This is a genomic window from Polaromonas sp. 39-63-25 (assembly GCF_002278925.1).
Taxonomy (GTDB): Bacteria; Pseudomonadota; Gammaproteobacteria; order Burkholderiales; family Burkholderiaceae_C; genus Polaromonas.
Genome location: NZ_NCJH01000025.1, coordinates 1 through 46,032, shown reverse-complemented (window position 1 = coordinate 46,032; position 46,032 = coordinate 1). Strand labels below are relative to the sequence as shown.

The following is a 46,032-nucleotide window of genomic DNA, read 5'->3' as shown; positions in this document are numbered from 1 at the left end:
CACCGCGCCACCTGCACGCCCGACATTTCCCGCACTCGCCGTCCCGCCCGTGGCCGTGATCGCGCCTGACAGATTGACCGCACCCGTGCCCGTGATGCTGACCGCGCCGCCGTTGCCGTTGGCGGCACCTGTCGTGGTGATGCTGCCTGCCGCCGTGCTGGTCACACTGGTGCCCGACAGGCTGATGCCGCCGGCCTGGGACGTCAGTGCGGCGCCCAGTGCCAACGTGCCGGCGCCGCTGTTGTCGGCATCGGCCTTGAGGTTGATGGCGCCCGCGCCGGTGACACTGAGCGCCGCGTTGACGTTGATGTTGTTGTTGGCTTCAAGACTGACACTGCGGCTTCCCGTGACGGCCAATGCATTGCTGAGCGTGATGTCGTTGCTTGCCTGAAGCGTGATGTTCCCTGCAACCGCGTTGAGGGTTGCCACGGATACGGTTTGCGTCGTGCCGGACTGTGCCGCAAAAGTGCTGACATCGGCATAGGTCGCCGGTCCCGCGTTGCTGACAACAATGTTCAGCGGATCCAGCAGCAAGGTGCCCGCCTCACCGCGGGCAGCCCCGAAGTTGGCGGAACCGTCGAACGCCAGCGTCTGTTTGCCGGACACTTCGGCAAAGCCGCCATGGCCGGAGTCGAACCCACCGGTTGCCTTGATCGCGCCATAAAAACCAGTGGCAGCATCCGACCAGACGACCACCTTTCCGCCATCACCTGAGCCTGTGGCACTCGCATCGATCACCGCATCGCGCGCAACCAGGGTCAGGGAGGCGTTTTGCTCGGCACCCTTGCCCTGGTAGTTACCGCCAATCAACACAGTGCCGCCGCCGGCCTGCCCCGATGTATCGATTCGTGCGCCTGCGGCCAGAACCACCTTGTCGCCCAGCACCTGGACCATGCCACCGGTTTGCCCGCCGTCCGCACCTGAGGCATTGAGCTCACCGTTCACAGCCACGACGCCGGTTTTTCCGCCGCTCAGCACAATCAGGCCGTTGCGCTCGGTAGCGGAGGTGGCGCGTATCACGCCGGTCTGGTTGATGACGGTGGCCATCACATCGCCCAGGGCACTGGCCAGCACGGCGACCTGCCCGCCCTGCGCCGTGATCACGCCGCTGTTGGCGGCGACGGCGTTGGCTGCTGCGGCATCGACCGAAAAGCTCACCAGGCCCGCACCTGAGGTGTCCACCGAAACACGCGCGCCCGCCACCAACCCCACCGAGCCGGCGGCGGCGTTGATGGACCCGGTGTTGCTTACGTTGGGAGCAGCCAGCAGCACGTAGCCGCCGTGCGCGGCCCGGATGTTTCCGCCGTTGGTCACGGCACCTGCATTGCCACTGCCGCTGAAGGTGTAGCGGCCGGCCATGAAGTCCTCGTTGCTCAGGGCCAGGGTGGACGCGACCAGGCCGCCCACATGGACTTGCGCACCGGGCGCAAACATGACACCGGCGGGGTTGATCAGAAACACCTGGCCATTGGCGCTGAGCGAGCCATAAATGGAGGACGGAGCCGCTCCCACCACCCGGTTCAGCGCGACCGAGGCCGCACCAGGCTGCACAAACTGCATGGACTGCCCCGTGCCTATATTGAAGCTTTGCCAGTTCAGGATGGCCTTGTCGCTGCCCTGGGTCACCACCATGGCGTTGACGTTGGGTGTGCTGATGTTTGCCTGGCCGGCCACGAGGCTGGCGCCCTCAGGCAAGGCCGTCGCCAGCGTTGAAAAGCCCGCCAGCATGGCTGCCAGCAGGCGCGACAACACACGGCCACTGCGCAGGCGATACGTGGCGGTGAGCTTGCGTGACAGGCGAACCACCACCGTGCGAACCGCCCAGGGGCGGTAGGCGCCGTGTTTTGCGGATGGATGGGTCATGGCTGTTCGCTTGGGCCGCAGTCAGAACCACTTCTGGGCGGACACCCAGGCGCGCGGCGAACGGTCCGGGTCACCCGTGGATGGCGTGGGCCGCGTGGTGCGCCAGGCCAGGTAGGTAGTGATCAGGAAATTGTTGATTCGCCCGGCCAGCGCGCCTATGCCCACGGAGCCCAGGGCGATCCGGTTGGTGACGCCGGGTACTGCAGAATCATCCTGATTGAACCGGACTGTTCCGTAGTCATAAAAGGCCGCCAGGCTCACCGGCTCACCGGCCAGCGTGGCGGGCGCAGGCAACTGATAGCGGTATTCGAGATTGAGCAACAGCCCGGTATCCCCGATGCCCTCGCCCACCGGGTAGCCCCTCACCCCGTTGGGGCCGCCCAGCGCCATTTTTTCGGCGGAAGCCAAGTTTCGGGAGGCCAGCTGGGTCTGAAAGCCCAGCAGCACACTGGACACGCTGCCGAACAGCTGGGTACGCTGGAATTCGAGATTGAGCTTGCCGAAGCCGCCTGCCGTCCGCAGGCCGCCGGGGCCCTGGTCGAAACCGAGGCTGATCACATCCAGCCGGGTGCGCCCCAGCGTCCCGGTCAGGGCGTAACTGTTGAAACCGCCGGCCCCGACCAGGAGATCGGAGAAATTGCCCAGCAAGCCGATACGCGCTGATGCGATGCGGCGCTCACTGTCGTTGGCCGGAGTGGCGATCTGGTCGCTGAATTTTTTGTGTTCCAGGCTGAGCAGACCATACAGGTTGTTGTCACGCGAACGGATCAGCGGCCGGGTCAGGGAAACGCCCAGGATGTCCGCTTTGCCGGTGGCCCCCAGCGCTGCAAATTGTTCGCCCAGGGCGTAGTCGGTCCGGGCGGCACTGACCGCGAGCCGGGTTCCGGCGGCATCGACAGGAACCGCGTACGCCAGGCGGTACAAATTGCTGCGTGTGGCGTTGCTGGTCTGGACGCGCGCGCTGAATACATCGCCGCGCCCCAGCAGGTTGCTGACATTGAGGTTGGCCGACACATGCAGGGGCCCGGCCGCGCGTGCGCCGAAGTTGTCCACGGCCACCCAGCCATCCACCTGCGAACCCTGCGCCCGAATCGTCACGGTCACGTCGGCCTGCCCGGGCCGCTGGCCCGGCTCGACCGTGGCGCTGGCTTCCACGCCGGCCAGGTCACGCAGAAGCAGCACGGGCTTGTCCAGCAGGTATTCGCTGATCAACGCCCCGGGTTGCAGATTGGCGCCCACCACGCGCCGGGCGTAGGACGCCGACCCGTTGTCGCCCTCGAACTCCACATGGACCCTGCCGATGCGCGCCTCGATCACGGCAATGGTGACCGTCCCGCCGACCGCCTGGAAGGCCTGCTCGGGCAGATAGGCTTCCGTCAGAAGGTAACCCTGCGCCCGGTAATACCGGCTGACGAGGGCTGCGGCTTCGGTCAGTCCTGCCAGGTCGGTGGACCGGTTGACGCGATCCGCCAGCAGGGCCGCCAGGGTTTCCTGGTCAAAGAGGCTGTTGCCCTCGAAGTGGAACCCGGCCGGCGTGATGGACACCGCGGCCTGAACCGGCGGGACCGGTTTTCCGGCAGGCAGGCTGATCGGCGGCGCGCCCGGCTTGGGCAGCAGGGGAATCTGGCGTTGCGGCTCCTGCAGGGTACCGGCGTCCGGCCGGCGGACTGTCTGGGCGAAAACAGACGAGCCACCCGGCGCCAAAAGCACCAGGCAGGAAACCAGCAAAAATGAAGGCCGCAGGTAGTGACGCTTCAAGGAAAATTTGATTGTTAAAAATATTTACGTAAAGCAACAAATTGTATTAAGCACTTATTGAGCCTTTCGTCAACAGTCGCGGGGGGCTGTTGATGGAAACGACTTACAGATGTCGCAACCACCAAACAAAACTGGGAGGTTTTCACAAATCCAGGCGCGGAAAACAACGTAGCCGGAAAACGAAAGGCCAGGCTGGCGATAACTTCTATCCATGCGGTAGCCAACCTCAATTGGCCAGCTAAATAGTCAATCCACACAATAAACAGAGCCTCAATATGTTTCAACTATCGATCAATCCGAACTGAAAACTGACACTTCCTCCACCGGAGCCCAAGGAGTCTGAACATGGCCAAGCTTGTACGTGCCAATTTGCCCACGCTGAAAAAAACAGTCAGCTACTACGTGGTTCACGTCACGGTGGCAGCAGGCGTGGCGTATGCCGTGACCGGCAATCCGCTGCTGTCCCTCACGCTGAGCCTGCTCGAGCCCGCGATTCAGGCCATTGCCTTTTTCTTCCACGAAAAGGCCTGGCAACACTGGGGCGGCCGGGCCGCCGCAACACCGGCTGCGATGGGCACCGGCGCCTGAACCGGCGCCGCCTGCTCTATCGGCGCGGGTCTGGCCTGCATGGAACCGCGTGACCAGAGCCGCTGCGGGGACCATGGTGGTTATTACCGCAAAAGCAGCTTACTCCGGCGATTTTCCAACATACAGCGGATAACGGCCAGCAACTTCAGTGTAGGGGTCCAAGGTAATTGTCTCAAAGGTTCTATTTAAATCAAGGTTCTAGACAATAACTGCGAGCTCCATTTATCGGCGCACGCCACATTTCATGTCATTTCCCTACCCACGCACCAGATTTAATGGCCGTCTGTTGTGGCGACCGAGTATCGCTCTCTTCAATCGAGAGTTAGCGAGCCCAAATGGGGCCAGCTGGATTCGATTTTTTAGCTATTGCGCAGGCTGCGCTTGATACGCTTTAATCTGCAGCAAAGAGGACACTGTGAGCTTAAGGAAAAACAAACGTCGCGCCATGAAGCTTTTCCATGGTCGTTTTCATCCCAGTTTCATTTGGCAGTCCGCCGAGGATCGCGAATGGTTGGATGCGATCCCTATTGGCCAAGAGTTGGGAAGTAAGGACTATGCGCGACTGACCATACTGGACATGTACTCCTGGGGGAACATCACAGAGCGAGAAGCAATACGCCAACTTGATATTGACCGTGCCGCACTTGTGGCGATGATGAATCTGGAAGGATATCCCCTCACGCCAGAGCTTATTGCTGCTGCTGCCGAACTGGGGCCGATCAGCAATGCATCCAGCTTATTTGGCAGACCGCCGCTTGGCAAGACATGAAGCGCAGGAGCGTGCTAGGCGGGTGATGCAGCTCCGAAACGATGCTCCGGGACACCCGGCACGTCGACTTCTATGGCCAGCACTGAACCGGCGAGCGGCTCACGGCGCAGTTGGCTGCGGTCCAGAAACTTCAGGGCGGTGGTGATATACAGCGTCTTCAGATCCGGACCGCCCAGGCAGACACAGGTTGGATTCGTGACCGGTAATTCGATTACGCGGTCCACGTTGCCCGCGGGGGTATAGCGGACAACGCGGCCGGAACCGAAGATGGCGTTCCACATGAAGCCCTGCGCGTCGACACAGGCACCGTCGGGCCGAAACCGTGTCGCCGAATGGTCGACAAACACTTGCCGATCTGAAAGCGTACCCGTTGAAATATCCATTGCGAACTGCCAAGTCACGAATCGCCGAGTGTCTGAGAAATAGAGCACGTCTTGGGCGGGCGAAAACGCCACCGTGTTCGAAACAATCACATCGCCAAACAGGTGATGCACTGCCCCGGAGGGATCGACGCGGTAGAAGGCGCCGTTGGGGCGCGAAAGTTGGTTATCCATGGTGCCGACCCAGAACCTCCCCCGGGCGTCGCAACGGCCGTCGTTCAAGCGATTGTCCCGCTCGGGGGACTCCACCTGGCAGAGCAATTGCCGCTCGCCAGTGCCAAGGTCGAACACGAAGAGTCCGAGGTCCAGACCGATCAGAACACGGCCTGGCACGCTCGCAAGCGCGAGCGAGCCCGCATACCGGGCATCGAACGTAAATACATCGTGCCGCCCCGTCGCTGGGCGGAAGCGTTGAAGCCGTCCACCATCGATGTCGAGCCAAAGCAGCGACTGTGTCTCACTGCACCACAGCGGTGTCTCTCCGAGCACGTCCTGACCTGGAACGACGCAGCGAAATGCCGTCTCAAATGCGGGAAACGGCCGGCTCATCGCAAGCTCCTGACCCTGCTGCGGGCCGGCGCCTCGACTACATTGCCCCAGGTACCCACGTTGGCGGATCTCAGCAGAGGGGACGCGCTACCAGACAGCGCAAGCTCCTCGGCGGCATGGAGCAACATGGGACCGAATTGGACCATACGCTTGACGGTCAAACGGGACGACGGGCCAGCAATCACGATCACGCCCGTCGTCGATTCGTCGCCCTTGCGCACCGGAACCGCCATGGAGTTCATGCCCGGAGCATAGGTGTCCTGGATGATGCTAAAGCCGCGCTTGCGGTGATCGTTCAACATCTTCAGGAGTGCCTTGAAACTGGTGGGCGCGTTAGGACCGTAGTGCTTCGGATCTCCGATGCCCTGGTGAGTGACGTACTCGATGGCGAGATCTTCGGACAGAGTCATCAGCCAGGCCTGGCCAGCGGCGCTGCACGACAGGCGCAAGTCGAGGCCCATGTCGGGGTCGTACAGCAAGCCGGATTTCGCGCCCTGTGCCTTCGCCACCAGCGTCAGTCGTTCGCCGTCCACGATCGCCAGGCGAACGAGTTCTTCGGTCGCCTGTGCGAGGCGGTTGATGACGGGTTGCGCAATGTCCACCACACCGGACTTACTCAGGAAGCTCAGCCCCATGGAGGCCATCTTCGTGGTGAGCGCGTAGTCTCCTCGCTGCGGCAACTGTCGCACGTAGCCGTATTTGATCAACTCGTGCAGGGTCCGGTGGCAGCCGCTGCGCAGTTGGTTCAGCTCCGTCGAAATCTGCACGAGCGCCGCACCGTCCGGATAGTCGGTCAGGTATTCCAGGATGGCCAAGGATTTTTCTAACGCGCCGCTCATTTGTATCTCCAAATCATCAGGGTGAACGTTCAAAAGTTGAATGATATCGTTAAGTTGAATGTCGTTCAAGTTTTGTGTATTATTCGCAGCAATTATTCCAACGCATTGAACTGGCTGGAGGCCACAACGAAATGAAAACGAAGAAAAACGCAAGATTTGTCGCGATGGCTATTACGCACGGGTCAACCGGACTCTGAGGGAGATCAAATGTCTTTGCTCGGAAAAGCAGCGCTCGCGATGTGGTGGGACATGGCGCCCCAAGTGAACAGCGAGTTTCAGGACTGGCACTCGCACGAACATTTTCGTGAGCGCCTGGGTATCCCTGGTTTCAGACGTGCGACGCGCTGGAGCAGCGCCGACGGCGGCGAGGGTGTATTTCAGATGTATGAACTTGAGGCATTCGAGGCGCTCTCGTCCCCTCAGTATCTCGCACGCCTGAACTCGCCTACGCCGTGGTCTACCAAGATGATGCCGCACCACCGCAACATGGTGCGCAGCCAGTGCCGAGTACTCGAATCAGCCGGTGGCAACGTCGCCCGACATGCCCTGGCGATCAGGCTCTCTCCCGCGCCGGGGGCTGATGAAAAATTGCGGGCATCACTGAAAACCCTCATTGCTCGCTTCATGGATCAACCTGGATGCGTTGGCGGCCACCTGTTGCGACATGAGGCGCCACAGATTCCACAGACAACCGAGCAAAAGATTCGCGGTGGCGATCAGGTGGCTGACTGGGTGTTCCTGGTGATCGGTTACGACTTGCAGGTGCTTGGGACGCTCGCTGACGCCGAGCTCTGCGCGGGGTCGCTAGCGCAACTCGGCGCACAGCCCGATGCATTCAGTGGCCTCTACACCGTCTCCTTCTCGGCAACCCCCGAGGAGGTCGCGTGATCGGTGGCACCACTTCCGGCATGGATGGATTGGCCAGGCCGTTGGCCAAGTTTTCATTGCTCAAGCGGCGCGCTGGCACAACCCGGGCGGCGTTTGTCGGTCACTGGCGCACTGTGCATGTAGACGTGCTGGTCAATAAAGCGCGACACAAGGCATACAACAAGCGCTACGTGCAGAACGAATTCCTGGATCTCGCGGGACTTGATGACCAGCGCTTCGACGGCGCGGCGCAGATGATTCCCCAGTCTGCACAACTCGTTCGACAGGGATTCCAGAACGACCCGCTTTATGCGAAGTACGTGCGTCCTGACGAGCACTTGTTCCTTGATGTCGCCGGTTGCGTCGTCCTGTACTGCGAGACCTCAGGAGTCGGGAACGTCGGACAGTGCGAATCGCCATTGAAGGCGATGGCACTCGTCGGTCGCGCCCCTGGCACGGATCCCGTTGAATTCAATGTGGCGTGGAATCGCCGGACCAAGGCGCTCCTCGATGGTGCCAGTCAAAGTGGAATGCGAGCCTTTCGACAGCACTGGGTTATGCAAGGCGCGGCGACGCGCATGCTCGACGGTGAAGTGTTGCAAGATGCTCCCGCAGTCGTCGACGAGCTGTTCTTCGACGATGTCGATGCCATGTCGGCGCTGTGCGCCAGCGAGGCTTTCATCAAGGGCTTCGACCAATGCCATGCCCTGGCGCCAGGCCACGGTAGCCACCTGTTCGCCGCGCGCGAGCACCTTGTCTACGAGGGCGCATGAAAGTTCTCGTCACCAGATTAGTCGACACATATATGCCGCCGATGCGATTGGCTGCCGACAGCGCATCGACGCAGATGCATGGACTGTTCCCAGCCCTTGAAGCCAGATCGCTGCGCATGGCCATAGTCCAGGCGATCGTGCGAATCGGATAAGCCATGTCACATCGACTCTGCCTCGCTCATCTCACGCTCATCGAGTTAACACCGCCGGAACTGGTAGACGCCGCCGCGGACGCAGGCTTCACGATGGTCAGCATGCGGCTTGCACCTGCCTCCACCGGGGAAAAACAACATCCCATGATCGGCGGAACACCCATGATGCGGGAGACTCTGGCACGCATGCTTGATCGAGGCGTCGTCGTGCACGACGTGGAACTCGTGCGCCTCACGGCCATCACCCACGCAGCTACTTTCGAGCCGCTGATCGCAGCAGCAGCGGAGCTTGGCGCACGCCACATACTAGTTGCGGGCGACGATTCAAACGAGATGGCGATGGCTGAACGTTTCCGCGATCTGAGCGATCTGGGAAACCGATATGGCCTGCGCATGGCACTCGAGTTCATGCCCTGGCGCGGAATCAACACGCTGCAATCCGCCCAGCGCGTGGTCGAGATGGCGGGATCCGGCGGAGTCATTGTTGATGCGATCCATTTGGATCGCTCCGGCGGCAGCGCCGCCGACTTGGCCGCCATCCCGCCTGCCCATTGGGCGTACTTCCAGATATGCGATGCCCCCGCGCAGCGCCCCTCCACCGAGACAGAACTGTTGTTTCAGGCCCGCCAGGCAAGGCTTCCACCCGGACGGGGTGGGTTGGACCTGGTAGGGATGCTGCGTGCAATTCCCGCCGACTCGGTGGTCTCCATTGAGACGCCGCTCCACGGCCTACCGGGCTTGCTGCCCCCTGTGGCGCGTGCGCGCATGCTCCGGAAGGCCACGCTCGAAATTATGGAACAAGCTGATGTCAGATCATAAACAGCAATGGGACCGCGAGGTAGATTTCCTCGTGCTAGGGGCCGGCAGCGCGGGATGTGTGCTCGCCAACAGGCTGAGCGCAGATGGCAGACACCAGGTCCTGCTGGTCGAAGCCGGGCCGCCGGATCGCAACCCATTCATTCATGTGCCTGCCGGTTTTCTGCGACTGATCAACAACCCCGCTGTGAGCTGGCGTTATCGTTCAGAGGCGGATTCGTTCAATGGCGGACGCGTGATTGACTACCCGCAGGGAAAAATGCTGGGCGGCACCGGCAGCATGAACGGCATGCTCTATGTGCGCACGGCGCCAACCGAGCATGAGCACTGGGTCGCGCAGGGCTGCAGCGGCTGGTCCTTCGAGGAAGCGATTCGCTACTACGAGCAGATCGAGAACGTTGATGGCTCTGCGCCGAACCATCCCCTCCCGGTGTCCAGTTTTCTTGAGAAGCATCCGCTAAGCACAGCCTTCCTTGAAGCGTGTGCACAGGCTGGGCTCGCCGTGCACCCGCACCTCAATGGTCCGCAACGGGAAGGCGCTGCAGCTTTTCATCAGAACCGGATGGGAAGGTTCCGTAGCGGACCGGCGCAGACCTACCTGCGCAATGCACGCAGTCGCCGCAATCTTGATGTATTGACCACCTCGCTGGCCCAGCGGGTCATCTTCGAAGGAACTCGCGCCGTTGGTGCGGAGCTCCTCGGGCCGTCGGGCCGCGTGCGTGTCATGGCCCGCCGGGAAGTGATCGTTTCCTGCGGCGCCATCCGCTCACCGCACCTGCTGCAACTGTCGGGTATCGGGCCTGCGGCACTGTTGCAGTCGCTCAATATTCCGGTGGTGGCCGATCGTCCTGCCGTCGGCAAGAACCTACGCGACCATTATTCTGTGCGCCTAACGCAACGGGTTCGCGGCATCGGGACCCTGAACGAACGCACCCGCGGTCTGGCACTAGGGGCGGAACTGCTGTCTTACGCCTTCTCCGGCGCCGGTCTGCTCACGCTTGGCGCCAGCACTTGTGCTGCGTTCGCGCGAAGCAGCGACCAGCGCACTTTCCCGGACCTGCAACTTAGTTTCGCGCCGGCGAGCTTCGAACCAGGCACCTACCAGCTTGAGCGCGAGGGTGGCATGACCATCAATGTGTACCAGTCCTATCCCGAAAGTGTGGGCACGGTACAGGCACGTTCGTCCGACGCAGCGGAGGCGCCGGCCATCGCACCGAATTACTTGAGTACGCCGGCCGATCGCGAGGCATTGATCGCCGGGCTGAAGCTCGCTCGCCACATTTTTTCAATGCCAGCACTGAAAAAATGGGGTGTACAGGAGACCTTGCCAGGCGTTGAGGCGCAGAACGACGAACAGTGGCTGGCATATGCGCGAGCGAAAGGGGTGTCCGGCTATCACTTGGTAGGCACCTGCCGCATGGGAGGCACTGATGCCGTGGTCGACCCTCAATTGAGGGTGCGGGGAGTGCAGAGCCTTCGCGTGATCGATGCGTCTATCCTGCCGACGTGCACATCGGGCAACTCCAATGCACCGACGCTGATGGTGGCGGAAAAGGGCGCCGCGATGCTCCTGGCCGATGCGAAATAGGAGGGGCATTGAGTTGAAAACGGAAACCATATCTGGCACCGACACCGAATTCGACCTCATCGTCGTGGGTGCCGGTTGCGCCGGCATGTCCGCCGCGCTGTTCGCAGCGATCGAGGGGCTGAAAGTGCTGGTGGTTGAACGCACGCAGTGGGTTGGGGGAACCAGTGCCCTGGCTGCCGGGGCCATGTGGATACCCAACACGCACCTGGGCGCCGGCTCGGGCGATAGCCCAGCCAAGGCCGCGCGTTACCTCGAACTCGCTACCGAGGGCCGGACGCCCGCTGCCTTGCGTCAACGTTTCCTGGGTCTTGGGCCACAGGCCGTCAAGTGCCTTGAGGAGCACGGTGACTTGCCTATGCGCGCCTTTCCTCACCACCCAGACTACATGTCCGAACTCCCCGACTCCACCACCTGGGGTCGAGTGCTCGAATGCCTGCCCTTCGATGGACGGCAACTCGGAAGTGCGCTGGGATTGGTGCGACCTCCGATTCCAGAGTTCACGGTGCTGGGCGGGATGATGGTTGATCGAATCGATATCAATCATCTCCTGAACATGACGCGTTCGCGCGCCTCGTTCGCGCACTCGGTGAGGCTGCTGCTGCGCTACGCCGGCGACCGCATGCGCTATCCGCGCGGCGCACGCTTGGTGCTGGGTAACGCGTTGGTCGGCAGGCTGCTTCTGTCGCTGCGCACTCGCGGTGTGCCTATCTGGACACAAACCCAAACTGAAAACCTGGTTGTGCGCAACGGCCGAATTACCGGGCTAACGGTATCACGGGACGGCCAGTCCATTGCGCTCACCGCTCGAAAGGGCGTGGTGCTGGCTGGTGGTGGGTTCAATGACCATCCGGTCTACCGCGCGCAACTCATTCCGCCTGAAGTGACGCATTCCCCGCGGGCTGACAGTTCACCCGGTGATTTGCTGGGACAGGTGCTTGCCCTGGGCGCGCGGCTGAGCGAACCGAAGAACAGCGCAGCCTTCTGGGCTCCGGTATCTGTGCGTCGACGATCCGATCACAGTATCGCGGTTTTCCCCCATTTCGTGCTCGATCGAGCGAAGCCGGGCACGGTGGTCGTGAACGCAGGCGGCCATCGGTTTCTCAACGAAAGCATTTCCTACCATCAGTTCGGTGAGCGCATGCTCAAGTCAGGACCCTATGGCAGACGCAATGCGGTCGCCTACCTGATCGCAGACCGTCGGGCGCTCGTGAAGTACGGCCTGGGCATGGTACGCCCGGGCGGTCGCGGTCTTGCGCCATTTCTTCGGGACGGCTATCTGGTGGAAGCCCCGACCATAGAGGCTTTGGCGCAGCGACTTGGCATGGAGCCCTCTGTGCTGAAGGACACCGTTGCCCGCATGAACGGCTTTGCACGGGATGGGGTGGACAGCGAGTTCCAACGCGGCACCACTGTCTACCAGCGACACCTTGGTGATGCTGCTGTGCAGCCCAACCCGACGCTTGGCCCCATCGAACAGGCGCCTTTTTATGCCCTGCGACTGCAACCTGGCGACATCGCTGCGAGCGTCGGCCTGGTTACTGACGCAGATGCGCGGGTCTTGCGTGGCGACGAAGTTATCGAGGGGCTGTACGCCGCGGGCAACGACATGCAGTCGGTGATGGGAGACGCCTACCCCGGTCCGGGTATCAACCTTGGGCCGGCCATAGTTTTCGCGTATGCCGCGGTGCAGGCCGCAATTGGCAATTCTTTTTCCACAGAGGCAGAAACACCATGAAGGCAATCGCAAAGCTCAAACCTGAACGGGGTGCTATGGCGCTCATCGACGTGGCCCCCCCCGTGCGCCGGCCGGGCGAAGTATTGATCCGCATAACCGCCGGTGGCATCTGCGGCACGGACGTCGCTATCTGGAAGTGGCACGAAGCTGTCGTCGGACAGTACGCGCCGAGCTTTCCGCTGATCGTCGGGCACGAGTTCGCCGGTACCGTCGTCGAGTCGGACAGTCCGCGTGTCAAGCCGGGGACGGTGGTAGCCGTGAACCCGCAAATTGCTTGCGGCCATTGCCGCTACTGCGGTATGGGCCGGCCCACGCTCTGCGACGACCGACGCCTCATGGGCGGACGGATCAACGGTGGCTGGACTGAATATGTCAGCGTTCCAGAGTGGAACGTGCATCCATTGCCCGACGGAATTGACAGTGCGGTTGCACCACTTCTGGAACCGCTTTCGGTCGCCACTCACGCTGTACTGGAGCGCGTGCCGGTTCGATCCGGTGATGTGGTTGCCGTCATAGGCTCCGGGCCCATTGGAATCCTGTGCGCGACGCTCGCGCTCGCCGCAGGTGCGCGCGAGGTAATGGTCACAGGCGTTGCTGCTGATGTGAGCCGGTTGCGCATGGTTCACGAGATCGGCGCTGTTCCTGTAAACATCGACGCGCAGGATCCAATCGCTGTCTTGCGCACGCTCCAAGCTGATGGTGCAGACATCGTCTACGAGACCAGTGGTGTGGCAAGTACGCTGGAGCAAGCCGTCACGATGACCCGGCGCGGGGGCAGTGTCGGACTCATAGGCCTCTGTCACGGACCCAGCACCTTCAAGAGTACGCCAGTCGTGCTCAAAGAGCTCGCTCTGATCGGCTCGAGAGGCTACAACGAAACCACCTGGTCCTTGATGATGAACGTCTTGCCCATGGTGGCGAGCGACGTTCTCAAACTCGTCACCCATCAGATCGAGTTCCGTGACTTCGAGCGCGCATTAGAAATGGTCGAGCGCCGCGAGGGCAGCAAAATCATCCTGCGTCCCTGATCCACTCATTCACTTTGACCACCCCGTGAGAGACGTTTTTAACCACCTAGGAGACAAACCATGAAAATTCGCAACTTAGTTTTTTTGGCGGCTGTGGCCGTGACCTGCGGCGGCGCCTCGGCGCAGATCCAGGAGCGCACGATCCGCTTTGGCCATGTGGTGCAACCGGGACACCCGATCTCTCTCGGTATTCAGAAATTCGCCGAAATCGTGGCAGCCAAGAGTGGCGGGAAAATAAAAGTCCAGGAGCTCGGCGGCGGCACCGTCGGTGGCGAGGCCCAGCAGCTGAGCGCCGTGCAGGGCGGCGTGCAGGACATTACGCTGCCCTCGGCTACCGTGATGGGGGCAGTCATCAAGGAATTCACCCTGCTGGACATCCCTTTCTCCTTCACCAAGGCAGAACAGGTGGATGCGTTGGTGGCCGGCCCCTTCGGCCAGACGCTTATGTCCAAGCTGGGGGACAAGGGCATGGTTGGACTTGGCTTCTGGGAGACGGGCTTCCGAAATTTCACCAACAACCGCAAGCCAATCGTCAACGTGGAAGACCTGAAGGGGCTGAAGCTGCGCGTGATCCCGAATCCCCTGTTCCTCGAAAGCTTCACCGCTCTCGGGGCTAATCCGGTCCCGATGGCGTTCCCGGAGCTCTACGGTGCGTTGGAGTCGAAGGCCATGGATGCACAGGAGAATCCTTTCTCTGTGGTGTTGACCAGCAAGTTCAACGAGGTGCAAAAGTACCTCAGCGTGACCAACCACGTCTATACGGCCAACCCGGTGGTCATCAGCAAGAAGACCTGGGACAAACTGTCCTCGGCGGAGAAGAAGATCATCGAGGAAGCTGCGGCCGAGGCCGGCGCCTACCAGCGCAGTTTGAGTCGCGCGGCTTCGGCCACAGCTCGCAAGGAGTTGGAGGCGAAGGGTATGCAAATCAACGACGTCCCACCGGCCACGCTCGCCAAGATGCGTGAACTGACCCAGCCAGTCGCCAATAAGTTCGCCGCGTCATACGATCCTGCTGTTGTGAAGACATATCGTACAGAGATCGAGAAGGTCCGAGCCGCGATCCACTGATCGTCTTCTGTCCAACTATTTAGCGGACGTGGCGTCGCGACCAAGGCCGCGCCTGGACAGCCCACACTGCTGAAGCTGGACATCATGGTGTTAAAGATGATCGCAGGCGCCGCAATGGACATGACTCCGACCATCCTGACCCTGACCCCGTGCCGTGCTGAACACGGCGGCCGGTGTCGGCCGGTCAGCATGGATGTGGCCGCCAAAGACGCGTCGCCCTTCATGGTGTCACAGGTCGGCTGGCGTTCTTCCCGCCGCTGGCCACTGTGCCAGCGAGATGGCGGCACGGTTGACACAAGCACCGAAAGAAGGAAACAAGATGAATGAATACACTCTGAATGAACTGAAGGTTCCCGACCTGCGCGGCAAAGTTGCGCTTGTCACGGGTGCGAGCCTGGGCATTGGTGCCGCTGTCGCCCGCGCATTCGGCGCGCAGGGAATGAAGGTCGCTGTGCACTACAACCGGTCGGAAGGCCCCGCAGCCGAAGTGGGTGCGGCGATCCGTGCGTCCGGCGGCGAAGCCATGCTCGTCTCGGCAGATGTCCGCGACGGAGCTGCCATTCGCCGGAGCGTGGCGCAGGTCTTGCAGAAATTTGGCCGAATCGACGTGCTGGTCAACAACGCAGGTAGCCTCGTCAAGCGCGTACAGCTTGCCGAGCAGTCGGACGAGTTCTTCGATGAAGTAATGCACGTCAATGCGCGGTCCGTGGTGGCGTTCGCCCGCGAGGTGGTGACTTCGATGCGCCAGCATGGCGGCGGTACTATCATCAACGTCACATCTGCGGCGGCGCGTAATGGAGGCGGTCCAGGTTCGTTGCTATACGCGGGCTCCAAGGGTTTCATCAGCACAGTCACGCGCGCGCTCGCGCGCGAGCTCGTGGCGGACCACATCCGCGTCAATGCCGTCGCGCCCGGCGTGATCCTTACGCCGCTACAAGACCAGTTTTCCACGCCGGCGATGCTAGAAGCATTCAAAGCCTCCATTCCCATGGGTCGGCTGGGAACGCCGGAGGAATGTGTTGGTGCGTTCCTTTACCTTGCTTCCGATCTTATGTCTGGCTACGTCACGGGGCAGACTCTGGAGGTTAACGGTGGGCAACTAATGCCCTGATGTGTGCCATGCATGACCCATGGGGCTTCACGGGCATGGCTGGTTTTGGAAGATCGGGTTGCCTGCTCGATCTGGAATGGAAGGCTGAACGTTTGTCGGCCGCACGCTAAACAAGAGATCAATTTATGCATTTTGTAATTTACTGTCTTGATGTGCCCAATAGCGAAAGCATTCGGGCACAGCATTTCGAAGAGCACAAAGCGAATTTATCTTCTGCTCCCTTCAAGATTCTTGTATCCGGCCCACTGCTGGAAGACGACAACCAGACCATCAACGGGAGCTGCCTGTTGATCGATGCGATGAATAAAGAGCAGGTTTTGGCGTTCTTTAAGAACGATCCATTTACAAAAGCCGGTGTGTGGAGGCAAGTGGAAATTAGACACTTTTCGAAGCTACGAGACAATCGTTGAATGAAAACGGGGAGATAGACTGTCCACGAAACGATTGACAAATCTTGGCTCAAATTTGATGTTCGTTCAAATGCCTCAAAGAACTTCGCAGGCGTTGATCGTAGCAATCGTTCTAGTCACGCCGGCAAACAGTAGTGCCTGGTATCAGGAGAATCTATGGAAAAGTTGATTGACCGTTACTGCCAGTTCATCGGCTACCTTATCGCCGCCTTGCTGGCCGTGATGGTGGTGCTGGTGTTTGGCAACGTGTTCATGCGCTACGCCTTCAACTCGGGCTTCATGGTCTCGGAAGAGTTGTCACGCTGGCTGTTTGTCTGGCTGACCTTCCTGGGCGCGGTCGTGGCCTTGCGGGGAAACGGCCACCTCGGCACCGACATGCTGGTGGGCAGGCTGGGTCCCCAGGGCAAGAAAATCTGCATGGGGCTGTCGCTGGTGCTGATGTTGTTTGTCTGCTGGCTGTTATTCAAGGGTGCGTACGACCAGTCGGTCATCAACTGGGAAACGACCAGTGCCGTGATGGAGGTCTCCATGGCCTGGTTCTACACCTCGGGCATGGTGTTCTCCGTACTCGCCGCACCGATTCTTCTGGGTGACCTGTGGCGTCTATTGACCGGTCAGATTGACGACGCGCACTTGGTGTTGATTCAGGAATCTGAAGAAGCCTCTCACGCTGGCACCGCCGAAGCCCATAAATAGACGAGAACAGGCCCCCCATGACCATCCTTATTTTCCTAGGCTCCATGCTAGGCGCTATGGCGCTTGGCGTCCCCATCGCCTTCTCCCTGCTGCTCTGCGGTGCCGCGCTGATGTGGCACCTCGACATGTTCGATGCGCAGATCCTGGCGCAGAACGTGATCAACGGCGCCGACAGCTTTCCGTTGCTGGCCGTGCCTTTCTTCATGCTGGCCGGCGAGATCATGAACGCTGGCGGCCTCTCGCGCCGCATTGTGAACTTTGCGATGGCCGTGGTCGGCCACGTCAAGGGCGGACTTGGTTACGTGACCATCGTTGCCGCCGTCATCATGGCCGCGCTGTCGGGCTCGGCAGTAGCCGACGCTGCCGCCCTGACCGCCCTGTTGCTGCCCATGATGGTGGCGGCCGGCCATGACAAGGCCCGCTCGGCGGGCCTGATCGCCTCTGCCGGCATCATCGCCCCGATCATTCCGCCAAGCATCGGTTTCGTGATCTTCGGCGTAGCCGCCAACGTGTCGATCTCCAAGCTGTTCATGGCTGGAATTTTCCCGGGTATCTGGCTGGCCGTCTCGTTGGTCGTCACCTGGTGGTGGCTGGTGCGCAATGAAACCATCGCCCCGCCGCCTCGCAAGACCCTCGGAGAAGTGCTGGAGGCACTGCGTCTGGCGACTTGGGCGTTGGTGCTGCCATTCATCATCGTGTTCGGCCTGAAATTTGGCGTTTTCACGCCCACCGAAGCCGCCGTGGTGGCCGCCGTTTACTCGCTGTTTGTCTCGACCGTCATTTACCGCGAACTGAATCTGAAGAAGCTGGTGCCGCTGTTTGTGTCCGCCGCCAAGACCTGCTCCGTGGTGATGTTCCTCGTGGCCGCCGCCATGGTCTCGGCCTGGCTGATCACGGTGGCCAACCTGCCCGCCCAGGTCGTGGAACTGCTGCAGCCGCTGCTGGACAGCCCCAAGCTGCTGATGGTCGCCATCATGGTGCTGACCATGCTGGTCGGGACGGCGCTGGACATGACGCCAACCATCCTGCTGCTCACCCCTGTGCTGATGCCGGTGGTCAAGGCCGCCGGCATCGACCCGGTGTATTTCGGCGTGCTTTTCATTATCAATAATGCCATTGGCCTGATCACGCCGCCGGTGGGAACCGTGCTCAACGCCGTGGCTGGTGTCGGCAAGATCAGCATGGGCGAAGTGACCCGGGGCGTGATTCCGTTCATGGTTGCGCAGTTCGCCATCATGTTCCTGATGATCGCCTTCCCGCAGCTGGTCATGGTACCGGCGCGCTGGTTCTATTGAGGTTGGTGACCGATACGACGGCTACGATCAATAAGTGAGCGACATGGTGGCCGAATCCGGGGGGCCCTCCGCGAAACGCTGCGACAAATAGGGGGGTGACAAGGCTAGGCTTTACAGGTGAGTGGGTATTTGGCAGTAACTTCGGATTATTTGCGACATAGCAGCACCCTAGCCGACAGTAACTATGCATCCCTACACCCTACACCGGTTAACTGCTCTCTGATCTTTGTTAAAAAGTCAAAACCACTCCACTGGTTTGCGTAGATCCACGTACTAGGGTTTTCCCCTTGGACGACCTACAATCGCAGACCTTACAAAAAATTGACGGCCCGGCTAGGGCCGCCGCTCAGGAGACAACTTCATGCCCGCAGTGCCAGCCACCCCCGACAGCCAGGAAAAGCGCGACGAGCTGCGCCGCGCCGCGCTGGAGTACCACGAGTTTCCGACCCCGGGCAAGATCGCGATCGCGGCCACCAAGCAGCTGGTCAACCAGCGCGATCTGGCACTGGCCTACTCGCCCGGCGTCGCGGCCCCCTGCGAAGAAATCGTCAAAGACCCGAATGCGGCGTTCAAATACACCAGCCGCGGCAACCTGGTGGCGGTGGTGACCAATGGCACGGCCGTGCTGGGCCTGGGCGATATCGGCCCGCTGGCCTCCAAACCGGTCATGGAGGGCAAGGGCGTGCTGTTCAAGAAGTTTGCGGGCATTGACGTCTTCGACATCGAGATTGACGAAAAAGACCCGGCGAAGCTGGTCGACATCATTGCCTCGCTGGAGCCCACCTTCGGCGCCATCAACCTTGAGGACATCAAGGCGCCGGACTGTTTTTACATCGAGCGCGAGCTGCGCAAGCGCATGAAGATCCCGGTGTTTCATGATGACCAGCATGGCACAGCCATCACGGTCGGCGCCGCGATCCTGAACGCCCTGAAGGTGGTCGGCAAGCTCCCAACGCAGGTCAAGCTGGTGACCTCGGGCGCAGGTGCCGCGGCGCTGGCCTGCCTGGGACTGCTGCTCAAGCTGGGCATTCCGCGCAGCAACATTTTCGTGACGGATCTGGCCGGGGTGGTCTACGAAGGACGCACCGAGCTGATGGACGAAGACAAGATCCAGTTTGCGCAGAAGACCTCGGCGCGGACCCTGGGCGAGATCATTGAAGGCGCGGACATTTTCCTGGGCCTGTCGGCAGGCGGCGTGCTCAAGAAGGACATGGTCAGCAAGATGGCCGCCCGGCCCATCATTTTTGCGCTGGCCAACCCCAACCCCGAAATCACACCCGAAGACGTCAAGTCAGTGCGTGATGACGCCATCATGGCCACCGGCCGCACCGACTACCCGAACCAGGTCAACAATGTCCTGTGTTTCCCCTACATCTTCCGCGGCGCGCTGGACGCCGGCGCCTCCACCATCACGGTCGAGATGGAAATTGCCGCGGTGCATGCCATTGCCGAGCTGGCACAGGCCGAGCAGAGCGAGGTGGTGGCAGCGGCCTACACCGGCGAGCAGCTGGCGTTCGGACCGGAATACCTGATTCCCAAGCCGTTTGACCCGCGCCTGATGATGAAAATCGCGCCGGCCGTGGCGCAGGCGGCGGCCGATAGCGGTGTGGCGCTGCGCCCCATCACCGACATGGACGCCTATCGGGAGAAGCTCCAGAGTTTTGTCTACGCCTCGGGCACGACCATGAAGCCGATTTTTGCGGCTGCCAAAAAAGCCGTCAAAAAACGCGTGGCCTATGCCGAGGGCGAGGAAGAACGCGTGCTGCGGGCTTGCCAGATCGTCGTGGACGAAGGTTTGGCCCGGCCGACACTGATAGGCCGGCCCGCCATCATTGCCCAGCGCATCGAAAAATTCGGCCTGCGGCTGAGGGAGGAGCTCGATTACGACGTGGTCAACGTCGAGCAGGATCACCGCTACCGCGACTTCTGGCAAACCTACCATCGCATCATGGAGCGCCAGGGCGTGACCGTGCAGATGGCCAAGATCGAGATGCGCCGCCGCCTGACGCTGATTGCGGGCATGCTGCTGCACAAAGGCGATGTCGACGGCCTGATCTGCGGCACCTGGGGCACCACCGCCCACCACCTGAACTACCTGGACCAAGTGATCGGCAAGCGCCCGGGCGTCTGTACCTACGCCTGCATGAACGGCCTGATGCTGCCGGACCGCCAGGTGTTTCTGGTCGACACCCATGTGAACTACGACCCCACGGCCGAGCAGCTGGCCGAGATCACGACACTGGCTGCAGAGGAAATGATGCGCTTTGGCATCAAGCCCAAGGCCGCGCTGCTGTCGCACTCGAATTTTGGCTCGTCCAATCTACCCAGCGCACTGAAAATGCGCCACACGCTGCAATTGCTGCGAGACGAAGCCCCGTGGCTGGAAGTCGACGGCGAAATGCACGGTGATGTGGCACTGGACGCTGCGGCGCGGGCGGCGGTCATGCCCAACAGCACCCTGTCCGGTGAAGCCAATTTGCTGGTTCTGCCCAACATCGATGCAGCCAACATTGCGTACAACCTGCTCAAGACGGCAGCAGGCGGCAACATCGCCATCGGCCCGGTCCTGCTCGGTGCCGCCAAACCCATGCACATCCTGACCGCCAGCACCACGGTGCGCCGGATTGTCAACATGACAGCCTTGACCGTGGCAGACGCCAACGCATCCCGATAAGCTTTTTTTAGACAGCTAGCACTAACTTATAACCGCACCCAACGTGGCGATAGACTGCCTGAATTTTGGGCAGGCCCTTGCGTTTTTCTGCGGGATGCGTCAAACTCTACCTCTTGAAATTTAAGGGTTAACCCGGCAACTGCTAAACAATTGGCGGTTGGCTCTGGTTCAAGTAAAACGGATTTTTCCATGTTGCGAAAAAATGGAGCCGGGTGGCGGCTAGTCGCAGCAGTCGTTCTGGCTGCTTTGAGCACGGGGTTCAGCCCGTCCGGCGTAGAAGCCAAAGGGCCAGTCCCCCAGGCCGAAGTCAGCACGATTTCAGTCGCGGCCCTGCCGGAGCAGGGGCGCCACATGGTCCGCTTGATTTATCAGGGGGGCCCGTACAGGTACGACAAGGACGGTTCGGTGTTTGGCAATCGGGAAAGAATACTTCCCGCCAAAAATCGCGGTTACTACCGCGAATACACCGTCAGAACCCCAGGTGAGCGCAGTCGGGGCGCCCGGCGCATCGTTTGTGGTGGTTTAGTACCCACCGCGCCCGATGCTTGTTATTACACCGATGATCACTACGCGAGTTTTCGCAGAATCGCTCAATAAGGTTCAACAGTGATCGTCAACTTTGAATTATTGACTTAAGAAAGAGACGCGGAGATGGAAACACCACTTCGTACTGTTAGACCCAATATCGTGCAATCCATACGCGCCTTCCGCGTGCAGGACTTGCAGGATGCTGCCACCCAGCTTGGCCACCACTTCCTCTACGCCAACCTGGGCAACGCCCAGAGCAAGCAGGACGTGCTGGACATGATCGCGGCACAGTACACATTCCCGGCGCATTTTGGCAAAAACTTTGATGCGCTGTACGACTGCATGACGGACCTGGTTCACAAGTCTGGACCGCAGCCCGGCTTCATTGTCCTGCTGGAGCAGATCCCTGCCAATGCAAAATTTGACAAGGAAGCGCGCGAACAGCTGCTGGATATCTTCAGGGATGCGGCGGACTACTGGGCGGATCGAAAAATCCCGTTCAGATGTTTCTATTCTTTTCTGTAGCCCGCTCCCCAGACATTGGCCAAGGGGATCGGGCGAATGAGGCCCAGCAAGCAAACAGCGCAGACGGCGAAGAGCCGATGCCGACCGACAAACTGCTCGACGTGTCGCCGCTGGCGTTGCGCATGAGCAGCCCGTTCAACGCGGGTTACTGGTTGGCCGCAGCCTGATACTTCCAAACATGCTGCAAAAAAGCCCGTTGTTCAACGGGCTTTTTTCATGCCGAACCGCCGTCTGGTCGGTCGCCACCGGATTGACTGCAAAACGGCTGCGAGCGCTCAATGGATGAGTGCCATTAGCTATCAATTAAATAGCAAAATGACGGTCCGGCCAGGACTCAGGCAACCGCCCCGTTTTCCAGCGCCTGGGCCAGCGCCACATATTCAGCCACCGGCACTTCCTCGGCGCGGCGCTGCACATCGAACGGCGGGCTGTGGGGCCGCTGCTCCAGCCATTGGCCCAGGGAGTGGCGCAGCAGCTTGCGGCGCTGGCTGAAAGCCACACGCACGACCTCGCTCAGCAGCTTGACATCCACCTTCTCCGGCGCAGCCCGGGGGACCATGCGAACCACCGCGCTGTCCACGCGCGGCGGCGGATCAAAACTCTGCGGTGGCACAAACAGCACGTTCTCCATGGCATAACGCCACTGCAGCATCACGCTGAGCCGGCCATAGTCGCTGGTCGCGGGGCGGGCCACCATGCGGTCGATCACTTCTTTTTGCAGCATGAAATGCTGGTCTTCAATGACCTCCACCGCGTCGAGCAGGTGGAACAGGATGGGCGTGGAAATGTTGTAAGGCAAATTGCCGACCACACGGATTTTTCCGGAAGGCCCTGCGCTTTCGGAAGCGAGCTGGACAAAATCAACCTTGAGAACATCGGCCTGGACCACCCGGAGCTGCGGATGAGCCCGCAGTTGCTGCGCCAGGTCCCTGTCCAGTTCAATGACCGTCAGCTTGCCCAGGCGCTCTGCCAGAGGCTGGGTCAGGGCCGCCAAGCCGGGCCCAATTTCAACCATCGCCTGACCCCCCGCGGGTGCAATCGCGTCCACGATGGCGTCAATGATGCTGCGATCAGTCAGGAAATGCTGGCCGAAACGCTTGCGCGGGATATGTTTCACTGCGCCAGACCACGCACGCGATCTCCGCGTGAGACGGACCCCGAAATGCCAGTCCAAGCCGCGGAACCGGCTTTGCCGGGCCGCAGGCGGGGCGCCCCCCCGGGGGGCAGCGAGCTACACGCAGTGAGCGAGCGTGGGGGCGCCATTACTGAGGCGGATCCCGGTATTCGACATAGGCGCGGCCGCGCACTTCCTGCGCCCAGGCGCTGTAGGCCTCTTCAAACTTTTTCTCGCGCAGCGAAGCACGCACAATTTCACGCTGCTCGCGCGGGGATAGCTTGGTGTTGCGCCGCTCCAGCACCTGGATCAGGTGAACGCCGAAACGCGACACGACGGGGTCCCCGACCTGGCCGGGCGCCAGGCTGTTCATGCGCTCCTCGAACTCGGGCACAAACTGGCCGGGGCCGGCCCAGCCGAGATCACCGCCGCCCTTGGCAGAGGCGTCCTGGCTGTTCTCGCGGGCCAGCGCGGCAAAATCGGCCTGTCCGGCAGCAATGCGCTTCTGGAAATCGGCCAGCCGCGCGAGGGCGGCCGCCTCGCCAAGCTGGGCCGTGGGGCGCAGCAGGATATGACGAGCGCGGGTTTCCACCACCGTGGCACCCGGCATGCCGGCGCGTTTTCGCTCCAGCACCTTGAGCACGTGAAAACCGGCACCGCTGCGCACCGGACCGGCAATTCCGCCGATCGGTACATTTTTCGTGGTGTCGATAAAAAGCTCCGGGTAGCGGTCGGCAGGGCGCAAGCCCATCTGGCCGTCGGCGCTTCGCCCCGGCGCATTGGAAAACTCGCCCACCAGCGCGGTGAAGTCCGTCCCGCTGCGCGCGCGTTCTGCCGCCAGTTGTGCCCTGGCCTGGAGGCTGGCCACCTGGGCCGGAGTGGCGTTTTCGGGAACGACCACCAGGATCTGCGCGAGGTTGAGCTCCTGCGAGGCGGGGTCGCCCCCGGCTTCCTGCTCGCGGATGAACTGCTCCACCTCCTGGTCGCTGACCTTCGCCTGGGACTCGAGTTCACGCTCCCGGATCCGGGTCAGCAGGATTTCATTGCGAAGATCGGTGCGGAACTGGGAAAAGACCAACCCCTGGGCAGTCACGCGCTGGCGCAACTCGTCAACGGACAACTGGTTTTGCCGGGCGACATTGAGCACCGCCTCATCCACCATGGCCTCGCTGACCTGCACCCCCAGTTCCCTGGCCAGCTGCAGTTGTGCACGCTCCACGATGATGCGTTCGAGCAGCAGCCGTGCCAGCTCGTTTTTGGGCGGCAACGCCGTGCCTTGCTGCGCCATTTGCTGCTCGGTGCGCAGCATGCGCGCGCGCACCTCGTTGTTGGTAATCGGCTCGGAGTTGACCACGGCCACGATGTAGTCGGCCTGCCGTTGCACACCCGCCACCTTACCCAGGGTGCCCAGACTTGGCACCCGCAACTGGCCAGGCGGCCTCAAGACCTGGGCCTGCGCGGAAAGGGCGGGCAAGCCCAGCACCAGCGCCAGCGCGGCGACGCAGCGAAAGCCAGGACGGGGGGGGAAACTGGATTTAGTCATAGTTGGTAAAGCGGCTGGGTGTCGTGCTCTGCTCACGCAGGTACTGGTAACGCGGGATGTTGGCTTTGAGGGTTTTCAGGGGATTGGAACCAATGCGCGAGAAACCGACGAACTCCAATTGGAACAGGATGCGCGTGTTGTTGGATGAGCTTCCTGCCAGAACCTGCCCCAGTTGGGTACGCTCCAACACAACGCGGCCGATCCAGCAACAGCCGTCGTATTCAATGCCCAGCACCATGTCCACAAATTTCTTGTCGGGCACACTGTAGTTCAGGCGACCGACACTGTACCAGCGCCCGGCGCCCTGACCACGACCGGCGCCCAGATCCTTGCCCTTGTCACCCCACAAATCATTGATCGGCCATTGCCAACCCACATCAAACTGTTCGCTGACATTGCGCTGGCGACGGTAGGCAGCGCTGATGACGCGGTAGTTGCCCGGGTTGTAGCGGGCACCCACCGTCGAACGCTGGGAAATATTGGTTTTCGGGTTGTACTGGACCGTGCTGTCCAGTGACCAGGCCTTCGTCAAGTTCACCGAGCCACCGAACAGCAGGTCGCTGAAACGGTCCGTCACCGGTACCCCCCCAGGCAAGGTGACCTGCTGGTCCTTGAAGCGCAGGCGCTGGGCCACGCCCAAACGCAAGGCCTCGGCACCGGTGTCAGGATCCAGCAGGCGCGAGGTCAGACCCAGCGTCAGCAGGTTGGCGTCTGAAATGCGATCATTGCCGACAAATGCGTTCTCGGTGAACACAGTCGCGAAATTGAAATCGTTCGCTCCCGAGTCATAGTTGGGCAGAGAACTCTGATCACGGTAGGGCGTGTTCACATAAAACGCGCGCGGCTCCAGCGTTTGTGTATAGGCGCGTCCGAAATAACCGGCCTCGCGCTCGAAGGTCAGCCCGCTGTCCAGGCTGAAGGTTGGTACCGTGCGCGAAGCCGAGCGTGCTCCATTAACCAACGCACCGTCAAACTGGTAGGTGGTGGTATTGAGCATCAGCTTGGGCGTGATGTAACCTCCAGGCCGGATCCAGGGTCGGCTCACCTGCGCGAGTGCAAACGCACGGCTGGCGTTGGGCTGCCCGGTCAATCGCCGATCCGACTCAAACCGCGTGTAGTCCGTGCTGATTGAATAGTCGAGGCCGCCCAATCCTCCCACAGGCACATTGGCACGGGTGTAGGCCGCAGTGAGCTGCGGCCTGCGGTCATAAGGTGGCACGATGGGCGAATTTACGTCCTGCAGGGTCTGGTAGGTCAGGGTGCGCAGGGAAGTCGAAAAAAAGCCACGCCCCCAGGTCAGGCTGGCGTCGCTGGGCAGCAGTCGCTGGGTCAACAAGGTACTCGCGCCCGCACTGCCAAACCCCGAAAAATCGCGCCAGTAATTGTCGTCGCTGACCCGGTTCAAATTGAGGTTGATGCCTACACCGCCGATTGCCGGTATGCCCGTGTTGAACCCACCACTATGCAAGTAGTTGTAGGACCAGCGGTTGCTGTTGCGCAACTGGTCATTGGGCATCAGGCTCGCGCGCAATTCACCCTTGTAGCCGGGCTCCAGATAACGAAACTCGCCGGCCAGATCCACCCCGCGCTTGCTCATCAAGGTCGGCGAGAAGGTGGCATCTCGATTAGGCGCAATATCGAAATAATAGGGCACGGTCACGGCCGTGCCACTGAGACTGTCGATCGCAAGCGTCGGCGGCAACACGCCCGACTTGCGCTTGTCGCTGAGCGGAAAGCTGAAGGTAGGTGCCGCCAGAATCGGCACATTCATGAAGCGCAGGACACCGCCCGAAGCCTCGCCGACATCCGCTTCCCTGTCGAGCTTGAGTGTGGTGGCATTGACGATCCACGCCGGCATCCAGCTCGGACCCTCGCCGCGCTGGCAGGTGGTGAAGGTGGCGTTGTGCGCCACCAGACGCTTGTCGTCCAGAAAATCGATGCGGTCGGCTGCGCCATAACCGTCGTTCTGCAAGAACCGATAGTCCGGCGTCAGGAAAAAACCCTCGAAGGTGTCGAGCTTGATTTCCAGCTCCGGCCCGTTGTACAGGTTGCCCGAGCTGTTGACGCGCACATTGCCCCGGGCCTTGACAACATCGGTCGGCTGGTCGTACTCGATCCGGTCGGCGCGTATCGCCGAGCCGCCGCGGCGTAGCTCGGCCTCCCCGTCAACCACGGTTTCGAGATCCGGACGGCCCGACACGCGGTTGCCAAAAACAAAGGTCGGCAGTTCGATGCCCGGACCGCCCGGCGGCTGCTCGGCCAGCATGGAAGTGCTCCTGAGCAGCACCGGCGCACCATCGCTGGTTTGAACACCCGGCAGTTCCTGCGCCTGCCCCGGGGCTGCCGCCGGGCTTTGGGCATAGGCCGGCCCGCCATGCCCCAAGCCCAGCACGGTGCAGGACACCAGGCTGAGAACGGCATGAGCGACCGGAGAATGAATAAAACGCGAGCGGGATGCGCGATGCATCGGAAGTATGAGATAAACCCGTTTGTGAAAGCTGGCCCGATTATCCTATGCCCACCCGACCCTTTCCCCATCTTTTGATGTATCCATTTAAGGCAGGCCGAAAGACCGCATGACCGAATCCCCCATTGTCTGGCCTGATGCCACCCGCGCCGGTGCTTTTTCCGCCTGGCTGCAGGCCCATGCCTCTACCCACGGCCTGCTGCCAGAAACGGTGCAACCAGCATCGGCCGACGCCAGTTTCCGCCGCTATTTCCGGGTGCGTACCGCCGACGGCGGCAGTTGCATCATCATGGACGCCCCACCCGCGCAGGAGGACTGCGCGCCTTTTGTCAAGGTCGCCGGGCTGATGGCGGGCGCCGGGCTGAACGCGCCGCGCGTGCTGGCCTGGGACCAGGCCCAGGGCTTCATGCTGCTGAGCGACCTGGGCGCCCGGACCATGCTCGAGGTGATCGAGCAGCAACCCGAGGCTGGCAAGGCCCAGCGCGCCTACGGCCTTTACCGGGAGGCGGTTGATGCGCTGGTCCGCTGGCAGCTGGCCTCGAAGCCCGATGTCCTGCCGCCCTACGACGAAGCCCTGCTGTCGCGTGAGCTGGCGTTGTTTCCCGACTGGTATATGGAAAAACACCGCGGCATCACCATCGACAGTACCCTGCGCGGCAAGCTCGACGGCCTGTTTGCGCAGATCAAGGACAGCAACCTGAATTCGCTGGGGGGCGCACGGGTGTTTGTGCACCGCGACTTCATGCCACGCAACCTGATGGTTCCGGAAAGCGGTGAGCCACGGTTAGGCGTGCTCGACTTTCAGGACGCGGTTTACGGGCCCATCACCTACGACATCGCCAGCCTGATGCGCGACGCCTTCATCAGCTGGCCGGAAGACTTCGTGCTCGAGATCACCGTGCGTTACTGGGAGCAGGCGCGCAAGGCCGGCCTTCCGGTGGGGGATGATTTCGGGGAGTTTTACCGCGCGGTGGAATGGATGGGGCTGCAACGCCACCTCAAGATTCTTGGCATTTTTGCGCGCCTGACCCTGCGCGACGGCAAGCCTAAGTACCTGGCCGACACGCCGCGTTTCATCACCTACGCACGTTCGACCTGTGCGCGTTACCGCGCACTCGGACCGCTGATGGTGCTGCTCGACGAGATCGAAGGCAACGAGACCCGGGTGGGCTACACGTTTTGAGCCTTCTCTCCAACGTCGAATCCGGCCCGGTCCCTTTGGGACCAAGCACGGACAGCTACATATTTCATAGCAACATGCAAGCACCCGAGGACCGGCCGTGACAGCCCGCTTCTATGCCGACCTGCCGCTGGCCAGCGGCGATGCGCTGGCCCTGCCCGAGCGCGCCGCGCGCCACGTGCAGGTACTGCGCCTGCAGCCCGGCGACGTGATCACGCTGTTCAACAGCCAGGGCGGCGAGTTCCAGGCGACGATTGAACGCATGGGCCGCAGCGACGTGCAGGTGAAGGTCGACACCCACAGCGACGTGGAGCGTGAAACCCGCCGCGCCGTGCACCTGGCCGTGGGCATGCCGGCCAATGAACGCATGGACTGGCTGGTCGAAAAAGCCAGCGAACTGGGCGCAGCCAGCATCACGCCGCTGATGGCCGAACGTTCGGTGCTGCGCCTCAAGGGTGAACGCGCCGACAAGAAGGTCGCGCACTGGCAGGGCGTCGCCATCGCCGCCTGCGAACAGTGCGGGCGCAACCGCCTGCCGCCTGTGCATGCGGTCGACACACTGAGCGACTGGCTGGCCGCCCTGCCGCCCGTCGCGTCGGCCGAACCGCGGCTGCTGCTGTCGCTGCGCGCCGGCACGCAGCCCCTGGCGCAAGCGCTGGCTGCGTATGACAGCACGACCCCCGTGACCCTGCTCAGCGGCCCCGAAGGCGGCCTGAGCACGGCCGAAGAAGACACCGCGCTGGCCCGCGGCTTTCTGCCGGTGACCCTGGGCCCGCGCGTTCTGCGCGCCGAAACCGCGCCGCTGGCCTGCCTGGCGTTGCTTACACTGGAAAACTGAACGATGAACCGCAATCTCTGGCTGCTGGCTGTCTGCCAGGGCCTGTTTCTCACCAACAACGTCACCTTCATCGCCATCAACGGCCTGGTCGGGCTGGCACTGGCACCGCTGGGCTGGATGGCTACTCTGCCGGTGATGGGTTATGTGGTGGGCGGGGCACTGTCAACCGGCATCGTCGCGCGCACGCAGAAGCGTTTCGGCCGCAAGGCCTCGTTCCAGTTCGGGCTAGGGGTGGCGGTCCTGTCGGCGCTGCTGTGCTGTTATGCGGCCTACAGCCGGAACTTCTGGCTGCTGGTGACCGCCACCGTGGTGGCCGGTTATTACAACGCCAATGCGCAGCTCTACCGTTTTGCCGCCGCCGAGCTGGCGTTGCCGGCCTTCCGCGAAAAGGCCGTCTCGCTGGTGATGGCCGGCGGCCTGATCGGGGCCATCGCCGGTCCCAATCTCGCAGCGGGCACACGCAGCCTGACCGAAGTTCCTTTTGCCGGGGCTTACCTGGCGCTGGCCGGCGTGGCCCTGCTGGCCATGGCCTTGCTGGCATTCATCCACTTCCCGCCAACGCCGCCCCAGCAAGCCGCCAGCGGCGGTCGGCCCCTGGGCGAGATCATGCGCCAGCCGGTGTTCATCGTCGCGGCCGCGGCCGGCGCGCTGGGCTTCGGGGTGATGAACCTCCTGATGGCAGCTACGCCGATCGCCATGCAGGTCTGCGGCTTGCCGTTTTCCGACGCTGCGCTGGTGCTCGAGTGGCATGTGATCGGCATGTTCGCGCCCGGTTTTTTCACCGGCCACCTGATCAAGCGCTTCGGCACGCTGCCCATCATGGCGGTGGGCCTGGCGCTCAATGTGGCCTGTGTGCTGGTGGCACTGTCGGGGGTCGATCTCCACCAGTTCCTCATCGCGCTGTTTTTGCTCGGGGTGGGGTGGAACTTCCTGTTCACCGGCAGCACCACGCTGGCCCTGACCGCCTACCGGCCGGAAGAAAAAGACAAGGCGCAGGGCGCGCTCAATTTCTGCGTGTTCGCGGTGCTGGCGCTGTCCTCACTGGCCTCCGGCGTGCTGGTCACCACGCAGGGCTGGACGCTGCTGAACCTGGGCTCGCTGCTGCCGCTGGGCCTGACGGGGTTTGCGCTGGCCTGGCTCGCACTCCGGAATCGGGCCTTGCGCAGCGCCTGATTCGCTATAAATTCAGGAGCTGTCTGCGCAGGAAGGGCGAGGGCTGCAGGCTTATTTGGCTTAAAACCGGGCGTCCAGCCAGGCCTTCAGGCTGGCAAACACCGGCGCCGCGTCCAGCTCGTTGAAGATCTCGTGGTACAGCTCGTCAAAACAGCGCGTGGTCACGACCTTGGCGCCGCCGTTGCTCGCGGCAGCCTCGGCAAAAGCACGGCTGCCGGCCGGGTTGACCAGCCTGTCGGCACCGGCATACATCAGCAGCGTCGGCGTGCGCCAGGTGGATGCGGCGGCCACCGTTGCCGGCCCGGCGGTCGCGATGAACTTGGCCAGCCGCGCGGAAATCTTGGCATGCACCAGCGGATCGGCCAGGTACTTGCTGACCACCTGCGGGTCATGCGAAATGAACTCGGGCTTGAGGCCGTTGTTGACGCGCAGATTGGGTGCAATCGCCGGCAGGGTGGCCAGCAAAAGTTTCTGGATCGCATTGAGCCCGGGATCCAGCGCCGGCGAGGACATCACCAGGCCATCGACCGGCCGCAGCCCGAGCGACACAAAACGGCCCGCCACCAGACCGCCCAGGCTGTGGCCCAGCAGGATCAGCGGCAGGGGAGCGTCCGCCGGCGCCGCACCGTCCGCGCGCGGCAGGCGCAGCGACCGCTGGCGGGTGTCATCGACCACCTCGGCCAGGTCCTCGAGCAGCAGGGTCTCGCTGGACAGGCCGCCGCGCTCGCCGCCCGATTCACCGTGACCGCGCTGATCGTAGGCGCGCACCGCAAAACCCCAGTCGAGCAGGTGCTGCGCCACATGGTCATAGCGGCTCGCGTGTTCGCCCAGGCCATGCACCAGCAGCACCACCGCGCGCGGCGGCAGGGCGTTGTCGGCCTGCCAGGCCTCCATCGGCCACTCGTAGATCGCCAGGTTTTCGCCGTCGCGGGCCGTGAACGGCGCCAGCAGGGGATGATCCATGACTTGCCGGTTCAAGGCATGCGCGCGATGACGGACGCGACGGCTGCGGTGATTTTCTTGGCATACGGCACATGCAGGAATTCGTTGGGGCCATGTGCATTGCTCTTCGGACCCAACACGCCGCAGACCATCATCTGTGCCTTCGGAAAACCCTGGCTCAGCATGTTCATCAGCGGAATCGTGCCGCCCTGGCCGATGGTGCCGCAAGGCGCCCCATAAAAAGTCTGTGAGGCTTCGTTGAGCGCCTGCTCGAACCAGGGTGAGGTGGTAGGCGCATTCCAGCCGGTGGCGCCGCCGGCACTTTCAAAAGTGACTTTGGCCTGGTAGGGCGCGTTGTCTTCGAGCAGGGTCTTGAGCTCCTGCACTGCGCTGGCGGCATCCACCAGCGGCGGCAGGCGCAGCGACAGCTTGAAGGCGGTGTAAGGCCGCAGCACATTGCCGGCGTTGCCCATTTCGGGAAAACCGTCGGCACCGGTCACGCTCAGCGTCGGCTTCCAGGTGCGGTTGAGCAGGGCCTCGACCGGGTCGGTGGTGGTCGGCAGCGCAAACGTGGTGGCGCCGCCGCAGTCGTAATGCGCCCACGGGAAACGCTTGTAGATCTGGTCGCCGAGGATTTGCGCGGTGGCCTTGGCCTGCTGCAGGCGCTCGGCCGGGATCTCGCAGTGAAAACTTTGCGGCAGCAGGCGCCCCGTCTTGCTGTCCTCAAGCCGGTCCAGCACCTGGCGCATGATGCGAAAGCTCGAGGGCACCAGGCCGCTGGCATCGCCCGAATGCACACCTTCGGTGAGGATCTCGACCTTGAGCACGCCGCTGGCCATGCCGCGCAGCGAGGTGGTCAGCCAGAGCTGGTCGTAGTTGCCGGCACCCGAGTCCAGGCAGATCACCAGGCCCACGTCACCGAGCCGCGTGCGCAAGGCATCGACATAAGGCAGCAGGTCGTAGGAGCCGCTTTCCTCGCAGGTTTCCACGAGACCGACGATGCGCGGGTGCGGCACGTTCTGCGCCTTCAAGGCCTGGATCGCGGCGATGCTGGCGTACACCGCATAACCGTCGTCGGCGCCGCCGCGGCCGAACAGCTTGCCGTCTTCGTACTTGGGCGTCCAGGGGCCCAGGTCGTTGCGCCAGCCGGTGAACTCGGGCTGCTTGTCGAGGTGACCATACATCAAGACGGTTTCCGTGGCACCCGCTTTAGTCGCCGGCACCTCGAAAAACAGCACCGGCGTGCGGCCTTCCAGCCGGACGATCTCGAGCGTCAGTCCCTGGACCTTTTGCGCTTCCACCCAGGCGGCGGCATTGCGCAGCACGGTTTCGATGTGGCCGTGGCCGGCCCAGTCGGCATCAAAGGACGGCGACTTGGCGGGAATGGTGATGTAGTCGGTGATCTGCTTGACGATGTCGCCGTCCCACTGGGCGCTGACCTGGGACAGGGCCTGGGCGGCGTCAAGCACGCTGGCGGGAATTTCTCGATGCAGGGGGGCGTTCATGAATACACTCCGGGAAATGGGGTTCAGCGGGACGGTCCGGCTGAACTGTCACTGTAACCGTGCTGCGCACATCGTGCCAGACTGTCCTTCGGGGAACGCCGCACATCAGGGCATTGTCCGGGACCATCGCGAAAACGTCATCCCCTGTTTGCGGGAGTATCTGCCTTGAAAACATCCGGAAATCCTCTTCCCGCCATTCGCGTCGGCATTGGCGGCTGGACCTACGCGCCCTGGCGCGACAACTTCTACCCGGCCAGACTGCCGCAGAGCCAGGAGCTGGGTTACGCCAGCCGGCAGCTGACCGCCATCGAGGTCAACGGCACCTACTACAGCACCTTCAAGCCGCCGACCTTTGCCAAATGGCGCGATGAAACGCCGGACGGCTTTGTGTTCTCGCTCAAGGCCAGCCGCTTCACCACGAATCGCCGGGTTCTGGCCGAAGCCGGTGATTCCATCGAACGGTTTGTCGGCAGCGGCATCAGCGAACTCGGTGACAAGCTCGGCCCCATCGTCTGGCAGTTCATGCCAACCAAGGTGTTTGATGCGGAGGATTTCGGGGCTTTTTTGGCGCTGCTACCGAAGACCGTCGATGGCCGCCAGCTGCGCCACGTGCTCGATGTGCGCCACCCCAGCTTCATGACGCCGGACTACCTGGCACTGGCGCGCAAGCACCACTGCGCGACGGTGTTCACCGATTCGCCCGACTTTCCGTCCTTTGCGGACCTGACGTCTGATTTCGTGTATGCCCGGCTGATGCGCAGTGATGCCAGGCTCAAGAACGGTTATGCACCCAACGCCCTTGACGCCTGGACAGCGGCGGCCCAGGCTTGGGCGCAAGGCGGCGAGCCGTCGGACCTGCCGCGGGTGGAGGCCGCAAAAGACAAGGGCGCGCCCAAAGACGTGTTTGTGTTTTTCATCAGCGGCGCCAAGGAGAAGGCGCCGGCGGCCGCCACCGGTCTGCTGCAGCGCCTGGGCTTCACGCCACCGGCATAGGGCGCGCTGCGTCGCCCACGGGATCCGGCCCGGGCACGCTGCGGCACTCCTCGAAAATACGCGCCGTGCATGACCGGCAGATGGCCGGGTCCAGGCGCGTGAAAATCGTGGCGATCGCGCTGCGCTTGTCGGGGAACTGGTGCTCGGGTCCGAGCAGCCGCGTGAACCCGGTGGTCTGCCACATCTGGATGACTTCGGGTCGCGGGCGGTGAAAGTACAAATCGCCCCCCATCGCCCGGCGTGCGTTGAGTTCCGCTTCCCACAGCTGGGCACCGGCCAGGTCGATGAAGTTCATGCTTTTGCCCATCACCAGCAGGTGTTTTTGCGGATGGCGCGCATGACGCAAGGCGTGCAGGGTGTCGGCCACATGCTGGGTCGCGCCGAAATACACCTCGCCCTCCATGCGCAGCAGCTTGAGCTGCGGGCATTCCGGCAGTGGCGTTGCGCTGTCGGCCAGCACCACAAACTGCCGGTCCGGCGCCCGGCTGTCGAAGCCCATGGTGCGCATGGCGGGTTTGGACGTGCGGTACAGAAAGGACATCAGCGACAACAGCGTGCCCAGCAGGATCGCGATCTCCAGCCGGATGCTGACGGTCGCCACCAGCGTGGCCAGCGCCACGCCGAATTCGGTTCGGCTCAGGCGGAACAACTGCCGCCAGCGCCCGACGTCCAGCAGCGAGACGGCCACCAGCACCAGCAGCGCCGCGAGCGCCGCCATCGGGATCTGCGCCAGCAGCGCCGCACTGACGGCGACCAGGCCCAGCAGCAGCAGGGCCGAGAACACCGCCGCCAGCGGCGTGCGCGCGCCGGCCTCCAGATTCGGCATGGACCGGTTCAGCGAACCGCAGGACACGTAAGACGAAAAGAAGCCGCCGATGATGTTGGACAGGCCCTGGCCGCGGAACTCGCGGTTGGCGTCGATGCGCTGGCCGGAGCGCGCGGCCACCGCCTTGGCGATCGAGATCGACTGACCCAGCGCCACGATGGTCAGCGCAAACGCCAGCCCCAGCAGCTCGGACAGCGCCGACCAGCTCACGCTGGGGATGGCAAATTTCGGCCACGGCGTGGTGATCTGCCCGACTGTGCGCAGCGGCAGCGGCGTTGCGCTGACATACGTCGTCCAGACCCAGGCCAGGGCCGTCGCCGCCACCAGCCCGGCCAGCATGGACGGCCAGCTGGGGCGCAGCCGCCGCACCAGCAGGGCCACGGCCACCGTCACGCCGGCCACGGCGAGCGCCGCCGGCTGCACCGACCGGACCATCGTGGCCACATGCAGCAGCACCGCGGCCGCCCCATGGTCGGTCGCCGCCGGCAGGCCCAGCAGATCAGGCAGGGCGTACACCGCGATCAACACCGCCGCCCCCGAGGTGAAACCGAACAGCGCCGCAGGCGAGATGAAGTTGGCCAGGGAACCCAGCCGCAGCGCACCAATCAGCCATTGCATGACGCCCACCATCACCGTGACCGCCAGCGCCATCTGGATGTAGCCCGGGCTGAAGGCCAGCGCCAGCGGCGAAAGCATGGCAAACAGCGCCAGCGAATTGGCATTGGTCGGACCCGACATCACATGCCAGCTCGAGCCGAACAGCGCGGCAATGATGCAGGGGATGATGGCGGTGTACAGGCCGTATTCGGGCGGCAGGCCGGCCAGCGTGGCAAAGGCAATGCCCTGCGGCAACACCAGCACCGCGCCCAGCAGGCCCGCCATCAGGTCGGCGCGCAGGCTCGCCGGCGTCACCTGGTGCACCCAGTGGCCGAACAGCCGCTCAAACAGCTTCAGCGCCGGGGCTGTGTGTGTGTTTTCCGGAGGGCCTTGCATGGGCTGGAGCATAACGCGGCGCGTGTGGCACGCCGCCCTCAGGCCAGGCCGCCCAGGCGCAGCAGCAAGCCGGCCACCGCGCTGGCGGCGATGACCGGAATCACACCCACCTTGTAGCGCAGCAGCGCCACGCTGGCCGCGGCCATGATGGCCAGCGCCGGCCATGCCACATTGGAAGGAAAACCGCCCGTCGCGCCCGTCGGGAAAGCGACATGCGCTATAAAAAACAGAGCAAGACTGGCAATCACGCCGACCACGGCGGCCGTGATGGCCGCCAGCGGCGCGGTGAAATGGAGCTTGCCGTGGGTGGACTCCACCAGCGGTCCGCCCGCCAGGATAAAAATGAACGATGGCAAAAAGGTGAACCAGGTGACCAGCAGCGCCGCCAGCGCCGCGCCCTGGAACAATGCGTCCGGCCCCAGCACCTCCTTGGTCCAGCCACCGACAAAAGCCACAAAAGCCACCACCATGATCAGCGGGCCCGGCGTGGTTTCGCCCAGCGCCAGCCCATCGATCATCTGCGGCCCGCTGAGCCAGCCGAACTGCTCGACCGCGCCCTGGTAGACATAGGGCAGCACCGCATAGGCACCGCCAAAGGTCAGCAGCGCCGCCTTGGTAAAAAACCAGCTCATCTGCGTCAAGGCGCCGTGCCAGCCCTGCCAGGCGACCAGTGCCCCCATGGGCAACAGCCAGAGCGCGGCGCCCACCGTCAGCACCCGGGCCAGCCGCCCCATGCTGAAGCGCGCGTGGCCGGGCGTCGGCGTGTGGTCGTCGATCAGCGCAGGCACATGGACCAGCACCGTGCCGCCATGTCCACCACCGACAGCAAACTGCCCGGGCGCAAAACGCGCGCACAGCCAGCCGGTCAGCGCGGCGCCCAGCACCACCCAGGGGAAAGGCACATGCAAAAACGCAATCGCTACGAAACTGATAGCAGCTACCGCCCAAGGAACGGGGGCTTTGGCCGGATTTCTCAATGACTTGCTGCCGATGCGGTGCACCGCCTGCAGCACAATCGCCGCCACGGCCGGCTTGATGCCGTCAAACATCCCGGCGACCAGCGGCACGTCGCCAAACGCCACGTAAATCCAGCTCAGCGCGATCAGGATAAACAGCGACGGCAGCACGAACAGCGCACCCGCCACCACGCCGCCCCAGGTCCGGTGCATCAGCCAGCCGATGTAGGTAGCCAGCTGCTGCGCCTCCGGCCCCGGCAGCAGCATGCAGTAGTTGAGTGCGTGCAGAAAACGCTTCTCCGAGATCCAGCGTTTCTGCTCGACCAGCTCGCGGTGCATGATGGCAATCTGCCCGGCCGGCCCGCCGAAACTGATGAAACCGAGCTTGAGCCAGAACCGGAAGGCTTCGGCAAACGGGACGCCGGCAGGCGATGCAATCCGGGCGTCGGCGTCAGCGGTCATGAGCGGACCCGGATTTTCAGCCGTGCTGGAACTTGAACACCGCGCGGCTGGCGCGGGCGTTCGGCCAGAAGCGGACTTCCCGGCCATCCTGCAGGCCAAAGGCGTCCAGAATGTGGAGCCGGTTTTTCAGCGCCAGCGCCGCAAAATCGCGCAGGGTGCCGACCCGGATGTTCGGTGTGTCGTACCACTGGTAGGGCAACACCCTGGTGACCGGCATGCGGCCGCGCAGCACCGCCAGGCGGTTCGGCCAGTGGCCGAAATTGGGAAAGGCGACGATGCCGGTGCGGCCCACGCGCGCCGTCTCGCGCAGCATGACCTCGGCATTGCGCAGGTGCTGCAGGGTGTCGATCTGCAGCACCACGTCAAAACTCGCGTCGCCGAACATGGCCAGGCCTTCGTCGAGGTTGAGCTGGATCACGTTGACGCCACGCGCCACGCAGGCCTGGATGTTGGCGTCGTCTATCTCCACGCCATAACCGGTGCAGCCGCGTTCGCGGATCAGGTGGTCGAGCAGGGCGCCGTCGCCGCAACCGAGGTCCAGCACGCGTGAACCCGGGGGCACGAGGCGGGCTATCAGGCGCTGGTCGGCGGACAGCTGGGGCGTCGACTTCAGCATGGCGCCACCTTGCTCTCGAAATAGGAGCGGACCACGCCCAGATAGCGGGGGTCGTCGAGCAAAAAGGCATCATGGCCGTGTGGCGCATCGATCTCGGCATAACTCACGTCGCGCTGGTTGTCGAGCAGGGCCTTGACGATTTCGCGGCTGCGCGCGGGCGAAAACCGCCAGTCGGTCTTGAAACTCACGAGCAGGAATTTGGCCCGCGCTGGCGCCAGCGCCGGTGTGAGTTTGCCGCCGTGCTCTGCGGCCGGATCGAAATAATCGAGCGCCCGCGTGATCAGCAGATAGGTGTTGGCGTCGAAGTATTCGCTGAACTTGTCGCCCTGGTAACGCAGGTAACTTTCGATCTGGAACTCGACATCCTGGGTGGAGAATTTGTAGCCGCTGGCATGACCCAGAGCCACTTCACGCAGCTGTCTTCCGAATTTTTCGTTCATCACGTCATCACTGAGGTAAGTGATGTGCCCGATCATGCGGGCGATGCGCAGGCCGCGCTGCGGCAACACGCCATGGCGCCCGTAGTGCCCGCCATGAAAGTCCGGGTCGGTCACGATGGCGCGTCGCGCCACTTCGTTGAAGGCAATGTTTTCGGCGGTCAGGTTGGGCGCGCTGGCCACCACCACCGCATGGCGCACGCGCTCGGGGTACTGCAGTGTCCAGCTCAGCGCCTGCATGCCGCCCAGGCTGCCACCCATCACCGCGGCCAGGGTGGTGATGCCCAGCGCGTCGAGCAGGCGCGCCTGCGCCTGCACCCAGTCCTGCACCGTGACCACCGGAAAGTCGGCGCCGTAGATCTCGCCGCTGTCGGGGTTGCGCTGCATGGGCCCGGTCGACCCGAAGCAGGAGCCCAGGTTGTTCACGCCAATGACAAAAAACACATTGGTGTCCACCGGTTTGCCGGGCCCGATCATGGTGTCCCACCAGCCTTCGGACTTCGGCAGCACCGCACCCTGCGCATCGAGGTAGACGCCGGCCACATGGTGCGAGGCGTTCAGCGCATGGCAGATCAGCACGGCGTTGGACCGGTCGGCGTTGAGCGTGCCGTAGGTCTCGTAACTCAGGTCGTAGGCACGGATGGACGCGCCGCTTTGCAAAGGCAAAACGTCGGCGAAATGCATGGACTGTGGTGTGGCGACTAACAAAACAGAAAGCCCGAACAGAAAACAGTGAACAAAAGAAAACCCGGCATCGCTAAAAGCGAGTCCGGGTTCATGGATGTTCGTCTTTAGCGGTACTTTTTAAGCGCCCGCAAGCTGAGCAAATCGGCGCTAAACAAGTATACCCCCACGCTTTTCACTGCGCCTTCGGCTGCGTGTAATGCGCTGCCCCCCGAGGGGGCCGCTGCGCCTGCGGACTGGCAGAGCCAGATCCGCGGCCCCTGCTTGCAGGAGACACCGATGGATCAAGCCTTGATCAGCAAGGCCGCCAGCCCCAGGCCGGCAAAAATGAGCGCCGACACGACGTGCACCACACGCAGCGGCACCAGCTGCGTAACACGGGCGCCCAGCCAGACCACGGGGGCGTTGGCCAGCATCATGCCCAGGGTGGTGCCGGCGACCACGCCGAACCAGGCGTCATAACGGGCGGCCAGCATCACGGTCGCAATCTGCGTCTTGTCGCCCATCTCGGCCAGGAAAAACAGCATGGCGGTGGTGCCGAACACGCCGAAGCGCGGCAGGCGCCCGTCGGCCGCGTCGTCGTCGAGCTTGTCCGGAATCAGCATCCAGCCCGCCATGGCGAGGAAGGACACGCCGAGGATCCAGCGCATGGTTTGCGGGCTGATCAGGGTGGTCAACCAGGCGCCCAGGGCTCCGGCCATGGCATGGTTGGCGACGGTGGCGACGAAGATGCCCGCCACGATGGGCCAGGGTTTGCGAAAACGGGCAGCGAGGACGAGGGCGAGAAGTTGTGTCTTGTCGCCCATTTCGGCGAGGGCGACGATGCCGGTGGAAATAAGAAAAGCTTCCATGAATGACTCCGGCCGGAAAAAACCCATGACTGCACGACATCCCCGGCCTGAACGGAGGCTGTGCAGTCAAAGGTCTCGCCAAGTCTGAACCGTTTGCGCCATGTCGTCCCTGTGGCAGGACGGACAAGTCTGTTGACGCAAACCCCTCTCGCCCCCGCCGTAACGGCAGGAGGGAAGGAGGCTACTCCCCAATGACAAGCCGCCATTGTAGCGGGCGTCCCGGTCGTCCATGGAGCGGCGGAGCCGTCCAACTTGGTGCGCACCGCTCTGGCGCAGTTTTTGCTTGATTTTGGTGCTATTGCTTTTTTCAACCTGCTTTCGCACTAAAACTGCTCAAACATTCAAAGAGGGGCTTATGGACGCACTAAAACAGGGCTCGGATGCCTTGTTCATCCTGCTGGGCGGCATCATGGTTTTGGCCATGCATGCCGGTTTTGCTTTTCTGGAGCTCGGCACGGTCCGCAAGAAAAACCAGGTCAATGCGCTGGTCAAGATCCTGGTGGACTTCTCGGTGTCCACCGTCGTGTACTTCGTCGTCGGTTACGGCGTGGCCTACGGCACGAGCTTTTTCGTGGGCGCGGACGTGCTGGCCGCCAAAAACGGCTACGAACTCGTCAAGTTCTTCTTTTTGCTGACCTTTGCCGCGGCCATCCCGGCCATCATCTCCGGCGGCATTGCGGAGCGGGCGCGTTTTTACCCCCAGCTGCTGGCCACCGCCGTGATCGTCGGTTTTGTCTATCCTTTTTTCGAGGGCATTGTCTGGAACCAGCATTTCGGCGTGCAGGCCTGGATCAAGGCCCTGACCGGCTCCGAGTTCCATGACTTTGCCGGCTCCATCGTGGTTCATGCGGTCGGCGGCTGGCTGGCCTTGCCGGCGGTGATTCTGCTGGGCGCGCGCAGCAACCGTTACCGCAAGGACGGCGGCATCTCGGCGCATCCGCCATCAAGCATTCCCTTCCTCGCGCTGGGCGCGTGGATTTTGACGGTGGGCTGGTTCGGCTTCAACGTCATGAGTGCGCAGACCATAGACAAGATTTCCGGTCTGGTGGCCGTCAACTCGCTGATGGCCATGGTCGGCGGCACGCTGGTCGCGCTGGCGCTCGGCAAGAACGACCCGGGTTTTGTGCACAACGGCCCGCTGGCCGGGCTGGTGGCCGTGTGTGCGGGCTCGGACCTGATGCACCCGCTGGGCGCGCTGGTCACCGGCGGTGTCGCCGGCGCGGTGTTCGTGCTGATGTTCACGCTGACGCAGAACCGCTGGAAGATCGACGATGTCCTGGGCGTCTGGCCGCTGCACGGCCTGTGCGGCGCCTGGGGCGGCATCGCCGCCGGCATCTTCGGCAGCAAGGCTCTGGGCGGCTTGGGCGGCGTGCATCTCGGCGCGCAGCTGATCGGTACGGTCATGGGCGTGGGCTGGGCGCTGCTGGCGGGCTTCGCGGTCTACGGCCTGATCAAGGCCACCATGGGGCTGCGCCTGAGCCAGGAAGAAGAGTACGAAGGCGCCGACCTGTCGATACACCGCATCGGCGCCACCCCCGACCGCGAGGTCAACTGGTGATGGCCACGATGGTGACCCGCCGCCGTTTGCTCCTGAATTTATAGCATTCTGCGCGCACCCCTATTGGGCTGATGGCCGATTTGGCTTATGAAGTTCGGCGAACCCGCTGCAGGGCCGGCGCCAGCCAGCGGTCCAGCGACCACGGCCCCGCACCGTAAATGGCCAGCCCCGCCAGCAGCGTGCCCCAGAACACATGCTGCTGCAGGGCGGCCGGCGCGATCTCGCTGAGCGAGATCACCGCGACGGCATTGACCACGAACAGGCCCAGCACCAGCAGCACGGGCAGCACCAGTTCACCGGCCGTCCCCATGAGGGCCGCCGCCGCAGGGGGCAACAGGGGCACGTGGTACTCGTCGGTGAACAGGGCCACGGTGGTGTCCCAGTCGCGCAGCTTGGTCAGGCCGGACAGAAAAAAGACCTGCGCAATGTACAGGCGCGCCAGCAAGGCCGCCGCCGGCTGCAGTGTATTGAGGGTCCGGGTCAGCCCGCCCCACGCGTTCAGGCCGCGCGCCAGCCAGGCCGTACGACCATTACTTGTCATCATCATGTGTTTCCTTCGGTGGTTGGCAATGAATGCACGCCCATGACCAGGCCGGTCTGCACCGCCTCGCCCAGCCAGGCATTGAAATCGAAGGGCACGGCATCCGGAGCATCCTCCGACGCCTCCAGGGCGTCGAGCAGGGGCCGGCCGGCCATCAGCGCCTCGAGCAGCCGGTGTTCAGTCCCCGTGCTCACGCGCACGCGGGGCCGCAAGCCCTGGCGCCAGACCAGCACGTGTTCAGCACAGCCCTCCGCCAGCCTTTGTCCGGCCTGTTGCAGGCTGGGACTGCCCGTGAGGTGGGCAGTAACGATGCTGGCCACCGGATAAGGGCTCGCCAGCAAGGCCACGCCCGCGCCCAGGGTGAGCGTGATCCCTGCCGGATCCTCCGTGGCCAGCCATGCAAACGACGCCGAATCGGGCGGCACATCGGCCGCGCTGCCGGCCAGGTGCATGCGCCACTCCAGATGCGCGACATCGGCGAGGTAGGGCTCATCAGCCAGCTGGGCGGACGCCCCGATGAAGCCGCCAAGCAGGTCCCCCCAGCAAGCCATGTCGCCGTAAAGGGGCGGATGGATGGCCCAGAAGTGGCGCGCCAGCGCGACAAAATTTTCCTCGCCGACCAATTGCACCAGCACCGGGTAGGCGGCGGCCAGTGCACGTTCCGCCAGCGCCTGGCCGTTCGCGCGGTAGGCTTGCAGGCCGCGTTGCGAGCGCCGCGCCTGGGCGGCATCCCCGGCAGACAGCCAGCGTGCCAGGCCGGCGCCATCGGTCGCGCCCAGCACCAGCTGCAGCAGGGCCTGCTGCTCCTGCTGGAAGCTGTCGGGCCTCATGCTGCCACCGCGCTGCCCGCCAGGGCTTGCAGCGCGCGGGCGCTGGACGCTTCGTCGAGCAAGACCTGCAGCGGTGGAATGTCGGTATCCCACTCCACGAGGGTGGCCAGGCCGCCCGGCGCCTTGCCAAAACGCGCCAGCGCATGCCGGTAAAGCTGCCAGACCTCGTCGCACACGCGGCTGCCGTGGTCATCGATGACGATGTCACCACAGTCCTTGTGGCCCGCGAGGTGCAGCTCCGCCACCGCGTGCGGCGGTAGCTGGTCCAGCCACGCCATGCAGGCGCGCACCGGGTCGTCCGTGTTGCCCGCCAGCCGCTCGTTGCATGCGTTCACATAAATATTGTTGACGTCGACCAGCAGCCCGCAGCCGCTGCGGCTGGCGAGTGCCGAAAGAAAATCGGGTTCACTCATGTCGGAGGTGTTGAAGTGCACATAGGCGGACAGGTTTTCGACCAGCAGGCGGCGCTTCAGCCGGTCCTGCACCTGCTGCACATTGGCGCACAACACATCCAGCGACTGCCGGTGAAAGGCAAGCGGCAGCAGATCTGCCGCATGCACGGTGGCGCCCCCCCACGGTCCGCGCGCAAACGAGGCATGGTCCGAGACGCGAACCGGCTCGATGCGCTCGACCAGCGCAGCGAGCTGTTCCAGGTGCCAGGGATCAATCCCAACTGCGGAGCCCAGTGCCAGCCCGACGCCATGCAGGCTGATCGGGTAGCGCTGGCGGGCCTCATGCAGGACAGCGAGCGCCGCGCCGCCGCGTGCAAAAAAGTTTTCGGAATGGACTTCCAGGAAGTCCAGCTCCGGTGGTGCCTCGAGCAGGCAGGCATAGTGCGGATGCCGCCAACCTATGCCCGTGGTGAAAAAAGTGGAATCAGTCACAGCCAGAAGGCGACGCCTGTCCAGGGACAGGCTGCTTCGCCCGGATGGGAACAGTCAACAAGCCATCAGCTCTTCTTGTCCATCATCGGCTTGTCCATCATGGCCTTGCCTTTCATCTTCGCCTGGTCGACCGTCATGCCTTTCATGCCGGCGCAAGTGCCTTTGGCCACGTATTTCCATTCACCGGCATCGTCACTGAGCTTGGACTGACCGGCGCAGGAATGGGTACCGGCCAGGTTGGCGCAATCGTTCTGGCCCGCCTTGGCGATGCCGTAACATTTTTCTTTTTCCTGGGCGACAGCGGGTGTGGCCATCAGCATGGTGGACAGCAGGGAAGCTGCAGCTGCAGCAATCAGGGCGCGTTGGTTCATTTGAAATCTCCAGTTGATTCGAACAGGTTAAAAATCCCAACCAGACCCGTGTTGTTTCTCTGTCTGGTTAAAGCTTGGTCTGGCGACTGCCGGCTTTCTTACAGGCTTTTTCTCACCGTGAAAAAAATGCTGGCGGCTACAGCAGGTCGGCAATGCGGTCCCAGGCTTCCGGCGGAATCCGTCCCAGGTAACGCTCGACAATTTTTCCGGACTTGTCGACCAGGTAGCCCGCGGGCAGCTGCGCGTGTTGGCCCAGGTTGTCGCGGTAGCTGCTGTCGCCGGCCCAGAGCTGGACAAACCGCTGCCGGGTCGACACCGTGCGCGAGATGATGGCTTCATAGTCCAGCACGTCCTGCATGCGTGCGTCGGTGCTGACGGCCACCAGCTCGAAGGGTTTGCCGGCCCAGCCTTCGTAGTTGGTCCGCAGCTCGGGCATCTTGTCGCGACACACCGCGCAGCCGGTGGACCAGTACAACACCAGCACCACCTTGCCCTTGAGCGAAGACAGCCTGAAGGGTTTGCCCTCCACCGTTTTGCCTTCAATGTGCGGCGCTGCTGCGGCCACTCGCGCGGCAGCAACACTTTCCGCCTTCATGGAGGACGGCGGTGTTTGCGCCTGCGAGGGTGCAGCCATCCACAGCGCGATGAGGGCGGCCACGGCAAGACCAGAACACGTCCGGCCGGAACGGGAAACGCTGTGAGGGCCAGCGGGGGGTGATGCGCGATGAGCGGTGTCCATGGTGGTGTCCTTGGTGGGTTGCAGCTACAGGCGATGCAAATGACTTCAAATCATTTGGTCGCCGCGCAGCCGGAATCCTTACGCGCCTGCCCACATTATTTTTCTGCACACCCGCGCTGCGGTGCGGCTAGACTTGCCACCCATGGCCACCTTTGAAGAGCAACTGGTTGAACACCGGGTCTACCTCATGCGTTTTGCGAGGCTGCAGCTGCGCAACGATGCCTGGGCGGAAGACGCCGTCTCGGAAACCCTGCTGGCGGCACTGTCCAAGCCGCAATCATTCGGCAACCGGTCGCAACTCAAAACCTGGCTGGTCGGAATTCTCAAGCACAAGGTCATCGACCTGATCCGCAGCCACGCCCGGGAGGTCTCGCTTCCCGACCATGGGGCCGACGACGAAGCCGACGAACTGGACAAGCTCGCCTTCCAGGCCGACGGCCACTTCGCCAGCCCGCCCGGTGACTGGGGCGATCCACAGCAAACCCTGGCGCAAAGCCAGTTTTTCAAGGTCCTCGATGCCTGCGTCGAGCGCTTGCCCCCGGCCCTGGGGCGTTTGTTCCTGATGCGCGAATGGCTGGAGCTGTCCTGCGAAGAAGTCTGTAAGGAACTCTCGCTCACGCCGACCAATCTGTATGTCCAGCTTCACCGTGCCCGCCTGCGTCTGCGCGAATGCCTGGCCATTCACTGGTTTGGCCAACAAGCCCACTGAACGGCCGTCATGAAAATCCAGTCCCTTCCCCTGATGCGCACCTGCAAGCAAGCCGCGGCATTGCTGGTGGCCCGAGAGGACCGCGCCTTGCGCCTGTCCGATACCGTTGCCTTGCGCCTGCACCTGCTGGCCTGCAAGGCCTGCCCGCAATTTGAAAACCAGCTGATCACCATGCGACTGGCGATGGGTCGCTGGCGCAACTATGCGGGTGAGGCAACCAGCCCGGACACGCAAAACCTCAAGCCTGACTGATTCCAGCGCGCCGCGCTGCCACTCCGCTTGGCCCACCGGTGTTCCGACGAACGCGGACTCTCACAAAAGAGCTGGCCATTTGTGTGAGCAGCGTAAAAATTCGTTTTTTGCACTCTGCCACGGTGACACACCCCGACCGCGTCTCCAGAAAAATGCAAGTGGGTACAAACTTTTTGTTTGTCCCATGAAAATCAACGCTCTTTCCTCTTCTGAGGGTCTGTTTTCGGCGCACCGCACCGCCGCCCGGCGCGCCAGCTCCTGCGCTCCGGGGCCAAACCGGCCGCCAGCCCAGTGTTCATGCGGGTCCGCGCGGCCTGGCGATGGCAATATTTGCTTGTCTTCCCCGGGTCGGGCCGCATAACATGAAGGGTGTGGATTCACATCCACACCCTTCAGGTGATCGGTCAGTTTCGCGCGCTACAGCTGTACGTTTGAAGATTGTTGTGCTTTCGGGACTCCATCGCTTTTGTTATTGTGTTTTAGAGGAGTCCCTTCATGGGCAACAAACTTTACGTCGGCAATCTGCCTTACTCCGTCCGCGACGAAGACTTGCAAC

At 62.8% G+C, this 46,032-nt stretch carries 43 protein-coding genes and 1 riboswitch; of the genes, 24 read left to right on the top strand and 19 right to left on the bottom strand.

Features of this window, described 5'->3' with window-relative positions:
- On the bottom strand, positions 1-1,863 hold a 1,863-nt coding region (locus B7X65_RS21130), incomplete at its 3' end, for a filamentous hemagglutinin N-terminal domain-containing protein (protein WP_293596240.1).
- A gap of 21 nt (positions 1,864-1,884) precedes the next feature.
- Positions 1,885-3,621: a ShlB/FhaC/HecB family hemolysin secretion/activation protein gene (locus B7X65_RS21125; RefSeq protein WP_293596239.1), complete on the bottom strand. Its 1,737-nt coding sequence runs from the start codon at positions 3,619-3,621 to the stop codon at positions 1,885-1,887.
- 345 nt (positions 3,622-3,966) lie between these two features.
- On the opposite strand from B7X65_RS21125, the gene B7X65_RS21120 reads away from it, so the two are divergent.
- Together B7X65_RS21120 and B7X65_RS21115 are read left to right on the top strand one after the other, a co-directional pair.
- A complete protein-coding gene (locus tag B7X65_RS21120) occupies positions 3,967-4,209 on the top strand; it encodes a DUF2061 domain-containing protein (RefSeq protein WP_293596238.1) in 243 nt (80 codons plus the stop codon).
- A gap of 445 nt (positions 4,210-4,654) precedes the next feature.
- Entirely contained in the window at positions 4,655-4,978 is a 324-nt protein-coding gene (locus tag B7X65_RS21115; protein ID WP_293596237.1) for a hypothetical protein, read from the top strand.
- 14 nt (positions 4,979-4,992) lie between these two features.
- Here B7X65_RS21115 and B7X65_RS21110 read toward each other — a convergent pair whose 3' ends face one another.
- Together B7X65_RS21110 and B7X65_RS21105 are read right to left on the bottom strand one after the other, a co-directional pair.
- On the bottom strand, positions 4,993-5,907 hold the full coding sequence (locus B7X65_RS21110; RefSeq protein WP_293596236.1) for an SMP-30/gluconolactonase/LRE family protein: 915 nt from the start codon (positions 5,905-5,907) through the stop codon (positions 4,993-4,995).
- On the bottom strand, positions 5,904-6,746 hold the full coding sequence (locus B7X65_RS21105; protein ID WP_293596242.1) for an IclR family transcriptional regulator: 843 nt from the start codon (positions 6,744-6,746) through the stop codon (positions 5,904-5,906). The genes B7X65_RS21110 and B7X65_RS21105 overlap by 4 nt, the downstream gene beginning before the upstream one ends.
- Positions 6,747-6,953: 207 nt before the next feature.
- Between B7X65_RS21105 and B7X65_RS21100 the strand changes: the two genes are divergently transcribed.
- The 15 genes from B7X65_RS21100 to B7X65_RS21030 all read left to right on the top strand — a co-directional run bounded on the left by B7X65_RS21100 (position 6,954) and on the right by B7X65_RS21030 (position 22,012).
- Positions 6,954-7,634, top strand: a complete 681-nt coding sequence (locus B7X65_RS21100; RefSeq protein ID WP_293596235.1) for a hypothetical protein — start codon at positions 6,954-6,956, stop codon at positions 7,632-7,634.
- Positions 7,631-8,386, top strand: a complete 756-nt coding sequence (locus B7X65_RS21095) for an EthD domain-containing protein (protein WP_293596234.1) — start codon at positions 7,631-7,633, stop codon at positions 8,384-8,386. Before B7X65_RS21100 ends, B7X65_RS21095 begins: the two co-directional genes overlap by 4 nt.
- Positions 8,387-8,541: 155 nt before the next feature.
- Entirely contained in the window at positions 8,542-9,357 is an 816-nt protein-coding gene (locus B7X65_RS21090) for a TIM barrel protein (protein ID WP_293596233.1), read from the top strand.
- Positions 9,344-10,942, top strand: a complete 1,599-nt coding sequence (locus tag B7X65_RS21085) for a GMC family oxidoreductase N-terminal domain-containing protein (protein ID WP_293596232.1) — start codon at positions 9,344-9,346, stop codon at positions 10,940-10,942. Before B7X65_RS21090 ends, B7X65_RS21085 begins: the two co-directional genes overlap by 14 nt.
- 13 nt (positions 10,943-10,955) lie before the next feature.
- Positions 10,956-12,677 carry an FAD-dependent oxidoreductase gene (locus B7X65_RS21080; protein ID WP_293596231.1) on the top strand — a complete coding sequence of 574 codons (1,722 nt, stop codon included), beginning with the start codon at positions 10,956-10,958 and terminating at the stop codon, positions 12,675-12,677.
- Complete coding sequence (locus B7X65_RS21075; RefSeq protein WP_293596230.1) at positions 12,674-13,705, top strand: alcohol dehydrogenase catalytic domain-containing protein; 1,032 nt, start codon at positions 12,674-12,676, stop codon at positions 13,703-13,705. Before B7X65_RS21080 ends, B7X65_RS21075 begins: the two co-directional genes overlap by 4 nt.
- A 60-nt stretch (positions 13,706-13,765) precedes the next feature.
- The gene (locus B7X65_RS21070) at positions 13,766-14,773 is read left to right on the top strand and encodes a TRAP transporter substrate-binding protein (RefSeq protein ID WP_293596229.1); all 1,008 of its coding nucleotides are present in this window, start codon (positions 13,766-13,768) and stop codon (positions 14,771-14,773) included.
- Positions 14,774-14,857: 84 nt separating this feature from the next.
- A complete protein-coding gene (locus tag B7X65_RS21065; protein WP_293596228.1) occupies positions 14,858-15,100 on the top strand; it encodes a hypothetical protein in 243 nt (80 codons plus the stop codon).
- The gene (locus B7X65_RS21060; protein ID WP_293596227.1) at positions 15,093-15,884 is read left to right on the top strand and encodes a glucose 1-dehydrogenase; all 792 of its coding nucleotides are present in this window, start codon (positions 15,093-15,095) and stop codon (positions 15,882-15,884) included. The genes B7X65_RS21065 and B7X65_RS21060 overlap by 8 nt, the downstream gene beginning before the upstream one ends.
- Positions 15,885-16,009: 125 nt before the next feature.
- On the top strand, positions 16,010-16,294 hold the full coding sequence (locus B7X65_RS21055; RefSeq protein WP_293596226.1) for a YciI family protein: 285 nt from the start codon (positions 16,010-16,012) through the stop codon (positions 16,292-16,294).
- A gap of 156 nt (positions 16,295-16,450) precedes the next feature.
- A complete protein-coding gene (locus B7X65_RS21050; protein WP_293596225.1) occupies positions 16,451-16,990 on the top strand; it encodes a TRAP transporter small permease in 540 nt (179 codons plus the stop codon).
- 17 nt (positions 16,991-17,007) lie between these two features.
- Positions 17,008-18,285, top strand: coding sequence for a TRAP transporter large permease subunit (locus B7X65_RS21045; protein ID WP_293596224.1), 1,278 nt, complete (start codon positions 17,008-17,010; stop codon positions 18,283-18,285).
- A 361-nt stretch (positions 18,286-18,646) separates the two neighbouring features.
- Positions 18,647-20,959, top strand: coding sequence for an NADP-dependent malic enzyme (locus B7X65_RS21040; RefSeq protein ID WP_293596223.1), 2,313 nt, complete (start codon positions 18,647-18,649; stop codon positions 20,957-20,959).
- A gap of 189 nt (positions 20,960-21,148) precedes the next feature.
- Positions 21,149-21,556 (top strand): ribonuclease domain-containing protein, encoded by a 408-nt coding sequence (locus B7X65_RS21035; protein WP_293596222.1) that lies wholly within the window; start codon positions 21,149-21,151, stop codon positions 21,554-21,556.
- A 54-nt stretch (positions 21,557-21,610) separates the two neighbouring features.
- Entirely contained in the window at positions 21,611-22,012 is a 402-nt protein-coding gene (locus B7X65_RS21030; protein ID WP_096696873.1) for a barstar family protein, read from the top strand.
- Between the two features lie 334 nt (positions 22,013-22,346).
- On the opposite strand, the gene rsmA is transcribed toward B7X65_RS21030, so the two are convergent.
- The 3 genes from rsmA to B7X65_RS21015 all read right to left on the bottom strand — a co-directional run bounded on the left by rsmA (position 22,347) and on the right by B7X65_RS21015 (position 27,136).
- Positions 22,347-23,129 (bottom strand): 16S rRNA (adenine(1518)-N(6)/adenine(1519)-N(6))-dimethyltransferase RsmA, encoded by a 783-nt coding sequence (gene rsmA / locus B7X65_RS21025; RefSeq protein WP_293596221.1) that lies wholly within the window; start codon positions 23,127-23,129, stop codon positions 22,347-22,349.
- Between the two features lie 145 nt (positions 23,130-23,274).
- Positions 23,275-24,669, bottom strand: a complete 1,395-nt coding sequence (locus B7X65_RS21020) for a peptidylprolyl isomerase (protein ID WP_293596220.1) — start codon at positions 24,667-24,669, stop codon at positions 23,275-23,277.
- The gene (locus B7X65_RS21015) at positions 24,662-27,136 is read right to left on the bottom strand and encodes an LPS-assembly protein LptD (RefSeq protein ID WP_293596219.1); all 2,475 of its coding nucleotides are present in this window, start codon (positions 27,134-27,136) and stop codon (positions 24,662-24,664) included. The genes B7X65_RS21020 and B7X65_RS21015 overlap by 8 nt, the downstream gene beginning before the upstream one ends.
- 109 nt (positions 27,137-27,245) lie before the next feature.
- Between B7X65_RS21015 and B7X65_RS21010 the strand changes: the two genes are divergently transcribed.
- The 3 genes from B7X65_RS21010 (at position 27,246) to B7X65_RS21000 (ending at position 30,327) form a co-directional block, all read left to right on the top strand.
- Positions 27,246-28,319: a phosphotransferase gene (locus tag B7X65_RS21010; protein ID WP_293596218.1), complete on the top strand. Its 1,074-nt coding sequence runs from the start codon at positions 27,246-27,248 to the stop codon at positions 28,317-28,319.
- Between the two features lie 97 nt (positions 28,320-28,416).
- Positions 28,417-29,154 carry a 16S rRNA (uracil(1498)-N(3))-methyltransferase gene (locus B7X65_RS21005; RefSeq protein ID WP_293596217.1) on the top strand — a complete coding sequence of 246 codons (738 nt, stop codon included), beginning with the start codon at positions 28,417-28,419 and terminating at the stop codon, positions 29,152-29,154.
- A 3-nt stretch (positions 29,155-29,157) separates the two neighbouring features.
- Positions 29,158-30,327, top strand: a complete 1,170-nt coding sequence (locus tag B7X65_RS21000; RefSeq protein WP_293596216.1) for an MFS transporter — start codon at positions 29,158-29,160, stop codon at positions 30,325-30,327.
- Positions 30,328-30,387: 60 nt separating this feature from the next.
- On the opposite strand, the gene B7X65_RS20995 is transcribed toward B7X65_RS21000, so the two are convergent.
- A complete protein-coding gene (locus tag B7X65_RS20995) occupies positions 30,388-31,290 on the bottom strand; it encodes an alpha/beta hydrolase (RefSeq protein WP_293596215.1) in 903 nt (300 codons plus the stop codon).
- Positions 31,291-31,301: 11 nt separating this feature from the next.
- The gene (locus tag B7X65_RS20990) at positions 31,302-32,774 is read right to left on the bottom strand and encodes a M20 family metallopeptidase (RefSeq protein ID WP_293596214.1); all 1,473 of its coding nucleotides are present in this window, start codon (positions 32,772-32,774) and stop codon (positions 31,302-31,304) included.
- Between the two features lie 165 nt (positions 32,775-32,939).
- On the opposite strand from B7X65_RS20990, the gene B7X65_RS20985 reads away from it, so the two are divergent.
- Positions 32,940-33,767, top strand: coding sequence for a DUF72 domain-containing protein (locus B7X65_RS20985; RefSeq protein WP_293596213.1), 828 nt, complete (start codon positions 32,940-32,942; stop codon positions 33,765-33,767).
- On the opposite strand, the gene B7X65_RS20980 is transcribed toward B7X65_RS20985, so the two are convergent.
- The 5 genes from B7X65_RS20980 to B7X65_RS20960 all read right to left on the bottom strand — a co-directional run bounded on the left by B7X65_RS20980 (position 33,751) and on the right by B7X65_RS20960 (position 39,592).
- Complete coding sequence (locus B7X65_RS20980; RefSeq protein ID WP_293596212.1) at positions 33,751-35,586, bottom strand: SulP family inorganic anion transporter; 1,836 nt, start codon at positions 35,584-35,586, stop codon at positions 33,751-33,753. The genes B7X65_RS20985 and B7X65_RS20980 overlap by 17 nt on opposite strands.
- Before the next feature lie 38 nt (positions 35,587-35,624).
- Complete coding sequence (chrA, locus tag B7X65_RS20975; protein WP_293596211.1) at positions 35,625-37,004, bottom strand: chromate efflux transporter; 1,380 nt, start codon at positions 37,002-37,004, stop codon at positions 35,625-35,627.
- Between the two features lie 16 nt (positions 37,005-37,020).
- Entirely contained in the window at positions 37,021-37,620 is a 600-nt protein-coding gene (gene metW, locus B7X65_RS20970; RefSeq protein WP_293596210.1) for a methionine biosynthesis protein MetW, read from the bottom strand.
- The gene (locus B7X65_RS20965) at positions 37,614-38,783 is read right to left on the bottom strand and encodes a homoserine O-acetyltransferase (protein ID WP_293596241.1); all 1,170 of its coding nucleotides are present in this window, start codon (positions 38,781-38,783) and stop codon (positions 37,614-37,616) included. The genes metW and B7X65_RS20965 overlap by 7 nt, the downstream gene beginning before the upstream one ends.
- A gap of 242 nt (positions 38,784-39,025) precedes the next feature.
- Positions 39,026-39,592, bottom strand: coding sequence for a TMEM165/GDT1 family protein (locus B7X65_RS20960; protein ID WP_293596209.1), 567 nt, complete (start codon positions 39,590-39,592; stop codon positions 39,026-39,028).
- Position 39,593: 1 nt separating this feature from the next.
- Positions 39,594-39,794: riboswitch (yybP-ykoY riboswitch) on the bottom strand.
- Between the two features lie 153 nt (positions 39,795-39,947).
- Here B7X65_RS20960 and B7X65_RS20955 point away from each other — a divergent pair.
- Positions 39,948-41,150: an ammonium transporter gene (locus B7X65_RS20955; RefSeq protein WP_293596208.1), complete on the top strand. Its 1,203-nt coding sequence runs from the start codon at positions 39,948-39,950 to the stop codon at positions 41,148-41,150.
- Between the two features lie 85 nt (positions 41,151-41,235).
- Here B7X65_RS20955 and B7X65_RS20950 read toward each other — a convergent pair whose 3' ends face one another.
- The 5 genes from B7X65_RS20950 to B7X65_RS20930 all read right to left on the bottom strand — a co-directional run bounded on the left by B7X65_RS20950 (position 41,236) and on the right by B7X65_RS20930 (position 44,515).
- Positions 41,236-41,694, bottom strand: a complete 459-nt coding sequence (locus B7X65_RS20950; protein WP_293596207.1) for a DoxX family membrane protein — start codon at positions 41,692-41,694, stop codon at positions 41,236-41,238.
- On the bottom strand, positions 41,694-42,521 hold the full coding sequence (locus tag B7X65_RS20945) for a putative DNA-binding domain-containing protein (protein ID WP_293596206.1): 828 nt from the start codon (positions 42,519-42,521) through the stop codon (positions 41,694-41,696). The genes B7X65_RS20950 and B7X65_RS20945 overlap by 1 nt, the downstream gene beginning before the upstream one ends.
- Complete coding sequence (locus B7X65_RS20940) at positions 42,518-43,405, bottom strand: DUF692 domain-containing protein (RefSeq protein WP_293596205.1); 888 nt, start codon at positions 43,403-43,405, stop codon at positions 42,518-42,520. Before B7X65_RS20940 ends, B7X65_RS20945 begins: the two co-directional genes overlap by 4 nt.
- Before the next feature lie 65 nt (positions 43,406-43,470).
- On the bottom strand, positions 43,471-43,776 hold the full coding sequence (locus tag B7X65_RS20935) for a DUF2282 domain-containing protein (protein WP_293596204.1): 306 nt from the start codon (positions 43,774-43,776) through the stop codon (positions 43,471-43,473).
- Positions 43,777-43,912: 136 nt separating this feature from the next.
- The gene (locus B7X65_RS20930; RefSeq protein WP_293596203.1) at positions 43,913-44,515 is read right to left on the bottom strand and encodes a peroxiredoxin; all 603 of its coding nucleotides are present in this window, start codon (positions 44,513-44,515) and stop codon (positions 43,913-43,915) included.
- A 142-nt stretch (positions 44,516-44,657) separates the two neighbouring features.
- Between B7X65_RS20930 and B7X65_RS20925 the strand changes: the two genes are divergently transcribed.
- Together B7X65_RS20925 and B7X65_RS20920 are read left to right on the top strand one after the other, a co-directional pair.
- Complete coding sequence (locus B7X65_RS20925) at positions 44,658-45,224, top strand: sigma-70 family RNA polymerase sigma factor (protein WP_293596202.1); 567 nt, start codon at positions 44,658-44,660, stop codon at positions 45,222-45,224.
- A 9-nt stretch (positions 45,225-45,233) separates the two neighbouring features.
- Entirely contained in the window at positions 45,234-45,476 is a 243-nt protein-coding gene (locus B7X65_RS20920) for a zf-HC2 domain-containing protein (protein WP_293596201.1), read from the top strand.
- Positions 45,477-46,032: the final 556 nt, after the last annotated feature.

Excerpts from the sequence above, each read along its gene's own strand:
- B7X65_RS21010 (WP_293596218.1), top strand. The coding sequence starts at position 27,246 with ATGACCGAATCCCCCATTGTCTGGCCTGATGCCACCCGCGCCGGTGCT.
- B7X65_RS21035 (WP_293596222.1), top strand. The coding sequence starts at position 21,149 with ATGTTGCGAAAAAATGGAGCCGGGTGGCGGCTAGTCGCAGCAGTCGTT.
- B7X65_RS21020 (WP_293596220.1), bottom strand. The coding sequence starts at position 24,669 with ATGACTAAATCCAGTTTCCCCCCCCGTCCTGGCTTTCGCTGCGTCGCC.
- B7X65_RS21090 (WP_293596233.1), top strand. The coding sequence starts at position 8,542 with ATGTCACATCGACTCTGCCTCGCTCATCTCACGCTCATCGAGTTAACA.
- B7X65_RS20950 (WP_293596207.1), bottom strand. The coding sequence starts at position 41,694 with ATGATGACAAGTAATGGTCGTACGGCCTGGCTGGCGCGCGGCCTGAAC.
- B7X65_RS21115 (WP_293596237.1), top strand. The coding sequence starts at position 4,655 with ATGAAGCTTTTCCATGGTCGTTTTCATCCCAGTTTCATTTGGCAGTCC.
- B7X65_RS21070 (WP_293596229.1), top strand. The coding sequence starts at position 13,766 with ATGAAAATTCGCAACTTAGTTTTTTTGGCGGCTGTGGCCGTGACCTGC.
- metW (WP_293596210.1), bottom strand. The coding sequence starts at position 37,620 with ATGCTGAAGTCGACGCCCCAGCTGTCCGCCGACCAGCGCCTGATAGCC.
- B7X65_RS21040 (WP_293596223.1), top strand. The coding sequence starts at position 18,647 with ATGCCCGCAGTGCCAGCCACCCCCGACAGCCAGGAAAAGCGCGACGAG.
- B7X65_RS20980 (WP_293596212.1), bottom strand. The coding sequence starts at position 35,586 with ATGCAAGGCCCTCCGGAAAACACACACACAGCCCCGGCGCTGAAGCTG.
- B7X65_RS21085 (WP_293596232.1), top strand. The coding sequence starts at position 9,344 with ATGTCAGATCATAAACAGCAATGGGACCGCGAGGTAGATTTCCTCGTG.
- B7X65_RS21120 (WP_293596238.1), top strand. The coding sequence starts at position 3,967 with ATGGCCAAGCTTGTACGTGCCAATTTGCCCACGCTGAAAAAAACAGTC.
- B7X65_RS21030 (WP_096696873.1), top strand. The coding sequence starts at position 21,611 with ATGGAAACACCACTTCGTACTGTTAGACCCAATATCGTGCAATCCATA.
- B7X65_RS21055 (WP_293596226.1), top strand. The coding sequence starts at position 16,010 with ATGCATTTTGTAATTTACTGTCTTGATGTGCCCAATAGCGAAAGCATT.
- B7X65_RS20935 (WP_293596204.1), bottom strand. The coding sequence starts at position 43,776 with ATGAACCAACGCGCCCTGATTGCTGCAGCTGCAGCTTCCCTGCTGTCC.
- B7X65_RS20995 (WP_293596215.1), bottom strand. The coding sequence starts at position 31,290 with ATGGATCATCCCCTGCTGGCGCCGTTCACGGCCCGCGACGGCGAAAAC.
- B7X65_RS21050 (WP_293596225.1), top strand. The coding sequence starts at position 16,451 with ATGGAAAAGTTGATTGACCGTTACTGCCAGTTCATCGGCTACCTTATC.
- B7X65_RS20920 (WP_293596201.1), top strand. The coding sequence starts at position 45,234 with ATGAAAATCCAGTCCCTTCCCCTGATGCGCACCTGCAAGCAAGCCGCG.
- B7X65_RS20930 (WP_293596203.1), bottom strand. The coding sequence starts at position 44,515 with ATGGACACCGCTCATCGCGCATCACCCCCCGCTGGCCCTCACAGCGTT.
- B7X65_RS20955 (WP_293596208.1), top strand. The coding sequence starts at position 39,948 with ATGGACGCACTAAAACAGGGCTCGGATGCCTTGTTCATCCTGCTGGGC.
- B7X65_RS21065 (WP_293596228.1), top strand. The coding sequence starts at position 14,858 with ATGGTGTTAAAGATGATCGCAGGCGCCGCAATGGACATGACTCCGACC.
- B7X65_RS21060 (WP_293596227.1), top strand. The coding sequence starts at position 15,093 with ATGAATGAATACACTCTGAATGAACTGAAGGTTCCCGACCTGCGCGGC.
- chrA (WP_293596211.1), bottom strand. The coding sequence starts at position 37,004 with ATGACCGCTGACGCCGACGCCCGGATTGCATCGCCTGCCGGCGTCCCG.
- B7X65_RS21105 (WP_293596242.1), bottom strand. The coding sequence starts at position 6,746 with ATGAGCGGCGCGTTAGAAAAATCCTTGGCCATCCTGGAATACCTGACC.
- B7X65_RS21000 (WP_293596216.1), top strand. The coding sequence starts at position 29,158 with ATGAACCGCAATCTCTGGCTGCTGGCTGTCTGCCAGGGCCTGTTTCTC.
- B7X65_RS20990 (WP_293596214.1), bottom strand. The coding sequence starts at position 32,774 with ATGAACGCCCCCCTGCATCGAGAAATTCCCGCCAGCGTGCTTGACGCC.
- B7X65_RS21015 (WP_293596219.1), bottom strand. The coding sequence starts at position 27,136 with ATGCATCGCGCATCCCGCTCGCGTTTTATTCATTCTCCGGTCGCTCAT.
- B7X65_RS21110 (WP_293596236.1), bottom strand. The coding sequence starts at position 5,907 with ATGAGCCGGCCGTTTCCCGCATTTGAGACGGCATTTCGCTGCGTCGTT.
- B7X65_RS20945 (WP_293596206.1), bottom strand. The coding sequence starts at position 42,521 with ATGAGGCCCGACAGCTTCCAGCAGGAGCAGCAGGCCCTGCTGCAGCTG.
- B7X65_RS20960 (WP_293596209.1), bottom strand. The coding sequence starts at position 39,592 with ATGGAAGCTTTTCTTATTTCCACCGGCATCGTCGCCCTCGCCGAAATG.
- B7X65_RS21075 (WP_293596230.1), top strand. The coding sequence starts at position 12,674 with ATGAAGGCAATCGCAAAGCTCAAACCTGAACGGGGTGCTATGGCGCTC.
- B7X65_RS21100 (WP_293596235.1), top strand. The coding sequence starts at position 6,954 with ATGTCTTTGCTCGGAAAAGCAGCGCTCGCGATGTGGTGGGACATGGCG.
- B7X65_RS21045 (WP_293596224.1), top strand. The coding sequence starts at position 17,008 with ATGACCATCCTTATTTTCCTAGGCTCCATGCTAGGCGCTATGGCGCTT.
- B7X65_RS20925 (WP_293596202.1), top strand. The coding sequence starts at position 44,658 with ATGGCCACCTTTGAAGAGCAACTGGTTGAACACCGGGTCTACCTCATG.